A 57,671-nucleotide genomic window follows, 5' to 3' on the forward strand; every position below is an offset into this window, starting at 1 on the left:
CCGAGTGGGAAGCGGCGGTGCAGCAGATCGAGGGCCGCATGCGCCGGCTGGAGCCGGTCAACCTGGCCGCCATCCAGGAATACGGCGAGGCCAGCACCCGCAGCGAATACCTGCAGGCGCAGAACGCCGACCTGAGCGCGGCGCTGGACACGCTGGAGGAGGCGATCGGCAAGATCGACCGCGAGACCCGCGGCCGCTTCAAGGACACCTTCGACAAGGTCAACGCCGGCGTGCAGGAACTCTATCCACGCCTGTTCGGCGGTGGCCATGCCTATCTCGAGCTGACCGGCGAGGACCTGCTGGACACCGGCGTGACCATCATGGCGCGCCCGCCGGGCAAGCGGGTGTCCAGCATTTCGCTGCTGTCCGGCGGCGAGAAGGCGATGACCGCGGTGGCGCTGGTGTTTGCCATCTTCCAGCTCAATCCGGCCCCGTTCTGCCTGCTCGACGAGGTGGACGCGCCGCTGGACGAAGCCAACGTCGGCCGCCTGGCCGCACTGGTCAAGGAGATGAGCCAGAAGGTGCAGTTCCTGTTCGTCAGCCACAACAAGGCGACGATGGAAGCGGCCAACCAGCTTGCGGGCGTGACCATGCGCGAACCGGGCGTCTCGCGCCTGGTCTCGGTGGACCTGGCCGAGGCCTCGCGCCTGGCCGGCGCCGGGTGAAGCCGAGGAGTGAGGAGTGAGAAGTGACGGGACGGCATCCCTGCTTTCCCTCATTTCTCGCTCCTATGTCCTCATTCCTCGCCCCACAGGGATGGATGCCTTGCGCCAGCCATGGCACCATCCGGCCTGTTTTATGAAAGGAGTGCCCGATGTCGGATATGTGGATGCTGCGAATCGGCATCGCCGTGGTCGGCGTCATCCTGATCGCCGCCATGATCGTGTTCGGCCGGCCGAAGAAGCCGCCGCAGGGCCGGCGCCTGGATTCGGGCGAGCGCGATCCGTCTCGGGTCGAGCCCAGCCTGGGTGGTGAGAACACCGGTTACGACGCGCAGGCCGACTACAGGGGCGAAGGCGTGGTCCAGCCCGAGCTGGGCCTGGCCGATGCCAGTGCCGCCGACAGCGACCTGGGCAAGCGCCCGGCCGCGGACTTCGACAAGATCATCTCGCTGTACGTGGCGGCCAAGTCCGGGCACATGCTGCGCGGTGAGGACATCGTGGTGGCCGCCGAGAAGACCGGGCTGACCTTCGGCCACATGAACGTGTTCCACCGCCTGATCGAGCATCATCCCGAGCGCGGCCCGGTCTTCAGCATGGCCAACATCATGCAGCCGGGCAGCTTCGACATGGCCGCCATCCGCGAGCTGGAAACCCCGGCGATCGCCTTCTTCCTGACCCTGCCGGCGCCGCTGACCGCGCTCGATGCCTGGGAAATGATGCTGCCCAACGTCCAGCGCATGGCCGAGCTGCTCAATGGCGTGGTCCTGGACGACAGCCGCAACGCGCTGGGCCGCCAGCGCATCCAGCACATCCGCGAAGAACTGCGCGGCTACGACCGCCAGCACCAGGCCCCGCCGCTGAGCAAGGCCCCGCGCTGGTGAGTGGGGCGCCTGCTGCAACGGATCGACGCGGAATCCTTGTTGGCGCGGCCGCGCGCGGCCAGCCCAGATAGGGCGGTCATCGCCGAGCGCCACGCGCCTCGTGCAACGCGGGCGTGGCCAGCGCTTGGGTAAGATCGCTCGATGACCAATCCCCCTGATCCTGCTGCGCGCATCGCCGCGCTGCGCCAGCAGCTGGACGAGGCCAGCTATCGCTACTACGTGCTGGACGCGCCCACCATCCCCGACGCCGAATACGACCGGCTGCTGCGTGAGCTGGAGCAACTGGAAGCGGCGCATCCGCAACTGGTGAGCCCCGACTCGCCGACCCAGCGGGTGGGCGCACCGGCCGGATCGCACTTTGCCCAGGTCCGCCACGCCATCCCGATGCTGTCGCTGGGCAATGCGTTCGACGATGCCGAAGTGCTCGATTTCGTGCGCCGCATCGGCGACAGGCTCGGTCGCGAAAGGCTGATCTTTTCGGCCGAGCCCAAGCTCGATGGGCTGGCCGTGAGCCTGCGCTACGAACACGGCAGGTTCGTGCAGGGCGCCACCCGCGGCGATGGCTTCACCGGCGAGGACGTCACCGCCAACCTGCGCACGGTCAAGGCGATCCCACTGAAGCTGCGCGGCAGCGGCTGGCCGGACGTGTTGGAAGTCCGCGGCGAGGTCTACATGCCGCGCGCCGCGTTCGAGGCCTACAACCAACAGGCGCGCCTGCACGGCGGCAAGGTGCTGGCCAATCCACGCAACGGCGCGGCCGGATCGCTGCGCCAGCTCGATGCGCGGATCACCGCGCAACGGCCGCTGGCCTTCTTCGCCTATGGCGTCGGCCAGGTGGAAGGCGGCGCCCTGCCGGACCGGCATTCGCAGGTGCTGCAACAGCTGCGGCAATGGGGCCTGCCGGTCAGTGATCTGATCAAGGTGGTGGAAGGCGCCGAGGGCCTGCTGGCCTACTATCGCCAGATCGGCGCGCGCCGCGACACGCTGCCCTTCGACATCGATGGGGTGGTCTACAAGCTGGACGATGTGCAGGGCCAGCGCGAGATGGGCTTCGTCTCGCGCGCCCCGCGCTGGGCCCTCGCCCACAAGTATCCGGCGCAGGAGCAATCCACCACGGTGGAAGCCATCCAGATCCAGATCGGTCGCAGCGGCGCGGCCACGCCGGTGGCGCGGCTGGCGCCGGTGCAGGTCGCCGGCGTCACCGTCACCAATGCCACCCTGCACAACGCCGACCAGATCAAGCGGTTGGACGTGCGGGTGGGCGATGCGGTCATCGTGCGCCGTGCCGGCGATGTGATCCCGGAAGTGGTCGGCGTGATCCTCGAACGCCGGCCCAAGGGCACCACGCCCTGGCAGATGCCCAGGCATTGCCCGGTGTGCGGCTCGGACATCGTGCGCGAGGAGGGCGCCGCGGTCTGGCGCTGCTCGGGCGAGCTGAGCTGCCCGGCCCAGCGCAAGGAGGCCATTGGCCATTTCGTCTCGCGCCGGGCGATGGATGTGGACGGGCTGGGCGAGAAGTTCATCGAAGTGCTGGTCGATGCCGGCGTGGTCCAGGGCGTGGCCGACCTGTACAGGCTCGACCTGGACCTGCTGCTGCAGTTGCGCCTGGTCACCAGCGCGCAAACGCCCGAAGGCTTCCTGCGCGCGGCGCGCGAGCATCTGGCCAGCGGCGCGTATTCGACCCTGGAGGCCACCGTCGCCAGGATCTGCGGCAAGGCCGGAGCGGCGCCGGACACCTGGCAGGCCGAGCTGCTGCGCGCCGGTCTTCCGGCCTTCGAGTGGAACCGCAAGAAGATCGCCAGCAAATGGGCCCAGAACCTGATCGCCGCGCTGGACAAGAGCAAGCACACCACCCTGGAGCGTTTCCTGTTCGCGCTGGGCATCGAGCACGTCGGTGAGAGCACGGCCAAGGCGCTGGCGGCGTGGTTCGGCGATCTGGCGCTGATCCGCACGCTGCCCTGGCCACTGTTCAAGCGCGTGCCCGACATCGGCGGCGAAGTGGCGCGCGCGCTGGGCAGCTTCTTCGCCCAGGCAGGCAACCAGCAGGCCATCGATGCGCTGCTGCAACGCGGGGTGGTGATCGGCGACACCCATCCGCCCAGCGCGCTGCTGCGCCAAGGCCTGGACCTGGCCACGCTGCTGGTCGACCTGGAAATCCCCAGGCTCACCAGGATCCGCGCCGAGTCCCTGGTCAAGGCGCTGCCCGATGTCGACGACATTCTCCAGGCCGGGCCAGAGGCGCTGGTCGGCGCGGGCCTGCCGCAGGACACGGCCGCCGCCCTGATCCAATGGCTGCGCGAAGACGACCACGCGCAACTGCTGCAGGCCGCCGGCGCGGCCCTCAAGCAGCTCGACGCGATCACCCCGCAGCAGGCGACGGGCCAAGCAGGCCCGCTCAGCGGCCAGACCGTCGTGCTCACCGGCAGCCTGGAAGCCATGACCCGCGAGCAGGCCGGCGCCAAGCTCGAGGCACTGGGCGCCAAGGTCACCGGCAGCGTGTCGAAGAAGACCAGCTTCGTGGTGGCCGGCGCCGAAGCCGGTTCCAAGCTGACCAAGGCCCGGGAGCTGGGCATCGAAGTCTGGGATGAAGCCAGGCTGCTGGAATTTCTAGCAGGGCAGCGTGCATGAGCCCGCCATCCTCGATGCCGTTGCCGTTGCCGTTGTTGCTGTTGCCCCCTCTCCCCCGCTCGCGGGGCGAGAAGGCACGGCTTGCGCGCCACTGGCGCGCGTGCCTTGGAGCGCCCGCGCCGCTGGCGCGGGCCGGGGTGCGAAGCAGAGGGATGGGGTGAGGGGGGAGCTTTCCGCATGGACCACAGCAAACGCCTGCGCCAAGAACAAACCGATGCCGAGCACCGGCTCTGGCAACGCCTGGGCAATCATCAGCTCGGGGCGAAGTTTCGGCGCCAGCACCGCATCGGTGGCTATATCGTGGATTTCGTCTGCCTTGAGGCTGGGGTGGTGGTGGAGCTGGATGGCGGGCAGCATCTGGAGCAGGCAGAGCGTGACGCCGAGCGGACCGCTTTTTTGGAGTCGCTCGGACTGGCCGTGCTGCGCTTCTGGAACGACGATGCGTTGTTGCGGACTGATGCGGTGGTTGAGGCGATTTGGCATGCGTTGCAGCCTGCAGAGCGGCCCCCTCACCCCAACCCTCTCCCCCGCTCGCGGGGGAGAGGGGGCAAGAGCAAAAGCAACAGCCACGGCGGAGGCGAAAGCAACAGCAACAACAACAGCAACGACAACAACAGCAACGACAACGACAACGACAACGACAACGACAGTGAACCGGCTACGCGGGTTGCCGGCGCAAACGCGCAACCGACAGCCGACGCCTGGCGTCCCGGCGCGACGCTGGAAGTCATCAGGTTGCGTGCGCAGCTCAACGCCCACGTGCGCGCCTTCTTCGCCCAGCGTCAGGTGCTGGAAGTGGAGACGCCGGTGCTCTCGCAGGCCGGCAACACCGAGCCGAACATCGACAGCTTCACCACCGCGTTCAGCGGCCATGTCAGTGCCGGCGCGCGTACCCGCTGGCTGCGCACCTCGCCGGAGTATCCGCTCAAGCGTCTGCTGGCCGCCGGTGTCGGCGATTGCTACGAACTGGGCCGGGTGTTCCGCAATGGCGAAGCCGGCGGTCGCCACAATCCCGAGTTCACCATGCTGGAGTGGTACCGCGTCGGCTGGGACCACGTGCGCCTGGCCGAGGAAACCGTGGCCCTGGTGCAGGGCGCGCTGGCCCTGGTCGGGCGCAGCGCCACGGTCCGGTCGCTGAGCTACCGCGCCCTGTTCCAGCGCGCGCTGCAGATCGACCCGTTCAGCGCACCGCTGGAACAGCTGCAGGCCGCGCTGGGCCCAGTGCGGGTCGACCCGCAGGGGCTCGAGCGCGACGACTGGCTGGACCTGCTGGTCAGCCATCGCCTGCAGCCCGATTTTGCTGGCGATGCGATCACCATCGTCCATGACTGGCCGGCCAGCCAGGCTGCCCTGGCGCGCATCCGCCCGGGCGACCCACCGGTGGCCGAGCGCTTCGAGCTGTACCTGGGTGCGGTCGAGCTGGCCAACGGCTACCACGAGCTGCGCGATGCGGATGAACAGCGTGCCCGGTTCAGCCACGACAACCAGCGCCGGGCTGCGCGCGGGCTTGTTCAGCCACCACCGGATTGGCACTTGCTCGACGCCCTGCCACTCATGCCACACTGCGCCGGCGTGGCGGTCGGGATGGATCGGCTGCTGATGGCGATGCTGGGGACCTCCCGGATCGCCGAGGTGCTGGCCTTCGATTTCGCAAGGGCCTGACATACGCACGGCATACAGGAACCGTAAACACGTCAATGAGCTGGCAGGTACTGCCAGCGAGGAGCTCAGTCTGGGTACCGTTCAGGGGAAGGCCGTGTCGAACTGCCACTGGGTCCGCTGGAGCATGCTCGCCTGCGCTGCGTCGGCCCTGGCCGGCTGCAGCACCTTCGGGCGCTGGTTCGGTGGTCATGAAACCGCCCCGGGCCAGGTGCCGGTGCAGCACTTCAGCTGCGAGTCCAAGGGTGCCGAGCTGAAGTATTGCGACGTGGACGCTTCGGCCGGCGTGCGCCTGACCAGGCAGCTGTCCAGCATGCCCTGCATCAAGGGCCGGACCTGGGGCTACGGGCGCTTCGGGGTGTGGGTGGACCACGGCTGCCGCGGCGAGTTCGTCAGCGGTGCCGGCGATGACGATAGTGGCCAATTCGACCCCAGGCACCAGGTGCTGCGCTGCGAATCGCGGGACCAGAAGCGCAAGCACTGCCCGTTGCAGGTGGCCAGCTCGACGGTCGAGCTGGTGCAGCAGCTTTCCGACAGTGCCTGCGTGGAAAACAAGACCTGGGGCTGGGACGCGGACGGGGTCTGGGTCGACGCGGGCTGCCGCGCGCTGTTCCGGGTGCGCTGACCGCACCCGTCATTCCGGGAACGCCACATGGCGCGGGTAAAATGCGCCGATGAACCAGACCTTCGACTACGCCCGCTACGACCGCATCCGGCCCCTGCTATGGACCGGCGATGCCCTGCAGGTGCTCGACCAGCGCAAGCTGCCGTTCGCGGTCGAACACGTGCAATGCACCACCAGCGACGAGGTTGCCGCCGCCATCCACGCCCTGGCCGTGCGCGGCGCGCCAGCGATCGGCATTGCCGCAGCCTGGGGCGCGGTCCTGGCCGCACGCCAGATCCAGGCCGGGGACGGCGCGCAGGCGGCGCCGAAGATCGAACCGGCCCTGCAGCGCCTCAACGCCGCCCGTCCCACCGCGGTCAACCTGGCCTGGGCGCTGGCGCGCATGCGCCGGGCCCTGTTGCCGGCCGGCGCCGACTGGCGCGCGGTGCTGGAGCGCGAGGCCCAGGCCATCGCCAGCGAGGACCTGGCGGCCAACCGCCACATGGGCGAACTGGGTGCGGCGCTGATCGGGCAGGGCAGCGGCGTGCTGACCCACTGCAACACCGGTTCGCTGGCCACGGCCGGCTTCGGCACTGCGCTGGGCGTGATCCGCGCCGGCGTGGCCCAGGGCAGGATCCTGAAAGTCTTCGCCGACGAAACCCGGCCCTGGCAGCAAGGCGCGCGCCTGACCGTGTGGGAACTGCAGCAGGATGGCATCGAGGCGACCCTGATTGCCGACTCGGCCGCCTCGCACCTGATGAAGACCGGCGCGGTGCAGTGGGTGGTGGTCGGCGCCGACCGGATCTGCGCCAACGGCGATACCGCCAACAAGATCGGCACCTACCAGCTGGCCATCGCCGCGCGCTACCACGGCCTGAAGTTCATGGTGGTGGCGCCTTCGTCCACGGTCGACATGGACACCGCCAGCGGCGAGCTGATCCAGATCGAGGAACGCGATCCGGGCGAGTTGCATGGCATCGGCGGGGTGCGCATGGTGGCCGAGGGCATCAAGGCCTGGAATCCGGTCTTCGACGTCACCCCGGGCGAGTTGATCGATGCGATCGTGACCGAGAAGGGCGTGGTCCAGGCGCCGACCACCGAGAAGATGCGCGCGCTGTTTGGCTGAACCCTGGCGCGCAGCCCGCGCGCTCATGCGGGCGGGCCGGAAGGCCTTGGTGGAACCTGCCGCGCAAGGTCTCCGCCGGCGCCGGGTTCCACGCGCAAGTGCTTGATTTGCGCCGAATCCCGGGCGGCGTCGTGGGGGCGTGGCGTGTTACAATTTCACGGTTCAACACCCCTCCCAGACCCAGGTGCCGCGATCGTTGCGGCAGACCGGGTTTTGGCCTGACGTACCGAAGACAAGCACGGACATTCAATGGCTGATCTCGCCACCGAAATCATCCCGGTCAACCTCGAAGACGAGATGCGCAAGAGCTACCTCGATTACGCCATGAGCGTGATCGTGGGCCGCGCCCTGCCCGACGTGCGCGATGGCCTCAAGCCGGTGCACCGGCGGGTGTTGTTCGCGATGCACGAACTGGGCGCGCACAGCAACAGGCCGCACTTCAAGTCCGCGCGCATCGTCGGCGATGTGATCGGCAAGTACCACCCGCATGGCGACCAGTCGGTATACGACACCCTGGTGCGCATGGCCCAGCCGTTCTCGCTGCGCTACATGCTGGTCGATGGCCAGGGCAACTTCGGTTCGGTCGACGGCGATTCGGCCGCGGCCATGCGCTATACCGAGTCGCGCATGTCGCGCCTGGCCCACGAGCTGATGGCCGACATCGACAAGGAAACCGTCGATTTCACCCCCAACTACGACGAGAAGGAACAGGAGCCGTCGGTCATGCCGACGCGCTTCCCGAACCTGCTGGTCAACGGCTCGGCCGGCATCGCCGTGGGCATGGCCACCAACATCCCGCCGCACAATCTGTCCGAAGTCATCGACGGGTTGATCGCGATGATCGACAACCCGCTGATCGAGATCGACCAGCTGCTGGAATACATCCCCGGCCCGGACTTTCCCACCGCCGGCATCATCAACGGCACCGCCGGCATCATCGCCGGCTATCGCACCGGCCGTGGCCGGGTGCGCATGCGCGCCAGGGCCGAGGTGGAGGTGGATGACCGCAGCGGACGCGAGGCGATCATCGTCACCGAGATCCCCTACCAGGTGAACAAGGCGCGGCTGATCGAGAAGATCGCCGAGCTGGTCAAGGAAAAGAAGCTGGAGGGCATCAGCGAGCTGCGCGACGAATCCGACAAGGACGGCATGCGCATCTACATCGAGGTCAAGCGCGGCGAATCGGCCGAGGTGGTGCTCAACAACCTGTATTCGCAGACGCCGATGGAATCGGTGTTCGGCATCAACATGGTCGCCCTGGTCGACGGCCGTCCGCAGCTGCTCAACCTCAAGCAGATGCTGGAAGCCTTCGTCCGCCACCGCCGCGAGGTGGTCACCCGCCGGACCATCTTCGAGCTGCGCAAGGCCCGTGCCCGCGCGCACGTCCTGGAAGGCCTGACCGTCGCGCTGGCCAACATCGACGAGATGATCGAGCTGATCAGGACCTCGGCCAACCCCGGCGAGGCGCGCGAACGCATGCTGGCCAGGACCTGGGAGCCGGGCCTGGTCGGTTCGCTGCTGGCTGCGGCCGGCAGCGAGTCCTCGCGTCCGGAAGACCTGCCCAAGGGCGTGGGTTTCCTGGACGGTCGCTATCAGCTGACCGAGACCCAGGCCCAGCAGATCCTGGAAATGCGCCTGCATCGCCTGACCGGGCTGGAGCAGGAAAAGCTCACCGAGGAATACAAGCTGCTGCTGGAGACCATCGCCGGCCTGATCCGCATCCTGCAGAACCCGGATGTGCTCAAGCAGGTCATCCGCGAGGAGCTGCTCAACGTCAAGGAGGAATTCGGCGATGCGCGCCGCAGCCAGATCCGCCAGAGCGAGGAAGACTTCGACATCCTCGACCTGATCGCCCCGGAAGACATGGTGGTCACGCTCTCCCACGCCGGTTACGCCAAGCGTCAGCCGGCCAGCAGCTACCGCGCGCAGAAGCGCGGTGGCCGCGGGCGCAACGCGGCCACCACCAAGGAAGAGGATTTCATCGATCACCTGTGGCTGGTCAACACCCATGACACGCTGCTGACCTTCACCAGCAAGGGCCGGGTGTTCTGGCTGGCCGTGCACCAGCTGCCCGAAGCCGGGCCCAATGCGCGCGGCCGCCCGATCGTCAACTGGATCCCGCTGGAAGCCGACGAGAAGGTCCAGGCGGTGCTGCCGGTGCGCGAATACGCCGAAGGCCGCTTCGTGTTCTTCGCCACCCGCAACGGCACGGTCAAGAAGACCCCGCTGACCGAGTTCGCCTATCGCCTGGCGCGCGGCAAGATCGCGATCAACCTGGACCAGGGCGACGCGCTGGTCGGCGTGGCCCTGACCGATGGCCAGCGCGACGTGCTGCTGTTCGCCTCCAATGGCAAGACCGTGCGCTTCGGCGAGGAAGCGGTGCGCTCGATGGGCCGCACCGCCACCGGCGTGCGCGGCATCAGGCTGGCCAGGGGCGAGCACGTGGTCAGCCTGATCGTGGCTGACCGTGCGGCCGGCGCGGACGCCGACCAGACCGATGACGAGGTGGCCGACGCCGATGAAGCCCTCGAGGCTGCCGCCGAGGACACCGTGCTGGAGACCAGTCAGGACGAATCGGGCTGCTACATCCTCACCGCCACCGAGAACGGGTATGGCAAGCGCACCGCGCTGGCCGAGTATCCGCGCAAGGGCCGCGGCACCCAGGGCGTGATCGGCATCCAGACCAATGCCCGCAATGGCAAGCTGGTCGGCGCGCTGCTGCTGGGCAATAGCGACGAGGTGATGCTGATCTCCGACGGCGGCACCCTGGTGCGGACCCGTTCGACCGAGATCTCGCGGGTGGGCCGCAACACCCAGGGCGTGACCCTGATCCGCCTGTCCAAGGGCGAGAAGCTGCAGGCGATCGAGCGCCTGGATGCCTCGCTGGAAGAAGGCGAGGAACTGGACGCGGCGGCCCAAGGCACCGACGCATCCAGCCAGATCCAGCCCGAGGGCTGAAACGTCGGATGGCCTCCGGTTCGCCCCGTAGGAGCAACTGTCTGCTCGGCGCGTTCGTGCCCCCTCTCCCTCGCTTGCGGGGGAGAGGGGGCAAAATCCCAGCGATGTGGCCGTAGGGCCATGGCCGCGATGGGCTTTCCCGTAGGAGCGCACCGCAGGGGCGCGATGGGGCTTTCCCGGTAGGTCACATCGCCGCTGAAGCCGCTCCCACTCCAGACAACTGCTCATTGGCGCCGTTTTGAAGGATCGTCCGCGTTCTATACTCCCGCGCAAACCTGGGCAGGGGAATGCGTCACATGGAGAGCACGCAGGGCCACGGCGCACGCGCATTGCAGCACGCCGCCGCGCTGGATGCGCACCAGGCTTCAGCCGCCCGGATGTCTTCCCGCTTCGCATCGCAACGTCCCTGGCGCAACGCGCTGCTGGCCGCCGCGCTTGGGCTGCTGGCACTGGCCGGCTGTGACCGCAACAAGACCGGCGAGCTGCCCCAGGTCTCCGGCGAGGCAGTCAGGGCCGAAAAGGCCAAGGCCATCGCCGGCTTCGGCCTGGTCAACGCCTATCCGGACCAGGAGGACGGCGAAGTCGCCCTCGCCCTGGAATTCAGCCAGCCGCTGGTGGAATCGCAGGACTTCGACGCGCTGCTGCACGTCACCGACGACAAGGGCGCGCCGGTCAGCGGCAGCTGGGTGCTGGGGGATGAGGGCAAGGTCCTGCGCTTCCCGTCGGTGGAGGCCGCGCGCGACTACACGGTGAAGATAGACGCCGGCCTGCTGGCCGCCGCCGGTGCGCGCCTGGGCAAGGGCGTCGAGCAGGTGGTGCACAGCGGTTCGCTCAAGCCGTCGGTGGGCTTTGCCTCGCAGGGCAGCGTGCTGCCGGCCAAGGACAGCCGCGGCCTGCCGGTGGTGTCGATCAACGTGGCCGAAGTGGACGTGGAATTCCTGCGCGTGCGCGAGGCGGATTTGCCGCGCTTCTTCGACCAGTACCAGCGCGGCGGCAGTCGCGGCGCCTGGGACCTGGACCGCAGCTACGGCGACCACACCCCGCTTGGAGACATGGCCGACTCGGTCTACCTCAACCGCTTCGTACTGGACGGCAAGCCCAACGAGCGCGCGCTCAGCTACCTGCCGACCCAGGACATCAGGCAGCTGCAGGAGCCGGGCCTGTACTTTGCGGTGATGAAGCGGGTGGGGCGTTACTCGGAAGACCTGCAGACCGTGTTCTTCAGCGTCAGCGACTTAGGCCTGCATGCACGCGCCTACAAGGACACGCTGTTCGTCCACACCGCCTCGCTGGCCACCGGCGAGGCGAGCAAGGGCGCTCAATTGCGGGTGCTCGACGCCAAGGGCAATACCGTGCTCAAGGGCGAGACCGACGGCAACGGCAACGCGCTGCTCAAGTACGCGCTGGACGCCGGCCAGGTACTGGTGGCCAGCCGCGGCAAGGATGTGACCCTGTTGCCGTTCAACCAGCCGGCGCTGGACCTGTCCGAGTTCGCGGTGGCCGGGCGCGAGCAGGCCTGGTTCGATGTGTTCGCCTGGTCCGGCCGCGACCTGTATCGCCCGGGCGAAACCGTGCGCGTGTCGGCGCTGCTGCGCGATTTCGACGGCAAGCCGGTCAAGCCCGGCCAGCCGCTGTACCTGCGGCTCAAGCAGCCCGATGGCAAGGTGTTCCGCGAAACCCGCCTGGCGCCGGCCGAGCAGGGATATTTCGCGTTCGAACAGGCCATTCCCGCCGAGGCGCCGACCGGGCGCTGGCAGATCGAGTTCCGCACCGATCCGGCCAGCGCCCAGGCGGTGCAGGGCATGACCCTGCGGATCGAGGAATTCCTGCCCGAGCGCATGAAGCTGGACCTGTCCGCGGCCGATACGCTCAGGCCCGGCGCGCCGCTGGCGCTCAAGGCCGACGCGGCCTACCTGTACGGCGCGCCGGCCGACGGCAACCGCTTCACCGCCAAGCTGGCCGTGGCGGTCGAGCAGCACCCGCTGGACAAGCTGCCGGGCTGGTTCTTCGGCGACCCCACCGTCGAGCTGCCCAGGGAAGCCAAGGAGGTGGTCGATGCGACCCTCGACGCCAGGGGCCATTTCGAAGGCGACCTGGCGCTGCCCGAGGAGGTCAAGCCGGTCACGCCGGTGGCGGCCATCGTTTCGGCCAGCGTGTACGAATCCGGCGGCCGCACGGTCAACCGCACCCTCAAGCGGGTGATGTGGCCGGCCGCCGTGCTGGTGGGCGTGCGGCCGCTGTTCGACGACAAGGAGGGCTCCGATGCCAACGGCACCGCCGGCTTCGAGATCGCGCGCATGGACGCCAGCGGCAAGCGCGTGCCGGGCCAAGGGCTGAAGGTCACCCTGGTGCGCGAACGCCGCGACTACCACTGGACCCACGACGAGGACACCGGCTGGGCGTTCGACTACACCCAGCGTTTCGAGAACGTGGACACGCGCACGCTCGATGTCCGGACCGACGCGGCGCGGGTCGAGTTTCCGGTGGAGTGGGGCGGCTACCGGCTGGAGGTGTTCGACCCGGCCACCGGCCTGACCACGCGCTATCCGTTCACCGCCGGCTGGAGCTGGAGCGACGAAAACCGCGGCCTGGACGCGCGCCCGGACAAGGTCAAGCTGTCGCTGGACAAGGCCGGCTATCGCGCCGGCGACACGCTCAAGGTGACGCTCACCCCGCCGCACCCGGGCAAGGGCGTGCTGATGGTCGAGTCCGACCACATGCTCTACGTCAGGAACATTGACGCCAAGGCCGGCAGCACCTTCCAGATCCCGGTCACCGCCGACTGGGAACGCCACGACGTATACGTGACCGCGCTGGTGTTCCGCGGCGGCAGCGCGCCGTCCAGGATCACGCCCGCACGCGCGGTCGGGGTGGCGCACGTGCCGATGGACCGCAGCGCGCGTCGCGTCGCCGTCGGCCTGAAGGCGCCGACCCAGATGCAGCCCGAGCAGGACCTGGCGGTCACCATCAGCGTGCCGCAGCTTGCGGGGAGGAACGCGCACGTGACCGTCTCGGCGGTGGACGTGGGCATCCTCAACATCACCGGCTATCCGGTGCCCGATGCGAACGCCCAGTTCTTCGCCCAGCGTCGCCTGGGCGTGGACAGTTACGACGTGTACGGACGGGTGATCGAGAGCTTCGAGGGCGACACCGCGCGCATGCGCTTCGGCGGCGACATGGCCCTGGGCCCGCTGCCGCAGGCCAGGCGGCCCACCGCCAGGGTGCAGACGGTGGACTTGTTCGCCGCTCCGGTGAAGCTCGATGCCAAGGGCAATGCACGCATCGTGCTGCACGTGCCGGACTTCAACGGCAGCCTGCGCGTGTCGGCGCTGGTGTACTCGGACGACCAGTACGGCAACCGCGACGTGGAAACCCTGGTGCGTGCGCCCGTGGTGGCCGAGGCCAGCCTGCCGCGTGTGCTGGCACCGGGCGATCGCAGCATGGTCACCCTGGACGTGCAGAACTTCACCGGCAAGCCGGGCACCTTCAAGGTGCAGGTGGACGGGATTGGCCCGCTGGCGATCGGCGAGGGCAGTCGCAGCGCGCAGCTGGCCGATGGCGCCAAGACCACCCTCAGCTTCCCGCTCATGGCCAACGAGGGCTACACCACCGCGCAGGTGCGGGTGCGGGTGGAAGGCGGGGCGACCAGCTTCAAGGTGGACCGCAAGTATGACCTGCCGGTGCGCGCCGGCTGGCCCAGCGTGGTGCGCACCGAAAGCCGGGTGATCGATCCGCTGGCGCCGGTGAGCATGGGCGCGGCCTTCGGCGAGGGGCTGATGGCCGGCTCGATCAACGCGCGCATGGTGGTCAGCGCGCTGCCGCCGATTCCCTTCGCCGCGGCGCTGGAGGACCTGCTCAAGTATCCCTACGGCTGCATCGAGCAGACCACCAGCAAGGGCTACGGCACCCTGCTGCTGGACCAGGCCACGGCCGAGCTGCTGGGCACGCAGGGGCTGGATGCCAACAAGCGCCGCGAGCGCATGGAAGGCGCGTTCGGCCGCATCACCTCGATGCAGGTGGCCAACGGCAACTTCTCGATGTGGGGCGATGACAGCGACGTGGTGCCGTACCTCACCCCGTATGTCGCCGAGTTCCTGCTGGACGCGCGCGATGCCGGCTTCGCGGTGCCCGATGCGGTGCTGCAGAAGGCACTCAACCGCCTGAGCGAGGACCTGCTGTCCGGCGGCAACCAGTTCTATGGCGCCGACTTCCGCGACCACCTGCGTTTTGCCAACCAGGCCTACGAAGGCTACGTGCTGGCGCGCGTGGGCCGTGCGCCGCTGGGCACGCTGCGCGCGCTCTATGACAACGACCGGGTCAAGTCGATGACCGGCCTGCCGCTGGTGCATCTGGGCATCGCGCTGTCGCTGCAGGGCGATAGCAAGCGTGGCAGCCGGGCGATCGCGCTGGGCTTCGACAAAACCGGCGACCGGCCGGGTTACCTGGGCGACTACGGCACCCGGCTGCGCGATGACGCGTTGATGCTGGCCCTGGTGCGCGAGCGCAAGCTCTCCCGGCCCGAATACGATGCCCGTGTGATCTCCCTGGGCCGCGAGCTGGACGAGCGCCGCAAGGCGCGCTGGTTCTACCTGAGCACCCAGGAGCAGGTCGCCCTGGCGCGCCTGGGCAAGTCGCTGCTGGCCGATGCGCAGGCCAAGACCGTCAGCGGGACCTGGGCCGCCAATGACGCCAGCGAGGTGGTTGACGGACAGCGCCTGTTCGCGCGCAGCTTCGACGGGCAGACCCTGGCCAAGGGCGTGACCTTCACCCCACGAGGCCTGTCCCCCACCGGATCGGGGAGCACGCCGCCGCTGTACGCCAGCCTGGAAATCGCCGGCGTGCCGCGCAGCGCGCCGGCCGAGGACACCTCCAGGCTCAGCGTGGTGCGCCGTTACTACACCACCGATGGCAAGGAATGGACCGGCGGGACGTTGAAGGAGGGGCAGGCGCTGATCGTCGGCCTGCGCATCACCGCCGATACCGCCATGCCCGACGCACTGCTGACCGACCTGCTGCCGGCGGGCCTGGAGATCGAGAACTTCAACCTGTCCGACGCCAAGCAGTGGGCCGATGTGGTGGTCGATGGCATCAACATCACCGACCGCGGCGATGCGGCCGACGTCAAGCACGAGGAGTTCCGCGACGACCGCTACGTGGCCGCCCTGCGCCTGTCCGCCGGTGGCCGCGGCGCCAAGGTGTTCTACCTGGTCCGCGCGGTGACCCCCGGCACCTACACCGTGCCACCGCCGCTGGTGGAAGACATGTACCGGCCCGAGATCCGCGGTGTGGGCGCCTCGATGCCGGCGACGATCACGGTGGTGCAGCCGTAAATGAAAAGCGCCCGCCAGCAGTCGGGTTGATGCTGGCCGGCGCGTTGTCCACGTCCGGGACGATCAGGCTGACCGGCACGGCCGCTATCATGCGTGGCCGCCGTGGATGCCTTCACCTGCGCCATCGCTGACCAATGAGCCAGGACCCGCACCGTCGATGAAGGCGCTACGCCCGCGTATCGCCATGCTGCTCAAGGTCCTGCGCTGGACCAGCGTGGGCGGGCTGCTGACGTTGCTGGTGCTGGACTTGACCTTCCCGCCGCCGTTGCCCAGGGCGGGCGACACCAGCACCCTGGTGGTGGCGCGCGATGGCACCCCCCTGCGTGCGTTTGCCGATCGCGATGGCGTGTGGCGCTATCCGGTCCGGCGCGAAGGCGTCTCGCCGCTGTACCTGCAGGCGCTGCTGACCTATGAGGACCGCTGGTTCTGGCGGCATCCGGGGATCAATCCCTGGGCGCTGGCGCGTGCCGGTGGCCAGCTGGCCATGCACGGGCACATCGTCTCCGGCGGCTCGACGTTGACCATGCAGGTCGCGCGCATCCTGGAGCCGCCGGCGAACAGCCGGCACACGCGCACGCCGTGGGGCAAGGCCAGGCAGCTGCTGCGCGCCGTGCAACTGGAAGTGCACCTGAGCAAGCGCCAGATCCTGGACCTGTACCTGGAGCGCGCCCCGTTCGGCGGCACCATCGAAGGGGTCGAAGCGGCCAGCTGGGCCTACCTGGGCAAGCCGGCCTCGCGCCTGTCCCATGCCGAGGCCGCGCTGCTGGCGGTGCTGCCGCAGTCGCCCAGCCGGCTGCGCCCGGACCGCCACCCGCAGGCTGCCCGTGCCGCGCGCGACAAGGTGCTGGCGCGCATGGTCTCGCTGCAGGTGTGGTCGCAGGCGCAGGTGGACGATGCGCGGATCGAGCCGGTGGTCGCCCGTTCGCTGCAGCCACCGCTGAGCGCGGCGCTGCTGGCCCTGCGCCTGCACCAGCGCCAGCCTGCCGCCTCACGCATCGTCTCCACCATCGACGCCGACCTGCAGCGCACCCTGGAGCAGCGCGTCACCGCGTACTTCTCCAAGCTGCCCGAACGCACCTCGGCCGCGCTGCTGGTGGTGGACAACGCGACCATGGAAGCGCGCGCCTACGTCGGCTCGGTGAAGTTTGGCGATGGCAAGCGGCTGGGCCACGTGGACATGGTCCGGGCCTGGCGTTCGCCGGGCTCCACGCTCAAGCCGTTCCTGTACGGCCTGGCGCTGGATGATGGGCTGATCCATTCACAGAGCCTGCTGGTCGATGCGCCGCAGGGGTTCGGTGGCTACCGGCCGGGCAACTTCGATGCGGCCTTCAACGGCCCGGTCGGCGCCGCGCAGGCATTGCGGCTCTCGCTCAACGTGCCGGCGGTGGATGTGCTGGACCACGTCGGCCCGTCGCGTTTTGCCGCGCGCCTGGCCAATGCCGGGATCGACCTGCGTTTTCCCGCCGGCTCCGGGCCGAACCTGGCGATGATCCTGGGCGGGACCGGGGCGCGGCTGGAGGATCTGGTCGGTGCGTTTGCCGCGTTCAACCGCGACGGGCTGTCCGGTCGCGTGCGCTACACCCGCGACGATCCCAAGTCCGACCGCCGCCTGCTCTCGCCCGGTGCGGCCTGGATCGTGCGCCAGATCCTGCAGGACAACCCGCGTCCGGGCTACGCGCTGGACACCTTCGATACCGGCTCGCGCCCGCGCGTGGCCTGGAAGACCGGCACCAGCTACGGCTATCGCGATGCCTGGGCCATCGGCGGCACCGGCCGCTACACCGTCGGGGTGTGGGTCGGTCGCCCGGACGGCACGCCGTTGCCAGGCCAGTACGGCGCGGTCACCGCGTTGCCGCTGATGTTCGAGGTGATCGACAGCCTGCCGCGTGGTCGCAGCGATGCGATGACCACGCCGGCGCCGGCCACCGTGGCGCAGGTGGAGGTGTGCTGGCCGCTGGGCCTGCCGCCCGATCCACGGGCGCCGCAGCTGTGCCAGAAGCGCCTGCAGGCCTGGACCCTGGACGGCAACGTGCCGCCGACTTTCGCCGAGCGCGACGCGCGCCTGTGGCGCAGCGGGCTGGAAACCTTCCAGCGCGATGCCGTCAGTGGCAGGCGCCTGTCGGCTGACTGCACTGCGCCGCACCTGGCGCAGCCCGCGCAGATCGCACGCTGGCCGGCGCTGGCTTCGCCGTGGCTGACGGCAGCCCAGCGCAGCGCCTCGCAACTGCCGCCGTTGGCCGCCGACTGCGCTGCCGACGGCCGCGACGCCAGCGCCGCCTTGCGCATTGAAGGCCTCAATGACCGGGCCACGATCGCCCGCGCGCCGGGCAGCCCTGCGCCGGCCACGCTGCGCCTGCGGGCGCTGGGCACCGACACCGACGTGCAATGGCTGGTGGACGGCCGCTGGATCGCGCGGACCCGCGGCACGCGCGGCTTCGAGCATGGCTTCGACGCGCCCGGCGAGCACACGCTCACTGCGCTGGCCGAGAGCGGGGCATGGGCGAGCGTGCGCTTTCGCGTGCTTCGCTGAGCCCTGGTCGCGGTGATGCAATGTGCGCAAGAAGAAAAACGGGCGCTGCAGGCGCCCGTTTTCATTCCCAGGATCCGGCGATGAATTACCTGCCGGTGTAGCCTTCCAGCATGTCCGACAACTCGTCGGCATGTTGTTCTTCCTGCTCCAGGATCGCTTCGAGCAGGCGCTTGGTGGTGGTGTCCTTGTCGCCGATGTAGTTGATCATCTGGCGGTAGCTGTCGATGGCGATGCGCTCGGCGATCAGGTCTTCCTTGACCATGTCGTGCAGGTCGCTGCCTTCCTTGTATTCGGCGTGCGACCGCTGGCTTAGCGTGTCCGGGTTGAGATCCGGCTCGCCGCCCAACTGGACGATGCGTTCGGCCAGCTTGCCTGCGTGCTCCTGCTCCTGCTGGGCGTGCTCCAGGAACTCGGCCTTGATCGAGTCGGCCAGCATGCCCTTGGCCATGAAGTAGTGGCGGTAGTAGCGCAGCACGCACACGTACTCTGTGGCCAACGCTTCGTTGAGCAGCTTGATCACCTGGTCGCGGTCGGCGGTGTAGGTGTCGGTGATCGCGCCGTCCTCGATGCGCTTGCGCGCGTTGGCGCGCAGCGTGTCCCGGTCGGACAGGGCGCTGGCGGAAGTCTTGTCGAAGGTGGCGGGCGTGTGGGACATGTGTGGGTTCCTGTTTGTGCGATAGGGAAGAAAAAGGGTCAGGCGGGAATCTGCTGCAGCACCTGTTCGGCCGAGGACACCTTGAATTCGCCCGGCGCCTCGACCCAGATGTCCTGGACCACGCCGTCGACCGCGTACAGGGCATAGCGGCGCGAACGCAGGCCCATGCCGTTGCCGCTCAGGTCGATGTCCAGGCCCATGGCCCTGGTCAGCTCGGCGCTGCCGTCGGCCAGCAGTTGCAGGCCATCGGGCACATGCAGCGATTCGCCCCAGGCCTTCATCACGAAAGGGTCGTTGACCGCCACGCAGTAGACCTCGACGCCGCGCTTGCGGAATTCGTCGAAGTGCTCGATGAAGCCTGGCAGGTGGCGCTCGGAGCAGGTCGGGGTGAAGGCGCCGGGTACGCCGAACAGGACCACCTTGTGCGCCTGGAACAGGGTCGGCGTGTCGACCTTCTCCACCCCCTGGCGGATGCGGTTGAGGGTGATCTCGGGGATGCGCTGGCCACGCTGGATGGTCATGGGCAAGTCTCGTCAAGGGGCGCGCCCGCCGCGCTGGCGGGTGCATGAACGCCACCCTAGGAGCGGCCATGGGAAGGGCGCGTCAAGGCCCTTGAAAACTGCCTGGAGGCGCCTATCTGCTGGCCATGGAGGCCACGGGCCCCTGCCGCGCCGCAGTCGCGGAATGTCGGCAACCAAACAGGAGACATGCCATGAATTTTGTGCGCTACAACGGCTGGTCCGGCCTTCCTGCCCAGGCCGATCTGGGCCGGGTCATCGAGCGTTTCGTGCAGGCCAATCAGTCCCCCGAACAAGCCGAATGGTCGCCGCCGGTGGACGTGAAGGAAGAAGCCACCCGGTTCGTGATCTTCGCCGATCTGCCGGGCGTGGACCTGGATACGATCGAGGTGCAGATGGACAAGAATGTGCTCAGCATCCGCGGCCAGCGGGCCGCGCCGGAGGCGGGCGAAGACCAGCGCTTCACGCGCCAGGAGCGCCGCCACGGCAGGTTTGCCCGCAGCTTCACCCTGCCGGAAACCGCCGATGCCGACGGCATCGTGGCTTCGGGCCGCGACGGGGTGCTGGAAGTGGTGATTCCCAAGCGTGCGCAGGCCGCGCCGCGCCGGATCCAGGTGGGGCGCGAATCGATCCAGTAAGCTGTACGCCGCCAGCCCGGATTGCCGGGCGCGAGTGACGGGCGTGATGTGCTGTTGAATGCATCAGGCCCAGGTTCAAGCCCGCGGCTGCGAGGTCGCGGGCTTTTCTTGCTGGAGGTGCGATGGAATTCAAGGATTACTACCAGACGCTGGGCGTTGAACCCACGGCCGGCGAAGCGGAGATCAAGAGCGCCTACCGCCGCCTGGCGCGCAAGTACCACCCCGATGTCAGCAAGGAAGCCGATGCCGAGGACAGGTTCAAGGCCGTCAACGAGGCCTACGAAGCGTTGCGCGATCCGGAAAAACGCGCGGCCTACGACCAGCTGCGCGCGCGCGGCTACCGGCCTGGGCAGGAATACCAGCCACAGGATTTCGGCGGCCGTCCCGGTCAGGGCTTCGATTTCGAGGAGGTATTCGGCAGCACCGGCGGCGGCGGTGCCGGCTTCAGTGATTTCTTCGAGAACCTGTTCGGCCAGCGCGCCCGCGGCGGCGGTCCGGGCTTTGGCGGTCAGGCGCCGCGCGGAGAGACCCGCGCCCGGCTGTCGGTGCCGCTGCGCGCGGTCTACGAGGGCAGCACCATCAGGGTGACCGTCAACGGCAGACAGCTGGACGTGCGCGTGCCCAAGGGCATCAGGCCCGGCCAGGCGATCCGGCTGGCCGGACAGGGCAGTGGCGGTGGCAACCTGCTGCTGGAGGTGGAATACGCCGCCGACCCGCAGTTCGAGGTGGATGGCAGCAACGTGATCCACGTATTGCAGGTCACACCGTGGCAGGCCGCGCTCGGCGCCACGGTCAGCGTGCCGACCTTGGGCGGGCCGGTGGAATTGAAGGTGCCGGCCGGTTCGGAAGCCGGTCGCAAGCTGCGCCTGCGCGGTCGCGGCCTGCCAGGCGCGCAGCCGGGCGACCAGATCGTGGAGCTGGAGATCACCGCGCCGCGCCCGGAGACCGAGGCCCAGCGCAAGGCCTACGAGAAGCTGGCCAAGGCGTTCGCGTCCCAAGCCTGAACCGGCCGGTGCAGAAAGACCGGATCCCGACCAGGCGTCTGTGTAGCGCCCCATCGCGGCCATGTCCCGAAAAGGGGATAAAGGCCTACGGGAAAGCCCATCGCGGCCGGGCCGCATCGCGGGGATTTGCCCCCTCTCCCCCGCTCGCGGGGGAGAGGGGGCTCCGAACGCGTCGAGCAGACAGTTGCTCCTACGGGCGCCCGGCAGCTCAGGCGGCCGGCAATGGCGGCTCGCTGCTGGCGCTGAGGATGCGTTCGATCACTTCTGACAGTTCGTCCTCGGAAAACGGCTTGGTCAGATAGGCCTTGGCGCCCTGGCGCATGCCCCACATGCGATCGGTATCCTGGTCCTTGGTCGTGACCAGGATCACCGGAATGTGGCTGGTGGTCGCTTCGCGGCTGAGCTGGCGGGTGGCCTGGAAGCCGTTGAGATTGGGCATGACCACATCCATCAGGACCATGTCCGGCAACTCGCGCTTGGCCACTTCAACACCCTGCGCGCCGTCCTCGGCCGTGATCGAGGCGTGCCCCAGCTTTTCCACGATGCGCTGGATGCCCAGCAACTGCGACGGTGAATCGTCGACGATCAAAATCCGTGCCATGCGATAACCCCCTGATTGTCCCCGCGCCGATTGTAGAGGCTGTTCATGGACAAGGTAATACGCCGGTGACCGGTCGGCGGTGCCGATGTTCCGCTCGTCCGTCGGCGCTCCCACGCGGCCACGCGGCCGCTCTGAAAGCATGAAGACCATCACACTTGCGGGTATCGACGGTCCTCATCGAACCACGCTGGCGCGTTTCTCGTCGATCCACTTCGAGGCCTGCGCCGGCGTATAGGCCTGCATCCAGCCCAGCATCGCGTCGATGTCCTCGCCGTACCACAGGTCGGCGCGCTGGTCCGGGTGCAGGAAACCTTCTTCGACCATGCGATCGATCATGCCGATCAGCGGTGCGTAGAAGCGGTCCATGTCCAGGAACGCGCACGGCTTGTTGCCGATGCCCAGCTGGCGCCAGGTGAGCATCTCGAAGATCTCCTCCATGGTGCCAAAGCCGCCGGGCAGGGTGACAAAGCCATCGGCCAGTTCGAACATGCGCGCCTTGCGCTCGTGCATGGAACCGACGACCTCCAGCCGGGTCAGGCCGCGATGGGCGACTTCCCAGTCGGCCAGCTGTTGCGGAATGACGCCGGTGACCTGGCCGCCGGCCTCCAGGACCGCGTTGGCCACCGTGCCCATCAGACCGACGTTGCCGCCGCCATAGACCAGGCGCAGGCCGTCGGCGGCCAGGCGCCTGCCCAGTTCGGCCGCGCGCTGGGCGTAGAGCGGCTTGGAGCCGGGGTTGGAGCCGCAGTAGACGCAGATGCTTTTCATGATCAGGAGCCGGGACTGGGGACTGGGGTTTCGGGACCCGGGACTGGTTTCGGGACCCGGGACCCGGGACCCGCAAGGCAGGATCTTTGGCCTCGCTCTCCTGTCAGGGCCTTTTGAAGCAATTTGCATCCGGACCGAGAAACCGGGGCTCAACCAGTCCCGACCGGATCAGGCTCTTCCGGGTCCCGGGTCCCGGGTCCCGGGTCCCGAAACCCGAAACCCGAAACCCGAAACCCGAGTCCCGAGTCCCGAGTCCCGAGTCCCGAGTCCCGAGTCCCGGCCTTCAGTTCGCCTTGTGGATTGCCCGCTTGCTGACCGCCATGGCGGCGTCGTGGATGGCTTCGGACAGGGTCGGGTGGGCATGGCAGATGCGCGCCAGGTCGTCGGCCGAACCGCTGAACTCCATCGCCAGCACGCCCTCGTGGACCAGCTCGGACACGCCCACGCCCACCAGGTGCAGGCCCAGCACGCGGTCGGTCTCGGCATGGGCGATCACCTTGGCAAAGCCGGCCGGCTCGCCCATCGCCACGGCCCGGCCGATGGCGGCAAACGGAAAGCTGCCGGTCTTGTACGGCACGCCTTCGGCCTTGAGCTGCTGCTCGGTCTTGCCGACCCAGGCAATCTCCGGCTCGGTGTAGATCACCCAGGGGACGGTGTCCAGGTTGACGTGGCCCGGCAGCCCGGCGATCAGCTCGGCCACCGCGATGCCTTCCTCGAAGCCCTTGTGCGCCAGCATCGGCCCGCGTACGCAGTCGCCGACGGCCCACACGCCATCCACGCCGGTGTGGCAGTGTGCGTCGACCTCGATCTGGCCGCGCTCGGTCAGCTTGACGCCGGTGCCTTCGGCCAGCACGTCCTTGGTCGCGGCCCTGCGGCCCACCGCCACCAGCAGCTTGTCCACAGTCAGGGTCTGCTCGCCGGCCGCGTCGGTGTAGCTGACCACGACCTCCTTCTTCTTGCCCTTGCCGGCGACTTCGGTCGCGCTGACCTTGGCGCCGAGCTTGATGTCCAGGCCCTGCTTGGTGAGTTCCTTCAGCGCGGTTTTGGCGACCTCGGCGTCGGCGGCGGCCAGGAAATCCGGCAGCGCCTCGAGGATGGTGACCTCGCTGCCCAGGCGCTTCCACACACTGCCCAGCTCCAGGCCGATCACCCCGGCACCGATCACCGCCAGGCGCTTGGGCACCTCGAGGAAGTCCAGCGCGCCGACATTGTCGACGATGGTCTCGCCGTCGAACCTGGCGAACGGCAGTTCGATCGACTCCGAACCGGCGGCGATGATCACGTTGGTGCCCTTGAGCTCCACTTCCGTCCCGTCGTGCTGCCTGACCTTGACGATGTTGCCCGGCTGCAGCTGGCCAAAGCCGTGGTAGGCGGTGATCTTGTTGGCCTTGAACAGCATCGCGATGCCGCCGGTGAACTGCTTCACGATCTTGTCCTTGCGGCCGACCATGGTCGCCACGTCCATCCTGGCGTCCTTGAAGCTGATGCCGTGTTCGTCGAACAGGTGGCCCATGTTCCAGAACTGGCGCGAGGAATCGAGCAGCGCCTTGGACGGGATGCAACCCACGCGCAGGCAGGTGCCGCCCAGGGCCGGCTTGCCGTCCTTGCCCAGCGCTGCGTCGATGCAGGCCACCTTCATGCCCAGTTGCGCGGCGCGGATGGCCGCGTGATAGCCGGCCGGGCCGGCCCCGATGACGACGACGTCGTAGTTTTGTTCTGACATGTTGCAGGAGTCCTGTGCTTTTTGCGGGAGTCGGGAGTCGGGACCCGGGACGCGGGACCCGCAAAGCATCACCTGCGTGTCCCGAGTCCTGCTTGATCTGCATCGCCGGGTCCCGGGTCCCCGGTCCCGAGTCCCGGCAGTGGAATCACAGGCCGAACAGCATCCGACCCGGGTTTTCCAGCTGGTTCTTGATGTCCACCAGGAACTGCACCGAATCCTTGCCATCGATGATGCGGTGGTCGTAGGACAGCGCCAGGTACATCATCGGCGCGATCACGACCTGGCCGTTCTCGGCGATCGGGCGTTCCTTGATGGCGTGCATGCCCAGGATGGCGCTCTGCGGCGGGTTGATGATCGGGGTGGACAGCAGCGAGCCGAAGGTGCCGCCGTTGGTGATGGTGAAGGTGCCACCCTGCAGGTCGTCCAGGCCCAGCTTGCCGGCCCGGGCCTTGGCCGCGTAGTCGGCGATGCCCTGCTCGACCTCGGCGAAGGACTGGCGCTCGACGTTGCGCAGGACCGGCGTGACCAGGCCCTTGTCGGTGGACACGGCGATCGAGATGTCGCTGTAGCCGTGGTAGATGATGTCCTCGCCGTCGATCGAGGCGTTGACCAGGGGGAAGCGCTGCAGCGCGTTGGCCGCGGCCTTGACGAAGAAGCTCATGAAACCCAGCTTGATGCCATGGGCCTTCTGGAACTCGTCCTGCAGCTCCTTGCGCGCGGCCGAAACCTTGCTCAGGTTGACCTCGTTGAAGGTGGTCAGCATGGCGGTCGAGTTCTTCGACTCCATCAGACGCCTGGCGATGGTCTTGCGCACCCGGGTCATCGGCACGCGCTCTTCCGGACGGGCGCCTGCGGCCCTGCCCACCCCGCCAGACCGGGCGAAGTTGACGATGTCTTCCTTGGTCACCGCGCCGCGCCGGCCGGTGCCTTCCACCTGGGCCGGATCCACGCCTTCGGTGAGTGCGGAAAACCGCGCGCCCGGCGGCAGCGAGGCGGTGTCGCCGGCGGCCTTGGGTGCTTCGGCCTTGGCGGCCTTCGGTGCCTCGGCAGCCTTGGGAGCTTCCTTCTTCTCTTCCTTGGCGGCAGGCTTGACCTCCTCCTCGGCCGGCTTGGCCGGGGCGGCCTCGGCGGCGGCGCCTTCCTCGATCACGGCCAGGACCTGCGAGGAGGTGACCGTGTCGCCCTCCTGGAACTTGATCTCCTTGAGCACGCCATCGACGGGCGAGGGCACTTCCAGGACGACCTTGTCGGTCTCCAGGTCCACCAGGTTCTCGTCGCGCCTGACCGCATCACCGGCCTTCTTGTGCCAGCTGGCGATGGTGGCGTCGGAAACGGATTCGGGAAGTGCCGGAACTTTGACTTCGGTTGCCATGCGGGGAGCGTCCTAGATGTCTCGTCGGTAGGGATTGGATTGCGGTGTTCTATTCAGCGACGACGTCGTTGCCGAAATCGTTGACCAGCGCATCGGCGACCAGCTTCTGCTGCTCGGCCACGTGCTCGGCCATGTGCCCGGCCGCCGGCGAGGGCGAACGTGGGCGACCGGCGTAATGCAGCGCCTGCTTGCTGCCCAGGCAGGCCTGCAGGTGATGCTTGATCTGGTACCAGGCGCCCTGGTTCTGCGGCTCTTCCTGGCACCAGACCAGGTCGGTGGCGTTGCCGTATTGCTTCATCTGCGCGGCCAGCAGCTCGCGCGGGAACGGATACAGCTGCTCGATGCGCAGGATCGCCACGTCGTCCTGCTCGCGCTTGTTGGCGTCTTCCAGCAGGTCGTAATAGACCTTGCCCGCGCATGCCACCACGCGCTTGACCTTCTTCGGATCGGCCTTGGGGTCCGGGATCAGGTGCTGGAACTGGCCTTCGGCCATTTCCTCCAGGCTGGAGACGGCCAGCTTGTGGCGCAGCAGCGACTTGGGTGTCATCACGATCAGCGGCTTGCGCGTGGTCATGCGCATCTGCCGGCGGATCATGTGGAAGCACTGGGCCGGGGTGGTCGGCACGCAGACCAGCATGTTCTCCAGTGCGCACAGCTGCAGGAAGCGCTCCAGCCGGGCCGAGCTGTGCTCGGGGCCCTGGCCTTCGTAGCCGTGCGGCAGGAACAGCGCCAAACCGGTGATACGGCCCCACTTGGCCTCGCCGGCGGCGATGAACTGGTCGATCACCACCTGGGCGCCGTTGGCGAAGTCGCCGAACTGCGCTTCCCAGATGCACAGCGCATTGGGATCGGTGGTGGAGTAGCCGTATTCGAAGCCCATCACCGCCTCCTCGCTCAGCAGCGAGTCGATCACGGTGGCATCCTGCGGATCATCGACCAGCTGGCGCAGCGGCAGGTAATAGCTGTCGGTCTTCTGGTCGTGCAGGATCGCGTGGCGATGGAAGAAGGTGCCGCGACCGGCATCCTGGCCCACCAGGCGCAGGGTGTGGCCTTCGGCCAGGATGGTGGCGTAGGCCAGGTTCTCGGCGAAGCCCCAGTCGCCGGGCAGGTCGCCCTCGGTCATCTTGGCGCGATCTTCGTAGATCTTGGCCACGCGGGCGTGCAGGGTCACGCCCTCGGGAATCGTGTTGATGGTCTTGGCCAGCTGCCTGAGCTTGGGCAGCTTGACCGTGGTGTCCACCGGATCGGTCAGCTTGCCCGACAGGTACTTGGACCAGTCGATGGCCAGCGGGTCGCGCTCGGGCTTGGCCAGCTCGGTGGTGTACTCGCCCGAGTCCAGCTTGTCGCGATAGGCATCGACCATGGCCTTGGCCTCGCCCTGGCCGATCACGCCGGCCTGTTCCAGCTGCGCCGCGTACAGCTCGCGGGTGGTCTTGTGCTTGCGGATCACCTGGTACATCACCGGCTGGGTCGCGGCCGGCTCGTCGGCCTCGTTGTGGCCCCAGCGGCGGTAGCAGACCAGGTCGATGACCACGTCCCGCCTGAAGGTCTGGCGGTAGTCGTAGGCCAGGTTGGCCGCGAACACCACCGCTTCGGGATCGTCGCCATTCACGTGCAGCACCGGGGCGCTCACCATCTTGGCCACGTCGGTACAGTACAGGGTCGAGCGGGCGTCATCGCGCGCACTGGTGGTGAAGCCGATCTGGTTGTTGATGACGATGTGCACGGTGCCGCCGATGGCAAAGCCACGGGCCTGGGACATCTGGAACAGCTCCATCACCACGCCCTGGCCGGCGAAGGCCGCGTCGCCATGGATCAACACCGGCAGCACGTGCCTGCGCTCGGTGTCGTTGTAGCGCTCCTGGCGCGAACGCACCGAGCCTGCGACCACCGGGTCGACGATTTCCAGGTGCGAGGGGTTGAACGCCAGCGCCACGTGGACCGGGCCGCCCGGGGTGGAGATGTCGGCCGAGAACCCCATGTGGTACTTCACGTCACCGGTGTGGGCGCGGTCGTCGTGGGCATGCTCGAACTTGCCCTCGAACTCGTCGAACAGCTTGCGCGGATTCTTGCCCAGGGTGTTGACCAGCACGTTCAGGCGACCGCGGTGGGCCATGCCCACGGCGATGTCGCGCATGCCGTCGCTGCCGCTGCGGCGCAGGATCACGTCCATCATCGGGATCAGCGAATCGCCACCTTCCAGCGAGAAGCGCTTCTGGCCCACATACTTGGTGTGCAGGTAGCGCTCCAGGCCTTCGGCGGCGGTCAGGCGCTCCAGGGTGCGCTTGCGGGTCTCGGGGTCCAGGCCGTAGTTGCCCCCGGCCTGTTCCAGGCGCTCGTACATCCAGCGACGCTGGTCATGGTCGGGGATGTGCATGAACTCGGCGCCGATCGAGCCGGTGTAGGTCGCCTTCAGGCGCGCGAGCAGGTCGCGCAGCACCATGCGCGGCTGGCCGGCCACCCCGCCGGTGCTGAATTCGCTGTCCAGGTCGCGCTCGGACAGGGTGTGCCATTCCAGGCCCAGGTCCGGTGGATTGACCGGCTCGCTCAGGCCCAGCGGATCGAGCCTGGCGCCGAGGTGGCCACGCGAGCGGTAGGCGGTGATCAGGCGGCCGACGTGGCGTTCACGCTCGTCCGAGGGCGCGGCGCCGTTGGCAGCGTTGGCGGCCTGCCTGGAGGCCTGGGTGATGTGTTCGATGGCCACCGAGTGCGGCACGTCGCCGGCTTCGCGGCCCTTGAAGCCGTCGAAGAAGGCTTTCCACTTGGGGTCCACACTGTCGGGCGAGACCAGGTACTGCTCGTACAGGTCTTCGACATAGGCGGCACTGCCGCCGTTGAGCGGGGAGGACTGCGCAAACTGCTTGAGAAGATTGTCCACGGTGATTGCCTGCGGCGTCTTTTGTGGGGTTGGAGAGCCCGCGGAGGCAGCGAAACAGGCCGGTCAGGGCGCGCTGGAGCCGCGAAACCAGAAAATTATAGGCCTCGCCCTGAACCCCGGCGGTCACGCGTGCCGGATTGCCGGAACGCACCAAGGCAATGCCCCACTATGCGGGACATTGCCTGTGGCCGGCTTTCACAGCCCCAGGGCGCGCAGTTCGGTGCAGGGCCGGGCGCGTTCCCAGAAGCGGCCAAATTCATCGCGCAGCTGGCGACTGCGCCCCGGTGCGGCCAGCTCGGCCTGGCCCTCGAAGCGATGGCCGAGCGGGCGGAAGTAATAGCCGCCGCCATCGCTGGCGACGAACGCACCGGCATAGCTGCGGTCGACCGGCTCATCGACCGCGCGCAGGACAAAGCTGCTGGGCAGGCGCTGGGCCAGGGTCAGCAAGGCCGAGCCGGCGCGCTGCGGCACCAGCGGGTCCTGCAACAGGATGCGGATCTGTGCGCCACGATGGTGCACGGCCAGGGCGCGCAGGGCATCGAGCACGGCCGGCGCATCGAGCAGGCCGGGGTCCAGTTCGCGGCTGTAGATGCACAGCAGGCTGCGGGTGTCCTGGGCCAGGGCCGCCACGGTCTGGATGGCCTGGGCCTGGTGTTCGACTTCCACCGCCTCAGCCCTTGAGCTTGAGCCGCATGAACTGGTGTTGGATGCCGACGTCGTCGAAGGGTTCGCCTTCGACCACGAAGCCGTGCCGGGTATAGAAGCCTTCGGCAGCCACCTGCGCATACAGGATCAGTTCGGACCAGCCGTGACTGCGGGCCTTGTCGATCATGGCCAGCAGCAGCGCCTGGCCGACACCCTTGCCGCGCCAGGGCTTGAGCACCGCCAGGCGGCTGAAGCGACCGTCCGGGGTGAGCCGGGCGGTGCCGATCGGCGCGCCGTGGGCATTGACCGCCAGGATGTGTTCGGCGACCGGGTCCATCGAATCCCATTCGGTATCCATCGGCGCGTGCTGCTCGGTGACGAAGACCGTCTCGCGCACCGCCCGCAAGGCCTCGCGGTCGGCGATGAACGAGGCAGGGCGCAGGGTGAACTCAGCGGTGGTCGTTGTACTCATCGGCATTGGCTTCGGGCAGCACGTAGTGGCCGGACGTTATCAGAACCAGGACCGCCTCGCGGCCTTGTTCGCCCAAGGTCTGGTACAGCGCGGCGTCGATCCGCTCGGCCGCCGCCAGGGCGCGCGCGTCGCGCACCGCCATCGGCAGCGCCTGGCCGCTGGCGAACAGCACCGCGCCCTTGCTGGCCCGGCGCCAGGCCATGCGGGTCATCGGGTGGCGCTGCAGCGTGGCGCCCTGGCTCAGCGCGAACTGCAGCTGGATCAGCGACGGGGCCTGCGCTGGCGCTGCGGCCTGCCCGGCGCTGCGGTAGGTGGTGATGAAGCGGCCGAACCACTCGCCCAGCCGGTCCGGGTCATTCATGCGCAGCGCATTGAGTGCCTCGACCACCCGGCCCATGGCGGTGGCGTCGATCTCGTTGGGATCGGTCGGCGGGGCCAGGTCGGGGTCCCGATAGCGGATCGCCTCGTCGGCCTCGGCCACCAGGGTGTCCAGGTAGTCGGCAATCAGTTCGGCCGAGGAGGGCGCGCGCATGCCCACCGAGAAGGTCAGGCACGGGTCCTGGGCCACCCCCAGGTGGGGCACGCCCGGCGGCAGGTACAGCATGTCGCCCGGACCCAGCACCCAGTCATGGGTCGGGGTGAACTGGCGCAGCAGCTTGAGCTCGACATCGTCACGGAACTCCAGCGGCGGATTGTCCGAGGCGTCGATCTGCCAGCGGCGCTGGCCGTGGGCCTGCAGCAGGAACACGTCGTACTGATCCACGTGCGCCCCGACCGAGCCGCCGGTCGCCGCGAAACTGACCATGATGTCGTCGATGCGCCAGCGCGGCAGGAAGTCGAAGGCGTCCAGCAACGCGGCCACGTCCGGGTCCCACTTGTCCACGTCCTGCACCAGCAGGGTCCAGTCGTGGTCGGGCATGGTCGGGAACTGGTCTTCCTCGAACGGGCCGCTGCGCAGCGACCAGCCGTCGCTGGCGCGGTCATGGGTGATCAGCCGCGAGAGCGCGGCTTCCTCGCAGGCCAGTCCGGCCAGCTCGTCCGGCTCGATCGGCGAGACCAGGCCGGGGAAGGCGTTGCGGACCAGCAACGGGCGCTTCTGCCAGTAACGGCGCAGGAACAGCTGTGGCGGCATGCCCAGCGGCGGCCGCCTGGACGCGTCGACTTCGATCGGCGGCAGGGTGGGGGACTTGGCGGTTTTTTTGGTCATCGACGTGGGCGGCAGAGGTGGGAGAGACGCATCGGCTGTACCAGAGGTGGCGGTCGGCTGTTGTAGGAGCGCACCGCAGGGGCGCGAGGGGCTTTACCGGCAAAGCCCCTCGCGGCCCTGCGGTCCGCTCCTACGGGTCAGATTTCCCGCGCCAGCTTCGCCGCCAGCCCGGTGTAACGGCCCGGGGTCAGTTCGCGCAGGCGCTGCTTGTCTTCGGCCGGCAGCTCCAGCGATTCGATGAAGCCGCGCATCGATTCGGCGGTGATGCCCTGGCCGCGGGTCAGCGCCTTGAGCTGTTCGTAGGGATTGGGCAGGCCGTGACGGCGCATCACCGTCTGCACCGCTTCGGCCAGGACTTCCCAGGCCGCGTCCAGGTCGGCGTCCAGGCGCTCGGGTGCCACGGTGAGTTTGCCCAGGCCCTTGGCCAGCGAATCCAGTGCCACCAGGGTATGGCCGAAGGCGGTGCCCAGGCCGCGCAGCACGGTCGAGTCGGTCAGGTCGCGCTGCCAGCGGCTGATCGGCAGCTTGGCGCTGAAGTGCTCGAACAAGGCATTGGCCACCCCGAAGTTGCCCTCGGCGTTCTCGAAGTCGATCGGGTTGACCTTGTGCGGCATGGTCGAGGAGCCGACTTCGCCTTCCTTCAACCGCTGCCTGAAGTAGCCCAGCGAGATGTAGCCCCAGATATCGCGGGCCAGGTCGATCAGGATCGTGTTGGCGCGGCGGCTGGCATCGCCCAGCTCGGCCAGGCTGTCGTGCGGCTCGATCTGGGTGGTGTACGGGTTGAACACCAGCCCCAGGCCCTCGACGAAGCGCTGCGCGAAGGCCGGCCAGTCCACCTGCGGGTAGCTCACCACATGGGCGTTGTAGTTGCCGACCGCGCCGTTGATCTTGGCGGTCAGTTCGACCGCGGCGATCTGCCTGATCTGGCGCTCCAGGCGCGCCACGACGTTGGCCATTTCCTTGCCCAGGGTGGTCGGCGAGGCGGTCTGGCCGTGGGTGCGGGCCAGCATCGGCTGCTCGGCCTGGGCGTGGGCCAGGGCGCGCAGGCTGGCGGCGATGCCTTCCAGGCTGGGCAGCAGCACCTCGCGCCGGGCCTGGCTGAGCATCAGGCCGTAGGACAGGTTGTTGATGTCCTCGCTGGTGCAGGCGAAATGGACAAATTCCAGTGCCGGGCCCAGCGCCGGGTCATCGGCGAGCTGCTCCTTGATGAAGTACTCCACCGCCTTGACGTCGTGGTTGGTGGTGCGCTCGATCTGCTTGACCCGCGCGGCCTGCTCGACGCTGAACTGCTCGGCCAGGGCGCGCAGCTTGTGGATCTGTGCCGGGGCGAACGGGGCCAGTTCGGTGATGCCCGGTTCGGCGGCCAGGGCCAGCAGCCATTCCACCTCGACCCTGATGCGGGCGCGGATCAGGCCGTATTCGGAGAAGATCGGGCGCAGGGCGTCCACCTTGGCGGCGTAGCGGCCGTCGAGCGGGGACAGGGCGAGCAGGCTGGCGTGGGTCATCTGGAAGGGCAACTGACGAGGGGGAAACCGGTGCGGGCGCGGCGCGTGGGAGGGCAGCCAGGCGGGCCGGGCAAGGCCGCACAGTCTACCGCTGTCGTCCGCTCACGCGCCGGGGGCGTATCCTGCGCCGCTTCAAGCCAGCCGTTGCGGACTGACCACCGCGTGCCAGCCGTAACCTTGTCCACAAGGAAACACGCTGATGCCGCAAAAAGTCCGACTCGAACACGACAGCATGGGCGAGCTGCAGGTCCCCGAAGCGGCGCTGTGGGGTGCCCAGACCCAGCGCGCGGTGCAGAACTTCCCCATTTCCGGCCGGCCGATGCCGCGCGGCTTCATCCGCGCGCTGGGTCTGATCAAGGCGGCCGCCGCCGAGGTCAACGCCGAGCTGGGCCTGCTGCCCAAGGCCACCGCCAAGGCGGTGCGCAAGGCCGCCCTGGAAGTGGCCGAGGGCGGCTACGACGCGCATTTCCCGATCGACATCTACCAGACCGGTTCGGGCACCTCGTCCAACATGAATGCCAACGAGGTCATTGCCAACCTGGCTGCGCGCATGTCCGGGCAGGGTCAGGGCAAGCTCGCCGTGCATCCCAACGACCACGTCAACCTGGGCCAGAGTTCCAATGACGTGGTGCCCACCGCGATCCGCGTGTCGGCCCAGCTGGCGGTGGTCGAGGACCTGCTGCCGGCGCTGGCGCACCTGCGCAAGACCATCCAGACGCGCGGCAAGGCGCTGGGCAAGATTGTCAAGACCGGGCGCACCCACCTGATGGACGCCATGCCGCTGACCTTCGCTCAGGAATTCGGCGCCTGGGCCGCGCAACTGGAATCGGCGCAGGCGCGCATCACCGACGCACTCAAGCGCCTGCGCCGGCTGCCGCTGGGCGGCACCGCGATCGGCACCGGCATCAATGCCGATCCGCGTTTCGGCAAGCAGGTCGCCAAGGCGCTGAGCGAGATGACCGGGACCAGGTTCGAAAGCGCCGACAACAAGTTCGAGGGGCTGGCCGCGCAGGACGATGCGGTGGAGCTGTCAGGCCAGTTCAACGCGCTGGCCGTGGCCCTGATCAAGATCGCCAACGACCTGCGCTGGATGAATTCCGGGCCGCTGGCCGGCCTGGGCGAGATCGAGCTGCCGGCGCTGCAGCCGGGCAGCTCGATCATGCCGGGCAAGGTCAATCCGGTGATCCCCGAGGCCACGGTGATGGTCTGCGCGCAGGTCATCGGCCACCACACCGCGATCACCGTCGCCGGCCAGACCGGCAACTTCCAGCTCAACGTGACCCTGCCGCTGATCGCCGCCAACCTGCTCGAATCGGTGCAGCTGCTGGCCAACGTCTCGCGCCTGCTGGCCGACTCGGCCATCGCCGGGTTGAGCGTGCGGCAGGACAACGTGCGCCGCGCACTGGACCGCAACCCGATCCTGGTGACCGCGCTCAATCCGGTGATCGGCTATGAAAAGGGCGCGGCGATCGCCAAGCAGGCCTACCGGGAGAATCGCCCGGTGCTGGAGGTGGCCATCGAGGTCACCGGCATGAGCCAGGCCGAACTCAAGCCGCTGCTGGACCCGGCCGCGCTGACCAGGGGCGGCATCCTCGGCAAGCCGGGTTGATCGAACGCCTAAGCGTGCGACGCGGGGCCGGACGCGCGCGGTCGACCGGTGGCAGAGGCAATGACGACTTACGTGGCGGAACTGCCGCGCGGGTTGCCGAGGCAGGCGCCCACCGGGGCGTGATGGCTGTCGCCAAGCGCGACCGGGTGCGTTAAAACAGGGGGCTTGCCGACCGAAGGGGAAACTCCATGTCGATCCGTTCCGCGTCCCGCGCGCCGCGACACCCTGCCCGCATCGCCACCGCGGCGCTCGCACTGGTCATTGGCCTGCTGGGCGGCGCACCGGCCCATGCCAGCGACACCGCGCAGGCGCGCATGCAGCGCCAGGCGCAGGCGGTGACGATCACCCGCGACGACTGGGGCATCGCCCACGTGCGCGGCACCACCGATGCCGACGCCGTGTTCGGCATGGCCTACGCGCAGGCCGAGGACGACTTCCACCGCGTGGAAACCAACTACCTGCTCTCGCTCGGACGCATGGCCGAGGTCAAGGGCGATTCTGCGATCTGGCTGGACCTGCGGCAGAAGCTGTTCATCGATCCGGTGGAGCTGAAGAAGCTTTACGCGCAGAGTCCGGCCTGGCTGCGCCGGCTGATGGACGCCTGGGCCGATGGCCTGAACCACTACCTCGCCACCCATCCGCAGGTGCACCCCGAAGTGATCACCCACTTCGAGCCGTGGATGGCGCTTTCCTTCACCGAGGGCAGCATCGGCGGCGACATCGAGCGGGTCGACCTCAAGCAGCTCAAGGACTTCTACGGCCAGAGCGGCGATGCGCCGTTGGCGACCCTCCAGACGCATCCGAGCTGGGTCGAGCCGACCGGCTCCAACGGCATCGCCATCGCGCCCAAGCTCACCGCCGACGGCCACGCCCTGCTGCTGATCAATCCGCACACCTCGTTCTTCTTTCGCTCCGAGCTGCAGATGTCCAGCGACGAAGGGCTCGACGCCTACGGCGCGGTCACCTGGGGCCAGTTCTTCATCTACCAGGGCTTCAACCAGCACGTGGGCTGGATGCACACCTCCACCGGACTGGACGCGGTGGACGAGTTCGCCGAGACCATCGTGCGCAAGGACGGCAAGCCGTTCTATCGCTACGGCAGCGAGCTGCGCGCGGTCACCACGCGCCAGATCAGCGTGCCTTACCGCACCGCGGACGGCACGCTGTCCCGGCGCAGCTTCACCGCGTACTTCACCCACCACGGCCCGATCGTGCGCAAGGACGGCGAGAAGTGGATTGCCCAGGCGCTGATGAACACGCCGATCCCGGCGCTGCAGCAGAGCTGGCTGCGCACCAAAACGCACGACCTGGCCAGCTACATGAAGGTGGCCGAGCTCAAGGCCAACTCGTCCAACAACACGCTCTTGGCCGACGACAAGGGCCAGATCGCCTTCCTGATGCCGCAGTTCGTGCCCCGGCGCGACGACCGCTTCGACTACACCAAGCCGGTGGACGGCGCGGACCCGGCCACCGACTGGCGCGGCCTCACCCCGCTGGACCAGCTGCCGCAGGTGGTGAACCCGCCGAACGGCTGGGCCTTCAACACCAACGACTGGCCCTACTCGGCCGCCGGGCCCAACAGCCCCAAGCAGGCCGACTTCCCGCGTTACATGGACACCTTCGGCGAGAACCCGCGCGGCCTGCACGCCACGCGCCTGCTCACCGGTGCCAGGGACGTGACGCGCTCGTCGCTGATCGCCATGGCATTCGACCCCTACCTGCCTGCGTTCGCGCGCCAGTTGCCGGTGCTGATCGGCGACTACGATGCGCTGCCGGCCAGCGACCCGCTGAAAGCGAAGCTGCGCGGCCCGATCGCCCTGCTGCGCCCGTGGGACTACCGCTGGGGCATCGCCTCGATGCCGACCACGCTGGCGGTGTTCTGGGGCGATACGCTGTGGGACGAAGTGAGCAAGGCGGACACCGCCGAAGGCCTGTCGATCTACGAGGTGATGGCCGAAAAGGCCGGCCCGCAGCAACGCCTGCATGCGCTGGCCGAAGCGGTGGACCGACTGCAGCGCGACTTCGGCCACTGGGGCGTGCCGTGGGGCGAGGTGAACCGCTTCCAGCGCCTCACCGGCGCCATCGGGCAACCGTTCGACGACGGCAAGCCAAGCACCCCGGTACCGTTCACCTCCTCGCGCTGGGGCTCGCTGGCCTCCTTCGGCGCGCATCGCTGGCCGGGCACCCGGCGCTACTACGGCACCAGCGGCAACAGCTTCGTGGCGGTGGTGGAGTTCGGCCCCAGGGTGAGCGCCCGCGCGATCACCGCTGGCGGCGAGAGCGGCCAGCCGGAATCGAAGCACTTCAACGACCAGGCCGAGCGCTACACCATCGGCAACCTGCGCGAGGTGTACTTCTGGCCGGAGCAACTGAAGGGCCACACCGAGCGCAGCTACCATCCGGGCCAGTGAATGGCCGCGTCTGCTGCGGCCACGCGCGGGCAGGCTAATGCCTCACGCCACACGCCTCACGCATCGCGGCGAAACAGGCGAGCAACAGCGCCATTGGCCACGCTCGCCGCGCTGAAGGTGCCGGTGAGCATGCGCAGGCCCAAGCGCTCGCGCGCCGGCGGGTTGCAACGCACTTTCGCCGGCTCGTCGTGGAAACGCGGGCCGATCCAGACGTTCGCTGGCGTGCTGCTGCGATCGACCAGGCTCGATGAAAGTTCTGGTTGCGGCCGGGCGCGAGGGCAGCGCCCGGCGGCAAGGTGTCGCCGACGGTCACCGTGGGCGTCGGCGCGGTTTCCTGGGCCCAGGTGCCGCCAGGAGGCAACGCCAGCGCGAACGCGAACAACATGTCGAGCGTCTCTGGTGGTCCAGCCTGGTCTGGCGCCTTCCTTACCGCCAGCGCATCGTGCTGCGCCCGCAGGAGATCTCCAACCACGCCGAGATCAGGTCCAGCCGCGCACCAGCGGCGCCGGCAGCTGGCTGCCGATCAGGAAGCCGCTGAGCACGAAGAAGATGTCCACGCCCACCCAGCGGGCTACTGCGGCCGAAAGCGCTGGGGATCGGGTGGCACCTCGGGCGGCAGCGCGAGAATCCATTGCGCCAACTCGCGCGCCTGCGCCGGGGGCACCGCAAGGTTCGGCATCACGCCGCCCCAGGGCCCCCCCTGCCCACCCTGCGTGATGAATGACGCCACCGCGTCCTGGGCACCGGGCTGTCCCTGATAGCGCCATGCGATCCAGGCAAACGCCGGCCCCACACCGCCATCATGCAGCGCGTGACAGGAGCTGCATGCGTACTGGTCGAGCGCCGCCGGCGCATCGACGGGAACAGCCTCGCGAGGCCGCCCCATCATGCCGTGCATGCCATGGTGCATGCCCTGGAATTGTCCGGCGTGCGATCCAGGCCACCATCCGGTATCCGTGCCGGTCACGCCGGCCCAGGCCGCCAGCACGACGACAATCAAGACGAACAAGGCGAGATATTTCATTGGCCGGCCTGCTGACGGTGGATGCCCGAAATCCAGACGCTTCCACTTCTACGCCAAGCCAGTGGCAACAACAAGCACGGCCGCCGCCACCGCGGAGCGGACGGCACGCGCACCAAGGCATCCCCCGTCCTTCACGCCCATCTCGTTTCGGCCTGTGCGCGCGAGAACCATGAACGCACCGCGAAATGACATCCGTCGCGGCGGTGGAATGGCGTCAGGCGTTCGCGCAGGGCAGTATTCATTCGGCCGGTGCTGGTGAGTCCTCGACAACTCCATCATGCCTTCAATGACAACACCCGCTCTACTCTTTTCACCGCTATCGCCGGTGAGAAAATCAGCCTCGTCGGGGAATTTCGCAAGAGGCTCACCAGGCTTTTGAAAAGCATCTCCCGTCTGCGCGGGAATGACGATCGCACCGTTCGACGCGTGCCGATCCACGCCCCTTGTCGCCGCGCGGAGGAGCCGGGGCGTTCGACCGACCCGAAAAAAGCCGGCGTCAGCACCGGCTTTTGCACTCGCGTCCAATGCGCGGCAATCGCCTATCGCGCTTCCAGCCGGATGGTTTCAAGACTGTCCTGGTAGGGGCGCAGCTCGGGGAAGTCGGCCATCAGCCGTTCCTGCAGCGGCTTGAGCTGGGCATCGGGCGCGATGGTGACCGGCATGCCGCCGCTGGCCTGCAGCTGCGGCAGCGCCTGCTGGCGGCGCATCTGCAGCTGGCCGAAGTAGTTCTGCAGCTGCTGCCGTTTTTCCGGCGGTTGCGGCAACACCACATCGTCGATCTTCAGCGTGCCGTCGGGGCCGATGCTCACCGCCGCGCCGGGCGGCTGGCGCATGGACACCTGCATCGTCGTCACCGAGGTGGCAGGCCTGGCGCGCTCGGCGCGCGACAGTGCGGCCTTGTCGTCGCCGCCACCGCAGGCTGCCAGCGAGAGGGCGGCCAGGGCGGCAAGCAGAAAGGGCTTGGTCGGAATGTGCATGGGCCGATTGTAAGCGAGCCATCGACCGGGACCTGCGCAAACGTCCCGGCCGCTGTCACAGGTTGACGATGCCCTTGTCCTTGCAGTCATCCACGTCAGACTGGTCCATCGTGGCGTAGGGGCGAAACTCCGGCTGCGCCGCGGCCCAGGCCTGCTGGGCCTGGAGCAGTGCGGGCAGGCGCGCGCACAGGCGCGCGACCTGCGGCTGGATCCGTTCCCTGGCGATGGCTTCGGTCTGCTTGCCGGCCGCTTGGCCGCCATCGCCGTTCATCAGGCCCTTCAGCGCCGCAGCGGCCGCATCGATGCCCAGCCTGGCGCCTTCCATGCCGATGGCGATGCCATCGCTGGCCACGCCCTGCAGCTGGGTGCGATAGGCCAGGCCCAGCGCCTTCTGCGCAGGCGTCATCGCCACCGGCTTGCCATCGACCAGCAGTTCGCCGGCGGGCGTGACTTCGGCCTTGGGCAGGCCGGGGCGACTGTCGCCGAGCGACATGTTCTCGGTGTCCAGCTTGTGCTGGGCCTGGGCGATTTCCTGCCTGGCGTTCTCCATTTCCTCGGAGGCTTTCTGCAGGCCCTTCTGGGCTTGGTTGATGCCTTGGGCGAGGCCGCCGTTGCCGGTGCTTGGCTGGCATGCGGCCAGGGTCAGCAGAGTGGTCGCCAGCAGGGTGCGCAACAGTTGGGTGGTCATGGCGTGGTGCTCCTGGTGGTAGGAAACAGCGGAAGATCAGTGTTCTTCGGGCACCTGGACCGTGCCGGTCACGCCGCGCTGGTCGAGGTCGCCGCTGCCGCGGCTGTGGACGGTCAGATTGCCGCGCACGTTGCGGATGGTCAGCTCGCCCGAGCCGATCGCGCCAACCTCGACATCGCCGGTGACATCGTGCAGGTCCACGTCGCCCGAGCCGATCGACCTCAAGGAGACGCCGCCACCGACGCCATTGAGGGTCAGATCGCCGGAGCCGACGCTGCCGAGCTCGGCCTTGCCGGCGACGCGGGCGGCTTCCAGCTCGCCCGAGCCGATGCTCAGCACCTTGAGCGCACCGGCGCCATTGAGTTTCAGGGCGCCCGAGCCGATCTTGGCGGTGACCAGGCCGGCGATGTCGTGCAGGTCGACATCGCCCGAGCCCACGTCGGCGCTGGCGGCCCTGGCGCCGCTGAGGGTCGCATCGCCCGAGCCGACGTCCAGCTGGACCAACACGTCGTTGGGCACTGCGCCCGTCAGGTCCAGGTAGGAATAGCTGCTGCCGAAGCTGATCCTGATGGGCCGGTCCTCGGTCAGGCTGACAATGAGTTTGTCGTCCGACCGCTTCTGGGTCACGATCAGGCCCTTGAGCAGGTCCTGGCTACTGGCGCAGGCCCGGCCAGCCAAGGCATTGTCGGCGCCCGCGGCGGCCTTGAGCTTGAGGCCACTGGAGCCGACCTCGAACAGCACGGACGTGGCCCCGGCAAGGTCCAGCTTCAGCGAACGCGGCTCTGAGAACTTGCAGTGCCCGTCCTCGGCGCTGGCCAGCAGTGGGGCGGCCAACCATGCGGCCGCCAGGGCCGGGATCAGCAGGAAACGGTTCGTGGACTTCATGGTCAAGCTCCCTGGAAGGTTCAGGCGTCGTCGCGGCGACGGCGGACGATCACGGCCAGCGTGATCAGGACGATGCCCACCACCACGCCGATCCACAGGTCGGGGTTGGCATAGATGGACGGATTGCTGGTGTGGTGCAGGACCATGTCCAGCATGCCGGCCGGGCTGTCGATCTGGCGGCTGGCACTTTCCACCGTCTCGTGGCGGGCCGTTTCGGCCGGAATCCAGGTGCCCGGCAGCACGCTGAGCAGGCCGCGGTACATCACCACGTACCACACCCCACCCAGTGGCAAGCTCAGACCGGGCATGGCGCCCATGATGCTGATCACGATGCAGGCCAGCAGCGGCACCAGCACCGCCCACAGGAACGGCACGCGCCTGGCCCAGGCCGAGCACAGCATCAGCCAGCCGATGGCCGGCAGCGACCACAGCACATAGATCGGCAGGGTCGTCAGCATGGTGCCGATCACCCGGAACGGATGGGAGGCGGTAAAGATCGCGCCGGCCCCTGGCATCCCGGCGAACGATGAGGACAGGGCGATGATCACCCACAGCCCCAGGCCGATCAGCAGGCCGACCACCAGCGAGATGATCTGGGTCAGCAGCAGGGCCCAGGTCAGCTTGGACGCCACGGTCATCGCATCGGACACCGGCAGCGACTTCCAGAACAGCACGCTGCGGTCGTTGCGGTCGTTGTACAGGCTGCCTAAGCAGTAGAAGAACACCACGAAGGCGACCACGACCCCGGCGATGGCAAAGCCGGCCAGCAGGGCGAAATCGCCGGTGGCGCCGAAGCCCTGGGCCAGTCCGTCGAAGTTGGAGGGGACCGAGTCGCCCGGCATCTTGCCGCGCAGCTGGATCGCACCAATCACCGCACCCAGCGCGGCAAACACCAGGATGATGCCGGCGGTGATCAACTGGGCCCAAAGGAAGCCGCCGCGGTTTTCCCAGTATTCGCGGCGCAGCAGCCAGCCGAACACGCCGGGCTTGGTCAGAGTGCGGGCAGGGGCGTTCATGCATAGGTTCCTTTCATGATGGCCACGAACAGGTCGGCCAGGCCGGGGTTGCGGGTTTCGCCGAACGCGGCGAGTTGTTCGCGGGTCACCCCCGAAGGCGTGCCATCGGGCAACTGGCCATCGAACAGCATCACGGTCTTGCCAAAGGGCAGGGCGCGCTGGTCGATGGGATGGAGGGCACGCGCCTGCGCCGCGGCGGCCTCGGACACCAGCACCTCGGTGTAGCGGGTGGCGACCTGGTCCATGCTGGCGGCCAGGGCGATCCTGCCGTCGCGGATGAACATCACGTCGGTCAGGATGTGCTCGATCTCCTCCACCTGGTGGGTGGTGACGATGATGGTCTTGTGCTCGTCGAAGTAGTCCTCCAGCAGACGCTGGTAGAACTGCTTGCGGTAGAGGACGTCCAGGCCCAGGGTCGGCTCGTCCAGGACCAGCAGGCGCGCGTCGATGGCCATCACCAGGGCCAGGTGCAGCTGCACGATCATGCCCTTGGACATTTCGCGCACGCGCAGGTTGGGCTTGAGCTGGGTACCGGCCAGAAAGCGCTCGCACCTGGCGCGATCGAAGCGCGGATGCACGCCGTCGACGAAGTCGATCGCCTCGGAAACCTTTATCCAGCGCGGCAGCACGGCCACGTCGGCGATGAAGCACACATCGTTCATCAGCGCGTCGCGGCTGCTGCGCGGGTCCATGCCCAGCACCTGCAGCTCGCCCTGGAACGGGGTCAGGCCCAGGATGGCCTTGAGCGCGGTGGTCTTGCCGGCGCCGTTGGGGCCGATCAGGCCCACGATGCGCCCGGCTTCGATGGTGAAACTGGCGCCGTCCAGGGCGGTCTTGTTGCGGTAGGTCTTGCGCAGGCCCTGGGCCTGCACGACCGGTGCGATCGCCGCGTTCATGGTTTGTCTCCCTTGGGCAGGTCTTCCAGCTTCAGTCCCAGGCGCGCGATGCGCGTGGCCACGGCCGGCCATTCTTCGGTCAGGAAGCGCACCCGCTCGGTGGCCAGCAGTTTCCTGGCCGCCTGCTCGGTGACGAACATGCCCAGGCCGCGGCGTTTCTCGACCAGGCCTTCGTCGGCCAGTTCCTGGTAGGCGCGCGAAACGGTGATCGGGTTGAGCTGGTAGTCGGCCGCGACCTGGCGCACCGAAGGCAGCGCATCGCCGGGCTTGAGTTCACCATCGAGCATCATGGCGATGACTTTCTCCTTGAGTTGACGGTAGATGGGAGCGCGGTCGCTCCACTGGACGGATGTCATGGGTTTCAGCTCCCGGGTCGCAACAGACGGGCGAATGAGAAGTAGGGCATCGACAGTGCGGGACGCCGAGGGTGGGCGGCGTCCTGGGCGGGGGAAGGGCGCGTGCCCGGGCGGGTGTCCAGCACCGGTTGCAGCACCGTCTCGGTCGTGGCGGCGGCCTGCTGCCGATGGACCTGTGCCATCAGGCCGGCCACGGCCAAGGCCAGCAAGGTCAGGCCGAGCCAGATCGTAGCGGAGCGTTTGCGGCTGCTGTCCATTGCGTCCCCTGCCCTGGATTAATGGTGTTGTAGTAAACTACAACACAAGGAGACAGGTCGTCAACAGGGGCGAAGGCTTGTGCTCGGCAAGGGCAGGGCGGGGCGCATCGGGCGCCAGCCCGCATGGACGCAAGTGGCCGGCTCACTCGCAAACCCCGGGGCCTGGCCTTCACTACAGGCCGGCGATTCTGCCTGCCGCATGCGCCCATGCCACAATATGCGCCTGTCGCGCCGGGATGCTCCGGCGCTTTTTGCCGCATGAGGAATGCACCGGATGAAATCGTTTGGCACTTGGGTGGCGGGCGTGTGCCTGGCCTCGGCCCTGATCGGAGGAAACGCAGTGGCGCAGGAGAAGCAGACGCTGGACACCCAGCGCGAGAAGGTCAGCTATGCCATCGGCATGGACATCGGCCGCTCGTTCGCCCCGGTCGCCGACTATATCGATCCGGCCAGCCTGCAGACCGCGCTGCAGGGCGCCCTCAAGGGCGAGCAACCGACCCTGAGCGAAGCCGATGCCCAGGCCACCGACGCCGCGCTGCGCGCCAACCTGGCCGCCAAGGCCGGGCAGACGCCGCCGGGCCAGCCGCCGGGCAGCCAGCCTCCGGCCGTCAACAAGCAGGACGTCGGTGCACTGATCGGCGGTTACATGATCGGCCCCAAGCTGGCCCCGCTGAAGGATGAAGTGGACCTGCCGGTGGTGATGCAGGCCGTGCGCACCGTGTTCGCCAAGGGCAACACGCTGTTGACCGAGGACCAGGCGCGTCAGGCCGTGCAGTCCTACGCCAGCGAGCGCCAGGCCGGCCAGGCGCAGCGCAACCGCGACGAAGGTGCCGCGTTCCTGTCAAGGAACAAGACCGCCAAGGGCGTGGTCACCACCCCGTCGGGCCTGCAGTACATGGTCCTGCGCGCCGGCAGCGGCGAGCGTCCGACCGCCGCCAGCACCGTGCGCGTGAACTACGAAGGCAAGCTGCTGGACGGTACCGTGTTCGACAGCTCCTACCAGCGCGGCGAGCCGGCCACCTTCCCGTTGGCCAACGTCGTGCCGGGCTGGACCGAAGGCCTGCAGCTGATGCCGGTTGGCTCCAAGTACCGCTTCTGGATTCCCGCCTCGCTGGCCTACGGCCAGGCCGGCACCCCGGGCGGTCCGATCGGCCCGGATGCCACCCTGACCTTCGATGTGGAACTGATTGGCATCGTCAAGTAATGCAGCCGGCCGACCCTGCCCTGCCCGAGGCGCTGGAGCAACGCCTGGTCGAGCTGGAGACCAGGCTTGCCTTCCAGGAACACGCCCTGGCCGAGTTGAGCCAGGCCCTGGCCGATGCACGTGCGGAAGGCAACCGCAACGCGGGCATGATCGGCCACCTGCTCGCGGACCTGCGCAAGGTCCGTACCGAACTCTATGCAGACCCGGGCGAAGAGCCGCCGCCCCCGCACTACTGATCCAGAGCCGGACCGATGACAGACTCACTGCGAGACCAGCTGCTGGGGCTGGGTTTCAAGCCGGCGCCCAAGCCTGAGCCCAAGTCCGAACGCCCGGCCGAGCGCAAGCCCGGGGGCAAGCCCCCGGGTCGCCCGCAGCACCCGGCGCGGGGCCCGCGCCCGCCGGGCGCCAGGGACGAGCGCCGTCAGCACGCCGGTGGCAAGCCGGGTGGCAACCCGTCGGGCAGCGGTGCTGCGCCAGGCAACAAGGCGACGCCGCAGGGCCGTCCCGGTGGCCAGCGCGGGGCAAACAGGCCGGCGCGTTCGCGCGAGGACATCGACCTGGCCAAGGCCTACGCGATCCGCGCCCAGCGCGAGAAGCAAGAGCGCATCGAGGCCGAGCGGCTCAAGCAGGAGCAGGCCCGCCTGCGCCGCGAGGCGCGGGCCAGGGTCGACGCCCTGATCGAAGGCAAGACGCTCAATGACCCGGCTGCCGAGCTGGTGCGACACTTCCCCTACGGCGGCAAGATCAAGCGCATCCACGTCACCGCCGAACAGCTCGGCGCGCTCAATGCGGGCCAGTTGGGCATCGTCCAGCAGGCCGGCCGCTACCTGCTGGTCACTGCCGCCCTGCTGGACGAAGTGGAAGCGGTGTTCCCCCCGGCCGTGGCCCTGCGCGTGGACCCCAATGCCACCGCCGAGGAAGATCCGTATGCCGACCCCAAATACCAGGTGCCGGACGATCTGATCTGGTAGGGCGGGTCTTGACCCGCCATGCGCGGTTCAACGGCCATGGCGATGTGGGGTTTCGATCGCCATGCCAGGTTCAACGGCCATGGCAATGGCGGGTTTCGATCGCCATGCCAGGTTCAACGGCCATGGCAATGGCGGGTTTCGATCGCCATGCAGGTTCAACGGCCATGGCAATGGCGGGTCAAGACCCGCCCTACGGTTTTTTGGGGGGCGGCGCGGCGGCCTGGGCGGTCTTGCGGATGAAGGCCAGCAGCGAGGCCAGGCCGTTGCTGCGGGTGGGCGAGAGGTGCTTGGCCAGGCCGATGTCGGCGATGTAGTCCGGTTCGGTGGCCAGGATCTCGGCCGCCGGCCGGCCCGAGTACACGCGCAGCGCCAGGAAGATCAGGCCCGAGACGATGGCCGAATCACTCACCGCTTGGAACTCCAGCCGCTGCGCGTCGCCCTGCGGCACGATCCAGACCATCGACTGGCAGCCGAGCAGGCGGTGCTCCTCGGTCTTCCACGCGTCGGGGAACGGGGGCAGCTTGCGGCCCAGGTCGATCAGGTACTGGTAGCGTTCGGCCCAGTCGGAGAAGAACGCAAATTCTTCCTTGATCGCCGCCTGTGCCTGGGCGGCGGTGGGTTCCATCGGAAACACGGTGTCATTCACAGCCGGAATTCTCTCGAGTCGTCATTCCCGCGCAGGCGGGAAGCCAGCGAGGCCTTGGCCTCGGGATGGGCGCGGCTGAAGCTCATGCGCGTTTCCAGCGCACGCCCTGGGCGGTGTCTTCCAGCAATACGCCTTGTTCGGCCAGTTGCTGGCGGATCGCATCGGCCCGGGCGAAGTCGCGCGCGGCCTTGGCGGCGCTGCGTGCCTCCACCAGCGCCTGGATGCGCGCATCATCGTCGCCGGAGGTGCCGCGGCTGAACCATTCGGCCGGCGCCTGCTGCAGCAGGCCCAGCGCCAGGCCGGCGCCGAGCAGCTGCGACTTCAGCGCCGCGCGCCCATCGCCGCTGGCCCTGCGCACCTGACCGGCGATGCGCGCCAGCTCGGCCAGCGCCTGCGGCGTATTGAGGTCGTCGTCCAGCGCCGCCTCGATGCTGGCCGGGATCACGCCTTCGGCCCGCACATCGGCCACATCGCGCAGCGTCCCGTACAGGCGGTCCAGGGTACGCACGCTCTGCTCGATCAGGCCATCGGACCACTCCAGCGGCTGCCGGTAATGCGCCGACAGCAATGCGTAGCGCAGCGCCTCGGGCGGGTGCTGCTGCAGCAGGTCGTGCACGCGTTCGATGTTGCCGATCGACTTGCTCATCTTGGTGCCGCCGAAGTTGAGCATGCCGTTGTGCAACCAGAACCGGGCGAAGGTCTGGCCGCCATGCGCGCACTCGCTCTGCGCCACTTCGTTTTCGTGATGCGGGAACTGCAGATCCACGCCGCCGGCATGGATGTCGAGGGTCGGGCCCAGATGCGCGGCGGCCATCGCCGAGCATTCGATGTGCCAGCCCGGGCGGCCGCGGCCCCACGGCGAATCCCAGCCGGGCAGTTCCTCGGTGGAGGGCTTCCACAGCACGAAGTCGCCGGCGTGCCGCTTGTACGGTGCCACCTCCACCCGCGCGCCGGCCAGCATCTCGTCCGGATCGCGGCGCGAGAGCTGGCCATAGCGGTCGAACGAGTCCACCGAGAACAGCACGTGGCCGTCGGCAGCGTAGGCGTGGCCGCCTTCGATCAGCTGCTCGATCATCGTGATGATCTGCGGGATGTGCGCGGTGGCGTGCGGCTCGATGTCCGGCGGCGCCACGCCCAGGGCGGCCATGTCGGCGCGGTAGGCGGCGGTGAACCTGTCGGTGATCGCGGCGATCGGCACGCCCTGTTCGGCAGCGGCGGCGTTGATCTTGTCGTCCACGTCGGTGATGTTGCGCGCGTAGCGCAGGTTTCCGTAGCGCCGACGCAGCAGCTGGGCCAGCACGCCGAACACCACCGGGCCGCGGGCGTTGCCGATGTGCACGTAGTTGTAGACCGTCGGGCCGCACAGATACATGGTGGGGCAGGCCGGGTCCAGCGGGGCGAACGGTTCGACGGTGCGCGACAGGGTGTTGAACAGCTGCAGGGGCATGGGGGCCGTACGTGAGAGGCAGATCCGCGATTCTAGCGACCCGCCAGGATCGCTGACAGCCCGGATTCAGCCCCGGGTGTTTCGCGCTGCCTACACTGTGCCGTCGTCGACCTGGTCGTCCGCTGCTTAGTGTCGCTGCATGCCCCCCCGAGCTTTCCGTGCCCTCCTGCTTGCCTGCCTGTCGGCCCCGCTGCCGGCCGCGTTTGCCCAGCAGACGACGGTGGTTCCCATGGAAAACGTGCGCATCGACTACGCCCAGGTGCTCTCGGTCGAGCCGGTCTACCAGGTCCTGCGTGCCAGCCGCAACGAGCAGCAGTGCGATCGGCCGGCCGATGCGCCCAGCGTCGATGCCGACGCCGACAAGCCCAGGGAAGAAGGCCGCATTGCGCGCATGGTCGATTCGGTCAAGGGCATCTTCGGCAGCGATGACAAGGATGCGGCCGAGCCCAACCCGCAGGCGGCCACGCCGCCGGCGCCCGGGCAGAACTGCAGGATGGTCACGGTCGAGCGCGAGTTCCGCCGGCCGATCGCCTACGACGTGGATTACGTCTACAAGGGCAGCAAGTACCGCTCGCGCCTGGCCGAGGATCCGGGCAACCGGTTGCGCATCCGGGTGTCGGTGATGCCCTATGCGCCGGGCCAGATCCGCGCGGGCAATCCATAAACCCCGCGCACCCGGCGCCAAGCCTTGCGCCGCAACATGCGCACGTGCGAGGATTCGCGCCCGATGAAGACCTCTTCGCACCAGCACGCAAGTTCGGCCCGGATGGCCTCGGGCATGACCTCGCGTGCCCGTCGACCGGACGCCTGCAACTAGCTGGGTTACCGGAGGTCGTCTTGCATTTACCGGGAAAACCCAGCCAGCAGGCTGGGTTTTTTCGTTTTTCCGTGACAGAAAGGTTTCGCCCGCAACCGCGCATCGCGCGCCGCCCTCGCCGCAAAGGATGATTCGATGGCCCTGAAGCACTTCCTGAACACCCAGGACTGGTCCCGTGCGGACCTGGACGCCCTGCTCACCCAGGCTGCGCTGTTCAAGCGCAACAAGCTGGGCAACGAGCTGAAAGGCAAGTCGGTGGCGCTGGTGTTCTTCAACCCGTCCATGCGCACCCGCACCAGTTTCGAGCTGGGGACCTTCCAGCTGGGCGGACACGCGGTGGTGCTGCAGCCGGGCAAGGATGCATGGCCGATCGAGTTCGACCTGGGCGCGGTGATGGACGGCGAGGCCGAGGAGCACATCGCCGAGGTGGCGCAGGTGCTGGGCCGATATGCCGATCTGGTCGCGGTGCGTGCATTCCCCAAGTTCGTGGATTGGGCGATCGACCGCCAGGACCGGGTGCTCAAGAGCTTTGCCAGGTACTGCCCGGTGCCGGTCATCAACATGGAGACCATCACCCATCCGTGCCAGGAACTGGCCCACATCATGGCGCTGCAGGAACACTTCGGCAGCAGCGACCTGCGCGGCAAGAAGTACGTGCTGACCTGGACCTACCATCCCAAGCCGCTCAACACTGCGGTGGCCAACTCGGCCCTGACCATCGCCACCCGCATGGGCATGGACGTGACCCTGCTGTGCCCGACGCCCGAGTACATCCTTGATGAGCGCTACATGGGCTGGGCGCGGGACAACGTCGATGAAAGCGGCGGCTCGATCCAGGTCAGCCACGACATCGACAGCGCCTACGCCAATGCCGACGTGGTCTACGCCAAGAGCTGGGGCGCGCTGCCGTATTTCGGCAACTGGGAGCGGGAAAAGCCGATCCGCGAGCAGTACAGGCACTTCATCGTGGACCAGGCCAAGATGGCCCTGACCAACAACGGCGTCTTCAGCCACTGCCTGCCGCTGCGCCGCAACGTCAAGGCCACCGATGCGGTGATGGATTCGCCGCAGTGCATCGCCATCGACGAGGCCGAGAACCGACTGCACGTGCAGAAGGCGATCATGGCGGCCCTGGTCGCGCAGGGCGCGACGACTCGGGGCCCGGGGCCCGGGACCCGGGACCGGTAAAGCCCCATCGCCGTTCTGGCCTTTCGCTTCGCTACTTTCCCTTCTGGAGTTTTCCGATGTCACAGCACCCAGCCAGCCCCTCCAATCCCGAGTCCCGAGTCCCCAGTCCCGGCTCGAAAGACATCGTGCTGGCTTTTTCCGGCGGCCTGGACACCAGCTTCTGCATTCCCTACCTGCAGGAGCAGGGCTACGCGGTGCACACCGTGTTTGCCGATACCGGTGGGGTGGATGCCGACGAACGCGATTTCATCGAAAAGCGTGCCGCCGAACTGGGCGCGGCCAGCCACGTGACCGTCGATGGCGGCCCGGCGATCTGGAACGGCTTCGTCAAGCCGTTCGTGTGGGCCGGGGAGGGCTACCAGGGCCAGTATCCGCTGCTGGTGTCCGATCGCTACCTGATCGTCGAGGCCGCGCTCAAGCGCGCCGCCGAGCTGGGCACCAAGGCCATCGCGCACGGCTGCACCGGCATGGGCAACGACCAGGTGCGCTTCGACCTGGCGATCAAGGCGCTGGGCGATTACCAGATCGTCGCCCCGATCCGCGAGATCCAGAAGGAGCACACCCAGACCCGCGCCTACGAGCAGAAGTATCTGCAAGACCGTGGCTTCGGCGTGCGCGCCAAGCAGCAGGCCTACACCATCAACGAGAACCTGCTGGGCCTGACCATGTCCGGCGGCGAGATCGACAGGTGGGAAGCGCCGGGCGAAGGCGCGCGCGGCTGGTGCGCGCCGCGCGCGGCCTGGCCAGAAAGCCCACTGTCGGTGACCCTGACCTTCGTCAACGGCGAGGCGGTGGCGCTGGATGGCGAAAAGCTGGCCGGCGAGAAGCTCCTGGCCAGGCTCAACACGCTGTTTGCGGCCTACGGCGTGGGCCGCGGCGTGTACACCGGCGACACCGTGATCGGGCTGAAGGGCCGGATCGTGTTCGAGGCCCCGGGCCTGGTCTCGCTGCTGACCGCGCACCGGGCGCTGGAAGAAGCGGTGCTGACCAAGCAGCAGAACCGCTTCAAGCCGGAAGTGGCGCGCAAGTGGGTGGAGCTGGTCTACGAGGGCTTCTATCACGACCCGCTCAAGACCGATCTGGAGGCGTTCCTGCAATCCTCGCAGGCCAAGGTCAACGGCGAGGTGGTGCTGGAAACCCGCGGCGGTCGCGTCGATGCGGTCGCGGTCAAATCGCCGCACATCCTCAACGCCAAGGGGGCCACCTACGCGCAGTCGGCCGACTGGGGTGTGGAAGAGGCCGAAGGCTTCATCAAGCTATTTGGCATGAGTTCCACGCTGTATGCGCAGGTCAATGGCGCCGATGCAGGGGTGAGGAGTGAGGAGTGAGCGTGTCGTTGCATGTCGCGTTGGCGGTTCTTCATTCGGTTCGCACTGTGCTTGCTTTGATTTCCAAACCCATGGCAATCGACACGACCCGCAGGGATATGCGTGTGTAGCCGCCGGCCGCGGCCTGACCCGTTGCACCACTTGAGACCTTGTTGATGACTTGCCTGCTCGAGCACACGCTGAAGCATCTGGAAAAGCTGGTGTCCTTCGACACCCGCAACCCGCCGCGTGCGATCGGCACCGGCGGCATCTTCGATTACCTGCGCGCGAACCTGCCCGGCTTCAACGTGGAAGTGATCGACCACGGCGCCGGCGCGGTCAGCCTGTATGCGGTGCGTGGTGCGCCCCGGTACCTGTTCAACGTGCACCTGGACACGGTGCCCGATTCGCCGCACTGGAGCGCCGATCCGCACGTGTTGCGGCGCGCATCGGACCGCGTGATCGGCCTGGGCGCGTGCGACATCAAGGGCGCGGCCGCCGCGCTGCTGACTGCGGTCAACGCCGGCCAGGGCGATGCGGCGCTGCTGTTTTCTTCCGACGAGGAAGCCAACGATCCGCGCTGCATCGCCGCGTTCCTGGCGCGCGGCCTGCCCTACAGGGCGGTGCTGGTGGCCGAGCCGACGATGGGTGAGGCAGTGCTGGCCCATCGCGGGATCAGTTCGGTGCTGATGCAGTTCGCCGGCCGCGCCGGGCATGCGGCGGGCGAGCAGGATCCGGCGGCCAGCGCGCTGCACCAGGCCATCGGCTGGGGCTGCCGGGCGCTGGATCATGTGCAATCGCTCAGCCACGCGCGTTTTGGCGGACTGACCGGGCTGCGCTTCAACATCGGCCGGCTCGAAGGCGGGATCAAGGCCAACATGATCGCGCCGCAGGCCGAGCTGCGCTTCGGTTTCCGCCCGTTGCCATCGATGGACGTGGACCAGCTGCTGGAAACCTTCGCAGGATTGGCCGAACCGGCCGCGGCCGGCTTCACCGAAACCTTCCGCGGGCCGAGTCTGCCGGCCGGCGACATCGCCCGCGCCGAGGACAAGCGCCTGGCTGCGCGCGAGGTGGCCGATGCGCTGGACCTGCCGATCGGCAACGCGGTGGATTTCTGGACCGAGGCCTCGCTGTTTTCGGCCGCTGGCTACACCGCGCTGGTCTATGGCCCGGGCGATATCGCCCAGGCGCACACCGCCGATGAGTTCGTGGCCCTGGCACAGCTGCAGCGCTACGCCGAATCGGTGCATCACATCATCAACGGGCGCTGAGTCTCCAGCGCGCCAAGCCGGCCTGCGCGCCGCCCGCCACCTTCTTAGAGCCCCACCGCACACCGTGAACATTCCCGCCAGCCACGCCCAGACCCGCCAGACCATCGTCCGCCTGCTTTCGAGCATGGCCAGCGCCAAGGAAATCAGCCAGTACCTCAAGCGTTTCTCGCAGCTCGATGCCAAGCGCTTTGCGGTGGTCAAGGTCGGCGGCGCGGTGCTGCGCGACGAGCTGGACGACCTGACCTCCTCACTGACCTTCCTGCAGGAGGTCGGCCTGACCCCGATCGTGCTGCACGGCGCCGGCCCGCAGCTGGATGCGGAACTGTCGGCCGCCGGGATCGAGAAGCAGACCATCAATGGTCTGCGCGTGACCTCGCCCAAGGCCCTGGCGATCGTGCGCAAGGTGTTCCAGGCGTCCAACCTCAAGCTGGTCGAGGCGCTGCAGGCCGCCGGCGCGCGTGCCACCTCGATCACCGGCGGGGTGTTCGAAGCCGACTACCTGGACCAGGACACCTATGGCCTGGTCGGTGAGGTCAAGGGCGTCAACCTGGCGCCGATCGAGGCCAGCCTGCAGGCCGGTTCGATCCCGGTGATCACCAGCCTGGGCGAAACCCCGTCCGGGCAGATCCTCAACATCAACGCCGACTTTGCCGCCAACGAGCTGGTGCGCGAACTGCAGCCGTACAAGATCATCTTCCTCACCGGCACCGGCGGCCTGCTGGACCAGAACGGCAAGGTGATCGACTCGATCAACCTGTCCACCGAGTACGCGCACCTGATCGCCCAGCCGTGGATCCACGGTGGCATGCGGGTCAAGATCGAGCAGATCAAGGACCTGCTGGACAAGCTGCCGATGGAATCCTCGGTGTCCATCACCCGCCCGGCGGACCTAGCCAAGGAGCTGTTCACCCACAAGGGCTCGGGCACCCTGGTGCGGCGCGGCGAGCGCGTGCTCAAGGCCACCTCCTGGGATGAACTGGACCTGCCCAGGCTCAGGGCGCTGATCGAATCCAGCTTTCGCCGCACCCTGGTGCCGGATTACTTCGACAAGACCCCGCTGCTGCGCGCCTACGTCAGCGAGAACTATCGTGCCGCGATCATCCTCACCGAGGGCGCGGGCATGGTGTACCTGGACAAGTTCGCGGTGTCCGACGACGCGCAGGGCGAAGGCCTGGGCCGTGCGGTCTGGAACGTGATGCGCGAGCAGACCCCGCAGCTGTTCTGGCGCTCGCGCCACAACAATCAGGTCAACATTTTCTACTATGCCGAGTCCGACGGCTGCTTCAAGCAGGAGAAGTGGAAGGTGTTCTGGTATGGCATGGACGACTTCGACCAGATCAAGCGGTGCGTGGCCCACTGCGCCACGCGCGTGCCGACCCTGGAGGGCTGAATGACTTCCAAGACGCGCTTTACCGTGGGCATCATCGGCGCACGCGGCCATACCGGCGCCGAGCTGATCAAGCTGATCGCCCACCATCGGCAGCTGGAACTGGCGTTCGTGTCCTCGCGCGAACTGGCCGGACAGCCGGTCGCCGACCACAGCGATGCCTACGCCGGCCCGCTGCACTATGAAAACCTCGATCCCGATGCGGCCGCGGCCAAGGGCGCCGACGCGGTGATCCTGGCGCTGCCCAACGGCAAGGCCGAGCCCTACGTCAAGGCGATCGACGCCACCGCGCCACAGACGATCATCGTCGACCTGTCGGCCGATTACCGCTTCGATCCGGGCTGGTACTACGGCCTGCCCGAGCTGACCCGTGGCAAGTACGCCGGGCAGCGGCGCATCAGCAATCCGGGCTGTTATGCCACCGCGATGCAGCTGGCGATCGCGCCGCTGCTGGACCAGCTGGCCGGCCCGCCGGTGTGCTTTGGCGTGTCGGGCTATTCCGGCGCCGGCACCACGCCTTCGGACCGGAACGACCCGGCGCTGCTGCGCGACAACCTGATGCCGTATGCGCTGACCAACCACCTGCACGAACGCGAGGTCTCCGCGCAACTGGGCCTCCCGGTGGAGTTCATGCCGCACGTGGCGCCGCATTTCCGCGGCATCACCATGACCGTCAACCTGTGGCTGCAGCAGCCGATGACGCGCGAGGACATCAAGGCGCGCTACCAGGCCCGTTACGCCGGCGAGCCGCTGATCGAGGTGATCGATGAAGCGCCGTGGGTCAGCCGCATCGCCGGCCGCCACGGCGTGCAGATCGGCGCGTTCGCCACTGCGCCGGGCAACAAGCGCGTGGTCATCGTCTCGACCCTGGACAACCTGCTCAAGGGCGCGGCCACCCAGGCCATGCAGAACCTCAACCTGGCCCTGGGCCTGGATGAGCTGACCTCCATTGCGCATTGAAATCGTGGGCGCCGCTTCAGCGGCGATGGGCTGTCCCCTCGGACCCCATCGCCGCTGAAGCGACTCCCACATCAAGCAAGACACAGGCATCGATGCTGGCAATGGCCGGCATCGCAGGAGAACACCAATGACCAACCTGCTCTGGCAAAAGCCCGGCGTTGCAGTGGACGCGAAGATCCAGGCCTTCCTGGCCGGTGACGACGTGATCCTGGACCGCGAGTTCTTCCTCTACGACATCGCCGCCAGCACCGCCCATGCCGAGGGCCTGCAGCACATCGGCATCCTCTCGCCGGAAGAACTGGATGGGCTCAAGCGCGAACTGGCCATACTGGCCGACGATTTCCGCAGCGGTGCGTTCGTGCTGGATGAGCAGTACGAAGACTGCCATTCGGCCATCGAGGCGCGCCTGACCGAACGCCTGGGCGATGCCGGTCGCAAGATCCACACCGGGCGCAGCCGCAACGACCAGATCCTGGTGGCCACCCGTCTGTGGCTGAAGGACAAGCTGCAGGCCGTGGCCCAGCTGAGCCGCGAGGTCGCCAAAGTGGCGCTGGACCGCGCGGAGGCGGAAAAGGACCTGCCGATTCCCGGCTACACCCATATCCAGCGCGCAGTGGTGTCCTCGGCGGGCATGTGGTGGGCCGGCTGGGCCGAAGGCTTCATCGACAACGCGGTGCGCGCGGCCGATACCTTGCGGCTGGTGGACTGCAATCCGCTGGGGACCGCGGCCGGCTACGGCGTCAACCTGGCACTGGACCGTGCGCACACCACGGCCGCGCTGGGCTTTGCGCGGATGCAGGTCTCACCGATCTACGCCCAGCTTTCGCGCGGCAAGTTCGAACTGGCCGCACTGGAAGCCCTCGGCGCGGCCACCCTGGACCTGCGCCGCATCGCCTGGGACCTGTCGCTGTTCACCAGCGCCGAGTACGGCTTCGTGGCGCTGCCGGCGCAGTACACCACCGGCAGTTCGATCATGCCCAACAAGCGCAACCCGGACGTGATCGAGCTGATGCGCGCCACCCACGCCAGCGTGGCCGCCGCGCGCACCGGGATCGAACAGCTGCTGTCGCTGCCCTCGGGCTATCACCGGGACCTGCAGGGCAGCAAGGGCGCGATCGTGCATGGCTTCGGCCGCGGCCTGGCGGCGCTGGAACTGCTGCCGGCGCTGCTGGCCAACCTGGAGTGGCGGCCCGACAAGCTGCGCGCGGCGATCGATTCGGGCATGTATGCAACGGACGTGGCGGTTGAGGCAGCCATTGCGGGCGTGCCGTTTCGCGAGGCGTACCGGGCCGCTGCGGCGGCTTCGGACACTGCCGGGCAGGGGCGTACGCCGGAAGCCAGCCTGGCGGCGCGGGTGTCGCCGGGGGCGGCAGCGGACTTGAAGCTGGAGGTGTTGCTGGCGCGGTGGGAGGGGTTGGAAGGGTGAGGGGCGAAGCCGGCCCGAAGGGCAGGCACATGGATGTGCCGAGTCGAACTGATAATGGAATACGCCGCCTGACACGCGGCATCGCAATCCACCCCTCCCATCGATCGAGCGCATGAACGACACCGCTTCCCTGGTTGCCACGCCTTTCACCCCGCAGCCGATCCCGACCTGGCGGCGGGCGGTGCTCAAGGTGGGCAGCAGTCTGCTGGCCGCCGATGGCGTGGGCCTGTCGCCGCGTTTCGCGCTGGGGTTGGCGCAGTTCGTCTCGGCGCACGTGCAGGCCGGGCGCGAAGTGGTGATCGTGTCTTCCGGCGCGGTCGCGGCCGGGCGGGCGATCGTGCCCAGGGTGGCCGACGCGGGCGGGGCGATCGCCGCGCGCCAGGCGCTGGCCGCGTTGGGTCAGGCGCAGCTGATCGCGCTGTGGCAGCGTTTTTTCGAACGTCCGGTCGCCCAGGTGCTGCTGACCCACGACGACCTGCGCAATCGCCGCCGCTACCTCAATGCGCGCGCCACGCTGCTGGAATTGCTGCGATTGGGCACCCTGCCGGTGATCAACGAGAACGACACCGTCTCGGTGGACGAGCTCAAGCTGGGCGACAACGACAACCTGGCGGCCATCGTCGCCGCGCTGGTCGATGCCGATGCCCTGTTCATCGCCACCGACATCGATGGGCTGTACACCGCCGATCCGCGCAGCAACCCGGCCGCGCGCCCGCTGGATGAAGTGCAGCTGCTGACGCCGGAGGTGTTGGCCATGGCCGGCGGCAGCGGCAGCAGTGTCGGCACCGGCGGCATGCGCACCAAGCTGGAGGCCGCCGCCAAGGCCGGTGCGGCCGGCGTGGAGACCTACCTGTTCAACGGCCGCAATGCCGAGGTCGTGCGCGGCCTGGCGCAGGACCGACTGAGCGGCACGCGCATCCATGCCGCGCAGACCCGCATCGCCGCGCGCAAGGGCTGGCTGCGGCACGCGCCGGTCGAACCGGGCGCGATCCTGATCGATGCCGGCGCCGCCGCGGCGCTGGTCGAAAAGGGCGCATCGCTGCTGCCCGGTGGCGTGACCGGCGCCGAAGGCGATTTCCGCCGCGGCGACATGGTGCTGGTGCGCACCGGCGACGCCGACGGTCAGCGCCCGCTGGCGCGCGGCATCGCCCAGTATTCGGCGGCCGACATCCGCCGCATCGCCCGCCGCCATTCGCGTGACATCGAGGCCGTGCTGGGCTACAGCTATGGTGAGAACGTGATCCACCGCGACGACCTGGTGCTGTTGGCCAGCGCCGCTCCACTTCCGAGGACTCCACGATGAGCGACATCAAGACCCAGGCGCTGGCCTGCCGCGAAGCCTCGCTGACCCTGGCCCAGCTGTCCTCGGCCGACAAGGCCGCGCTGTTGGAGGCGATGGCCTCGGCCCTGGAAACCCAACAGGACGCGATCCTGTCGGCCAACGAACAGGACCTGCAGGCCGCGCGCGAAAAAGACATCGGCAGCGCCATGCTCGACCGGCTCATGCTCAATCCCGAACGCATCGCCGGCATCGCCGCGGCCTTGCGCGAGGTGGCCGCCTTGCCCGATCCGGTCGGCCAGGTCACCCGCAGCGACACCCGTCCCAACGGCATCCAGGTCAGCAAGGTGCGGGTGCCGCTGGGCGTGATTGCGATGATCTACGAGGCCCGGCCCAACGTGACCGCCGATGCGGCAGCGCTGTGCATCAAGGCCGGCAACGGCGTGATCCTGCGCGGTGGCTCGGAGGCGATCCATTCCAACACCGCCATTGCGCAGGCCCTGCAAGGCGCGCTGCGCCAGGCCGCAGTCCCCGAAGCCGCATTGACCCTGGTCACCGACCTGCGCCGGCAGACCATGCTCGAGCTGCTGCAACTGAGCGACATCGTCGACCTGGCCATCCCGCGCGGCGGCGAAGGCCTGATCCGCTTCGTCGCCGAGCACGCGCGGGTGCCGGTGATCAAGCATTACAAGGGCGTGTGCCACCTGTTCGTCGATGCCAGCGCCGATGTCGATCTGGCGCTCAAGCTGCTGGTCGATGGCAAGGTCTCGCGCCCGAGCGCCTGCAATTCATTAGAAACGCTGCTGGTGCACCAGGACATCGCGCCGGTGTTCCTGCCGCTGGCGGCCAGGGCGCTGCTGGCGCGTGGCGTTGAACTGCGCGGCGATGAGGCCACCCGCAGGCTGGTGGCTGAGGCCAAGCCCGCCTCGGAGGAGGACTACGCCGCCGAATTCCTGGACCTGATCCTGGCCGTGCGCGTGGTCCCGGACCTGGCCGAGGCGATCGCCCACATCCGCCATTACGGCTCGGACCACACCGAGGTGATCGCCACCGCCGATGAAGCCAACGCCACCGCCTTCGTCGCGGCACTGCGCGCGGCGGTGGTGATGGTCAACGCGTCCTCGCGGTTCTCCGACGGCGGCGAGCTCGGCCTGGGCGCGGAGATCGGCATTTCCACCACGCGCCTGCATTCCTACGGGCCGATGGGCCTGGAAGCGCTCACCGTCGAGCGCTTCGTCGTCCACGGACAGGGCCAGACCCGGGTGCCGATCCGCGTGGACTGAAA

45 protein-coding genes and 2 pseudogenes (1 of these 47 running past the window's edge) are annotated in these 57,671 nt (G+C 68.2%); 26 read left to right on the top strand and 21 right to left on the bottom strand.

Going from position 1 to position 57,671, the window contains the following annotated elements:
* The 10 genes and pseudogenes from smc to pbpC form a co-directional block, all read left to right on the top strand.
* A protein-coding gene (gene smc / locus D9R12_RS06985) for a chromosome segregation protein SMC (RefSeq protein ID WP_122229295.1) crosses the window boundary here: on the top strand, nt 1–665 show its 3' portion. The gene continues 2,839 nt to the left of window position 1, outside the view; the window shows 665 of its 3,504 coding nt (coding positions 2,840–3,504); its start codon lies beyond the left edge, outside the window; its stop codon occupies nt 663–665.
* A 149-nt stretch (nt 666–814) separates the two neighbouring features.
* Nucleotides 815–1,543 (top strand): cell division protein ZipA, encoded by a 729-nt coding sequence (gene zipA / locus D9R12_RS06990; protein ID WP_122229297.1) that lies wholly within the window; start codon nt 815–817, stop codon nt 1,541–1,543.
* A gap of 141 nt (nt 1,544–1,684) precedes the next feature.
* Nucleotides 1,685–4,171, top strand: a complete 2,487-nt coding sequence (gene ligA, locus D9R12_RS06995) for an NAD-dependent DNA ligase LigA (protein ID WP_122229299.1) — start codon at nt 1,685–1,687, stop codon at nt 4,169–4,171.
* Between the two features lie 177 nt (nt 4,172–4,348).
* Nucleotides 4,349–4,600 (top strand): annotated as a pseudogene (locus tag D9R12_RS15905) (endonuclease domain-containing protein); the annotation flags it as partial.
* A gap of 261 nt (nt 4,601–4,861) precedes the next feature.
* Nucleotides 4,862–5,833, top strand: a pseudogene (gene epmA, locus D9R12_RS07000) (EF-P lysine aminoacylase EpmA); the annotation flags it as partial.
* A 94-nt stretch (nt 5,834–5,927) separates the two neighbouring features.
* Nucleotides 5,928–6,455, top strand: a complete 528-nt coding sequence (locus D9R12_RS07005; protein ID WP_170159178.1) for a DUF3011 domain-containing protein — start codon at nt 5,928–5,930, stop codon at nt 6,453–6,455.
* A gap of 49 nt (nt 6,456–6,504) precedes the next feature.
* A complete protein-coding gene (gene mtnA, locus D9R12_RS07010) occupies nt 6,505–7,560 on the top strand; it encodes an S-methyl-5-thioribose-1-phosphate isomerase (protein WP_122229304.1) in 1,056 nt (351 codons plus the stop codon).
* A 249-nt stretch (nt 7,561–7,809) separates the two neighbouring features.
* Nucleotides 7,810–10,518: a DNA gyrase subunit A gene (gene gyrA, locus D9R12_RS07015; RefSeq protein ID WP_014160407.1), complete on the top strand. Its 2,709-nt coding sequence runs from the start codon at nt 7,810–7,812 to the stop codon at nt 10,516–10,518.
* Between the two features lie 377 nt (nt 10,519–10,895).
* Nucleotides 10,896–15,848: an alpha-2-macroglobulin family protein gene (locus tag D9R12_RS07020; RefSeq protein WP_170159190.1), complete on the top strand. Its 4,953-nt coding sequence runs from the start codon at nt 10,896–10,898 to the stop codon at nt 15,846–15,848.
* A 157-nt stretch (nt 15,849–16,005) separates the two neighbouring features.
* Nucleotides 16,006–18,378, top strand: a complete 2,373-nt coding sequence (pbpC, locus tag D9R12_RS07025) for a penicillin-binding protein 1C (RefSeq protein ID WP_425479059.1) — start codon at nt 16,006–16,008, stop codon at nt 18,376–18,378.
* A gap of 85 nt (nt 18,379–18,463) precedes the next feature.
* On the opposite strand, the gene D9R12_RS07030 is transcribed toward pbpC, so the two are convergent.
* Nucleotides 18,464–19,033, bottom strand: coding sequence for a ferritin-like domain-containing protein (locus tag D9R12_RS07030; RefSeq protein ID WP_014160410.1), 570 nt, complete (start codon nt 19,031–19,033; stop codon nt 18,464–18,466).
* A 38-nt stretch (nt 19,034–19,071) separates the two neighbouring features.
* A complete protein-coding gene (locus D9R12_RS07035; protein ID WP_122229310.1) occupies nt 19,072–19,554 on the bottom strand; it encodes a peroxiredoxin in 483 nt (160 codons plus the stop codon).
* Nucleotides 19,555–19,745: 191 nt separating this feature from the next.
* Between D9R12_RS07035 and D9R12_RS07040 the strand changes: the two genes are divergently transcribed.
* Entirely contained in the window at nt 19,746–20,189 is a 444-nt protein-coding gene (locus D9R12_RS07040; protein WP_014160412.1) for an Hsp20/alpha crystallin family protein, read from the top strand.
* 122 nt (nt 20,190–20,311) lie between these two features.
* Nucleotides 20,312–21,193 carry a DnaJ C-terminal domain-containing protein gene (locus tag D9R12_RS07045; protein ID WP_122229312.1) on the top strand — a complete coding sequence of 294 codons (882 nt, stop codon included), beginning with the start codon at nt 20,312–20,314 and terminating at the stop codon, nt 21,191–21,193.
* 208 nt (nt 21,194–21,401) lie between these two features.
* Here the strand turns inward: D9R12_RS07045 and pilH are convergent, their stop codons facing one another.
* The 9 genes from pilH to purB form a co-directional block, all read right to left on the bottom strand.
* The gene (pilH, locus tag D9R12_RS07050) at nt 21,402–21,794 is read right to left on the bottom strand and encodes a twitching motility response regulator PilH (RefSeq protein ID WP_014160414.1); all 393 of its coding nucleotides are present in this window, start codon (nt 21,792–21,794) and stop codon (nt 21,402–21,404) included.
* A 174-nt stretch (nt 21,795–21,968) separates the two neighbouring features.
* Nucleotides 21,969–22,562 carry an LOG family protein gene (locus D9R12_RS07055; RefSeq protein ID WP_122229314.1) on the bottom strand — a complete coding sequence of 198 codons (594 nt, stop codon included), beginning with the start codon at nt 22,560–22,562 and terminating at the stop codon, nt 21,969–21,971.
* A 283-nt stretch (nt 22,563–22,845) separates the two neighbouring features.
* Complete coding sequence (gene lpdA / locus D9R12_RS07060) at nt 22,846–24,285, bottom strand: dihydrolipoyl dehydrogenase (protein WP_122229316.1); 1,440 nt, start codon at nt 24,283–24,285, stop codon at nt 22,846–22,848.
* Between the two features lie 145 nt (nt 24,286–24,430).
* Nucleotides 24,431–25,657 (bottom strand): dihydrolipoyllysine-residue succinyltransferase, encoded by a 1,227-nt coding sequence (sucB, locus tag D9R12_RS07065; RefSeq protein WP_122229318.1) that lies wholly within the window; start codon nt 25,655–25,657, stop codon nt 24,431–24,433.
* A gap of 49 nt (nt 25,658–25,706) precedes the next feature.
* Nucleotides 25,707–28,535, bottom strand: coding sequence for a 2-oxoglutarate dehydrogenase E1 component (locus tag D9R12_RS07070; RefSeq protein WP_122229320.1), 2,829 nt, complete (start codon nt 28,533–28,535; stop codon nt 25,707–25,709).
* Nucleotides 28,536–28,730: 195 nt separating this feature from the next.
* Complete coding sequence (locus D9R12_RS16035) at nt 28,731–29,201, bottom strand: DUF7931 domain-containing protein (RefSeq protein ID WP_244919629.1); 471 nt, start codon at nt 29,199–29,201, stop codon at nt 28,731–28,733.
* A 4-nt stretch (nt 29,202–29,205) separates the two neighbouring features.
* A complete protein-coding gene (locus D9R12_RS16040) occupies nt 29,206–29,652 on the bottom strand; it encodes a GNAT family N-acetyltransferase (RefSeq protein ID WP_014160420.1) in 447 nt (148 codons plus the stop codon).
* The gene (locus tag D9R12_RS07080) at nt 29,630–30,859 is read right to left on the bottom strand and encodes a cupin domain-containing protein (RefSeq protein WP_122229322.1); all 1,230 of its coding nucleotides are present in this window, start codon (nt 30,857–30,859) and stop codon (nt 29,630–29,632) included. Before D9R12_RS07080 ends, D9R12_RS16040 begins: the two co-directional genes overlap by 23 nt.
* A 137-nt stretch (nt 30,860–30,996) precedes the next feature.
* Nucleotides 30,997–32,364, bottom strand: a complete 1,368-nt coding sequence (gene purB / locus D9R12_RS07085) for an adenylosuccinate lyase (RefSeq protein ID WP_122229324.1) — start codon at nt 32,362–32,364, stop codon at nt 30,997–30,999.
* Nucleotides 32,365–32,563: 199 nt separating this feature from the next.
* Here purB and D9R12_RS07090 point away from each other — a divergent pair, with 199 nt between their 5' ends.
* Both D9R12_RS07090 and D9R12_RS07095 read left to right on the top strand, forming a co-directional pair.
* Nucleotides 32,564–33,973 carry a class II fumarate hydratase gene (locus tag D9R12_RS07090; RefSeq protein WP_122229326.1) on the top strand — a complete coding sequence of 470 codons (1,410 nt, stop codon included), beginning with the start codon at nt 32,564–32,566 and terminating at the stop codon, nt 33,971–33,973.
* Between the two features lie 188 nt (nt 33,974–34,161).
* Nucleotides 34,162–36,384, top strand: coding sequence for a penicillin acylase family protein (locus D9R12_RS07095; RefSeq protein WP_122229329.1), 2,223 nt, complete (start codon nt 34,162–34,164; stop codon nt 36,382–36,384).
* A gap of 571 nt (nt 36,385–36,955) precedes the next feature.
* Here the strand turns inward: D9R12_RS07095 and D9R12_RS07100 are convergent.
* The 8 genes from D9R12_RS07100 to D9R12_RS07135 form a co-directional block, all read right to left on the bottom strand.
* Nucleotides 36,956–37,408, bottom strand: a complete 453-nt coding sequence (locus D9R12_RS07100) for a c-type cytochrome (protein ID WP_210538808.1) — start codon at nt 37,406–37,408, stop codon at nt 36,956–36,958.
* 539 nt (nt 37,409–37,947) lie between these two features.
* Entirely contained in the window at nt 37,948–38,385 is a 438-nt protein-coding gene (locus D9R12_RS07105; protein ID WP_014160428.1) for a hypothetical protein, read from the bottom strand.
* Nucleotides 38,386–38,440: 55 nt separating this feature from the next.
* Complete coding sequence (locus D9R12_RS07110) at nt 38,441–39,073, bottom strand: YggN family protein (RefSeq protein WP_122229331.1); 633 nt, start codon at nt 39,071–39,073, stop codon at nt 38,441–38,443.
* Nucleotides 39,074–39,109: 36 nt separating this feature from the next.
* The gene (locus D9R12_RS07115) at nt 39,110–39,958 is read right to left on the bottom strand and encodes a GIN domain-containing protein (protein ID WP_122229333.1); all 849 of its coding nucleotides are present in this window, start codon (nt 39,956–39,958) and stop codon (nt 39,110–39,112) included.
* 20 nt (nt 39,959–39,978) lie between these two features.
* Nucleotides 39,979–40,974 (bottom strand): ABC transporter permease, encoded by a 996-nt coding sequence (locus D9R12_RS07120; protein WP_122229335.1) that lies wholly within the window; start codon nt 40,972–40,974, stop codon nt 39,979–39,981.
* Nucleotides 40,971–41,870 (bottom strand): ABC transporter ATP-binding protein, encoded by a 900-nt coding sequence (locus tag D9R12_RS07125; RefSeq protein ID WP_122229337.1) that lies wholly within the window; start codon nt 41,868–41,870, stop codon nt 40,971–40,973. Before D9R12_RS07125 ends, D9R12_RS07120 begins: the two co-directional genes overlap by 4 nt.
* Entirely contained in the window at nt 41,867–42,226 is a 360-nt protein-coding gene (locus D9R12_RS07130) for a GntR family transcriptional regulator (protein ID WP_014160433.1), read from the bottom strand. Before D9R12_RS07130 ends, D9R12_RS07125 begins: the two co-directional genes overlap by 4 nt.
* 5 nt (nt 42,227–42,231) lie before the next feature.
* Nucleotides 42,232–42,483: a hypothetical protein gene (locus D9R12_RS07135; RefSeq protein ID WP_122229339.1), complete on the bottom strand. Its 252-nt coding sequence runs from the start codon at nt 42,481–42,483 to the stop codon at nt 42,232–42,234.
* A 274-nt stretch (nt 42,484–42,757) separates the two neighbouring features.
* Between D9R12_RS07135 and D9R12_RS07140 the strand changes: the two genes are divergently transcribed.
* Genes D9R12_RS07140 through D9R12_RS07150 form a run of 3 tightly spaced genes read left to right on the top strand, consistent with a single transcriptional unit; the run spans nt 42,758 to nt 44,658 of the window.
* Nucleotides 42,758–43,687, top strand: a complete 930-nt coding sequence (locus D9R12_RS07140) for an FKBP-type peptidyl-prolyl cis-trans isomerase (protein ID WP_122229341.1) — start codon at nt 42,758–42,760, stop codon at nt 43,685–43,687.
* On the top strand, nt 43,687–43,923 hold the full coding sequence (locus D9R12_RS07145; protein ID WP_014160436.1) for a SlyX family protein: 237 nt from the start codon (nt 43,687–43,689) through the stop codon (nt 43,921–43,923). The genes D9R12_RS07140 and D9R12_RS07145 overlap by 1 nt, the downstream gene beginning before the upstream one ends.
* Before the next feature lie 15 nt (nt 43,924–43,938).
* A complete protein-coding gene (locus D9R12_RS07150; RefSeq protein ID WP_122229343.1) occupies nt 43,939–44,658 on the top strand; it encodes a DUF2058 domain-containing protein in 720 nt (239 codons plus the stop codon).
* Nucleotides 44,659–44,848: 190 nt separating this feature from the next.
* On the opposite strand, the gene D9R12_RS07155 is transcribed toward D9R12_RS07150, so the two are convergent.
* Complete coding sequence (locus tag D9R12_RS07155; RefSeq protein WP_122229454.1) at nt 44,849–45,283, bottom strand: SufE family protein; 435 nt, start codon at nt 45,281–45,283, stop codon at nt 44,849–44,851.
* A 103-nt stretch (nt 45,284–45,386) separates the two neighbouring features.
* Nucleotides 45,387–46,751, bottom strand: coding sequence for a cysteine--tRNA ligase (cysS, locus tag D9R12_RS07160; RefSeq protein ID WP_122229345.1), 1,365 nt, complete (start codon nt 46,749–46,751; stop codon nt 45,387–45,389).
* Between the two features lie 139 nt (nt 46,752–46,890).
* Here cysS and D9R12_RS07165 point away from each other — a divergent pair, with 139 nt between their 5' ends.
* The 9 genes from D9R12_RS07165 (at nt 46,891) to D9R12_RS07205 (ending at nt 57,669) form a co-directional block, all read left to right on the top strand.
* Complete coding sequence (locus D9R12_RS07165) at nt 46,891–47,415, top strand: hypothetical protein (protein WP_122229347.1); 525 nt, start codon at nt 46,891–46,893, stop codon at nt 47,413–47,415.
* Nucleotides 47,416–47,703: 288 nt separating this feature from the next.
* Nucleotides 47,704–48,756, top strand: coding sequence for an N-acetylornithine carbamoyltransferase (locus D9R12_RS07170; RefSeq protein ID WP_122229349.1), 1,053 nt, complete (start codon nt 47,704–47,706; stop codon nt 48,754–48,756).
* Between the two features lie 56 nt (nt 48,757–48,812).
* On the top strand, nt 48,813–50,084 hold the full coding sequence (locus D9R12_RS07175; protein ID WP_122229351.1) for an argininosuccinate synthase: 1,272 nt from the start codon (nt 48,813–48,815) through the stop codon (nt 50,082–50,084).
* Nucleotides 50,085–50,239: 155 nt separating this feature from the next.
* Nucleotides 50,240–51,334, top strand: a complete 1,095-nt coding sequence (locus tag D9R12_RS07180; RefSeq protein WP_122229353.1) for an acetylornithine deacetylase — start codon at nt 50,240–50,242, stop codon at nt 51,332–51,334.
* Between the two features lie 64 nt (nt 51,335–51,398).
* Nucleotides 51,399–52,724 carry an acetylglutamate kinase gene (locus tag D9R12_RS07185; protein ID WP_122229355.1) on the top strand — a complete coding sequence of 442 codons (1,326 nt, stop codon included), beginning with the start codon at nt 51,399–51,401 and terminating at the stop codon, nt 52,722–52,724.
* The gene (gene argC, locus D9R12_RS07190; RefSeq protein ID WP_122229357.1) at nt 52,725–53,681 is read left to right on the top strand and encodes an N-acetyl-gamma-glutamyl-phosphate reductase; all 957 of its coding nucleotides are present in this window, start codon (nt 52,725–52,727) and stop codon (nt 53,679–53,681) included.
* 127 nt (nt 53,682–53,808) lie between these two features.
* Nucleotides 53,809–55,107 (top strand): argininosuccinate lyase, encoded by a 1,299-nt coding sequence (gene argH / locus D9R12_RS07195; RefSeq protein WP_122229358.1) that lies wholly within the window; start codon nt 53,809–53,811, stop codon nt 55,105–55,107.
* Nucleotides 55,108–55,219: 112 nt separating this feature from the next.
* Nucleotides 55,220–56,410, top strand: a complete 1,191-nt coding sequence (proB, locus tag D9R12_RS07200) for a glutamate 5-kinase (RefSeq protein ID WP_122229360.1) — start codon at nt 55,220–55,222, stop codon at nt 56,408–56,410.
* Nucleotides 56,407–57,669, top strand: coding sequence for a glutamate-5-semialdehyde dehydrogenase (locus D9R12_RS07205; protein ID WP_122229362.1), 1,263 nt, complete (start codon nt 56,407–56,409; stop codon nt 57,667–57,669). Before proB ends, D9R12_RS07205 begins: the two co-directional genes overlap by 4 nt.
* Nucleotides 57,670–57,671 lie beyond the last annotated feature (2 nt).

The organism is Pseudoxanthomonas spadix (assembly GCF_003703395.1).
In the GTDB taxonomy this organism is placed as follows: Bacteria; Pseudomonadota; Gammaproteobacteria; order Xanthomonadales; family Xanthomonadaceae; genus Pseudoxanthomonas_A; species Pseudoxanthomonas_A spadix.

Bases quoted from the DNA above. Each gene is read 5' to 3' on its own strand.
- zipA (WP_122229297.1), top strand. From the start codon at position 815: ATGTCGGATATGTGGATGCTGCGAATCGGCATCGCCGTGGTCGGCGTC.
- ligA (WP_122229299.1), top strand. From the start codon at position 1,685: ATGACCAATCCCCCTGATCCTGCTGCGCGCATCGCCGCGCTGCGCCAG.
- mtnA (WP_122229304.1), top strand. From the start codon at position 6,505: ATGAACCAGACCTTCGACTACGCCCGCTACGACCGCATCCGGCCCCTG.
- gyrA (WP_014160407.1), top strand. From the start codon at position 7,810: ATGGCTGATCTCGCCACCGAAATCATCCCGGTCAACCTCGAAGACGAG.
- D9R12_RS07020 (WP_170159190.1), top strand. From the start codon at position 10,896: ATGTCTTCCCGCTTCGCATCGCAACGTCCCTGGCGCAACGCGCTGCTG.
- pbpC (WP_425479059.1), top strand. From the start codon at position 16,006: ATGAAGGCGCTACGCCCGCGTATCGCCATGCTGCTCAAGGTCCTGCGC.
- D9R12_RS07030 (WP_014160410.1), bottom strand. From the start codon at position 19,033: ATGTCCCACACGCCCGCCACCTTCGACAAGACTTCCGCCAGCGCCCTG.
- D9R12_RS07035 (WP_122229310.1), bottom strand. From the start codon at position 19,554: ATGACCATCCAGCGTGGCCAGCGCATCCCCGAGATCACCCTCAACCGC.
- D9R12_RS07040 (WP_014160412.1), top strand. From the start codon at position 19,746: ATGAATTTTGTGCGCTACAACGGCTGGTCCGGCCTTCCTGCCCAGGCC.
- D9R12_RS07045 (WP_122229312.1), top strand. From the start codon at position 20,312: ATGGAATTCAAGGATTACTACCAGACGCTGGGCGTTGAACCCACGGCC.
- pilH (WP_014160414.1), bottom strand. From the start codon at position 21,794: ATGGCACGGATTTTGATCGTCGACGATTCACCGTCGCAGTTGCTGGGC.
- D9R12_RS07055 (WP_122229314.1), bottom strand. From the start codon at position 22,562: ATGAAAAGCATCTGCGTCTACTGCGGCTCCAACCCCGGCTCCAAGCCG.
- lpdA (WP_122229316.1), bottom strand. From the start codon at position 24,285: ATGTCAGAACAAAACTACGACGTCGTCGTCATCGGGGCCGGCCCGGCC.
- sucB (WP_122229318.1), bottom strand. From the start codon at position 25,657: ATGGCAACCGAAGTCAAAGTTCCGGCACTTCCCGAATCCGTTTCCGAC.
- D9R12_RS16040 (WP_014160420.1), bottom strand. From the start codon at position 29,652: ATGAGTACAACGACCACCGCTGAGTTCACCCTGCGCCCTGCCTCGTTC.
- D9R12_RS07080 (WP_122229322.1), bottom strand. From the start codon at position 30,859: ATGACCAAAAAAACCGCCAAGTCCCCCACCCTGCCGCCGATCGAAGTC.
- purB (WP_122229324.1), bottom strand. From the start codon at position 32,364: ATGACCCACGCCAGCCTGCTCGCCCTGTCCCCGCTCGACGGCCGCTAC.
- D9R12_RS07090 (WP_122229326.1), top strand. From the start codon at position 32,564: ATGCCGCAAAAAGTCCGACTCGAACACGACAGCATGGGCGAGCTGCAG.
- D9R12_RS07095 (WP_122229329.1), top strand. From the start codon at position 34,162: ATGTCGATCCGTTCCGCGTCCCGCGCGCCGCGACACCCTGCCCGCATC.
- D9R12_RS07100 (WP_210538808.1), bottom strand. From the start codon at position 37,408: ATGAAATATCTCGCCTTGTTCGTCTTGATTGTCGTCGTGCTGGCGGCC.
- D9R12_RS07105 (WP_014160428.1), bottom strand. From the start codon at position 38,385: ATGCACATTCCGACCAAGCCCTTTCTGCTTGCCGCCCTGGCCGCCCTC.
- D9R12_RS07110 (WP_122229331.1), bottom strand. From the start codon at position 39,073: ATGACCACCCAACTGTTGCGCACCCTGCTGGCGACCACTCTGCTGACC.
- D9R12_RS07115 (WP_122229333.1), bottom strand. From the start codon at position 39,958: ATGAAGTCCACGAACCGTTTCCTGCTGATCCCGGCCCTGGCGGCCGCA.
- D9R12_RS07120 (WP_122229335.1), bottom strand. From the start codon at position 40,974: ATGAACGCCCCTGCCCGCACTCTGACCAAGCCCGGCGTGTTCGGCTGG.
- D9R12_RS07125 (WP_122229337.1), bottom strand. From the start codon at position 41,870: ATGAACGCGGCGATCGCACCGGTCGTGCAGGCCCAGGGCCTGCGCAAG.
- D9R12_RS07130 (WP_014160433.1), bottom strand. From the start codon at position 42,226: ATGACATCCGTCCAGTGGAGCGACCGCGCTCCCATCTACCGTCAACTC.
- D9R12_RS07135 (WP_122229339.1), bottom strand. From the start codon at position 42,483: ATGGACAGCAGCCGCAAACGCTCCGCTACGATCTGGCTCGGCCTGACC.
- D9R12_RS07140 (WP_122229341.1), top strand. From the start codon at position 42,758: ATGAAATCGTTTGGCACTTGGGTGGCGGGCGTGTGCCTGGCCTCGGCC.
- D9R12_RS07145 (WP_014160436.1), top strand. From the start codon at position 43,687: ATGCAGCCGGCCGACCCTGCCCTGCCCGAGGCGCTGGAGCAACGCCTG.
- D9R12_RS07150 (WP_122229343.1), top strand. From the start codon at position 43,939: ATGACAGACTCACTGCGAGACCAGCTGCTGGGGCTGGGTTTCAAGCCG.
- D9R12_RS07155 (WP_122229454.1), bottom strand. From the start codon at position 45,283: ATGGAACCCACCGCCGCCCAGGCACAGGCGGCGATCAAGGAAGAATTT.
- cysS (WP_122229345.1), bottom strand. From the start codon at position 46,751: ATGCCCCTGCAGCTGTTCAACACCCTGTCGCGCACCGTCGAACCGTTC.
- D9R12_RS07165 (WP_122229347.1), top strand. From the start codon at position 46,891: ATGCCCCCCCGAGCTTTCCGTGCCCTCCTGCTTGCCTGCCTGTCGGCC.
- D9R12_RS07170 (WP_122229349.1), top strand. From the start codon at position 47,704: ATGGCCCTGAAGCACTTCCTGAACACCCAGGACTGGTCCCGTGCGGAC.
- D9R12_RS07175 (WP_122229351.1), top strand. From the start codon at position 48,813: ATGTCACAGCACCCAGCCAGCCCCTCCAATCCCGAGTCCCGAGTCCCC.
- D9R12_RS07180 (WP_122229353.1), top strand. From the start codon at position 50,240: ATGACTTGCCTGCTCGAGCACACGCTGAAGCATCTGGAAAAGCTGGTG.
- argC (WP_122229357.1), top strand. From the start codon at position 52,725: ATGACTTCCAAGACGCGCTTTACCGTGGGCATCATCGGCGCACGCGGC.
- argH (WP_122229358.1), top strand. From the start codon at position 53,809: ATGACCAACCTGCTCTGGCAAAAGCCCGGCGTTGCAGTGGACGCGAAG.
- proB (WP_122229360.1), top strand. From the start codon at position 55,220: ATGAACGACACCGCTTCCCTGGTTGCCACGCCTTTCACCCCGCAGCCG.
- D9R12_RS07205 (WP_122229362.1), top strand. From the start codon at position 56,407: ATGAGCGACATCAAGACCCAGGCGCTGGCCTGCCGCGAAGCCTCGCTG.